Below are 57,671 nucleotides of genomic sequence, written 5' to 3' on the forward strand. Positions count from 1 at the left end.
TTTAAGCAAAAAAAGGGGGCGATCGCTCCATCGTTACGGAGCGTCCACCCCCATGAAACCATCCCGGAGACTGCACTAAGGGTCACTCATCAAAAAAACCGCACCCTAAAGGGTGGGTCTACACAAACGAAGCCCGCCTGCGCGGGCTAAGATAATGTTGACTTTTTATACCTGGAGGGAGGATTATCCTAAATCCGGTCCTCTTCGGTTTGCTTTATTCTTTAGCCTGCGCAGGCAGGCTTTGTACCTGTAGCCCCACCCTTTAGGGTGCGGGTTTTAAGCAAAAAAAGGGGGCGATCGCTCCATCGTTACGGAGCGTCCACCCCCATGAAACCATCCCGGAGACTGCACTGAGGGTCACTCATCAACCCTGGTACAGTCTCCTGTTTAACGCATTAATTGAGATAATCCTGAATCGCCTTGACCTCCAACGGTTCACCCTTAAGGGCGCGAATTGCTGCTACCGTTGCCCTTGCACCGGCGATCGTGGTAATAATCGGCAGTTGATAGTCCAGCGCCATGCGGCGAATCATCCGGGCATCCGTCTGGGACTCTTCTCCCGTCGGCGTGTTGATAATAAACTGGATCTGGTCATTCTTAATCCAGTCAATGACATGAGGACGACCTTCATGGACCTTGAACACCAGTTCCACATTCTCCAGCCCATGATCTTGGAGGACCTTGCGGGTGCCATCGGTGGCAATAATCTTAAAGCCCAAATCCATGAACTCTTTAATCACAGGCACCACCAGGGGTTTATCCCGACTGTTCATGGAAACAAACACCGTTCCCTGAAGCGCTAACCGCACCCCGGCCCCTAATTCAGCTTTTGCAAAAGCCTTGCCGAAATCGGTGTCAATCCCCATCACTTCCCCAGTCGATCGCATTTCTGGACCTAAGAGGGTATCGCTACCGGGGAACTTGTTAAACGGCAGAACCACCTCTTTCACCGCAATATGTTCGGGAATCTTCTCTTCGGTATAGTTGAGAGATTCTAAGGTTTTGCCGGACATAATCAAGGAAGCCATCTTCGCCAAGGGAATCCCGATCGCCTTGGAGACAAACGGAACCGTCCGAGAAGCGCGCGGATTAGCTTCTAAGATGTACACCTGCTCCCCTTGCACCGCATACTGAATATTCATCAACCCAATCACCTTGAGTTTTTGGGCCAATTTAACGGTCCATTCCCGAATTGTGGCTAAGGCTTCCGGTTTCAAGGAAATATAGGGGATAGAACAGGCGGAGTCACCGGAGTGAATCCCGGCTTGTTCGATATGTTCCATGATGCCGCCGATCACCACTTGTCCGGTGGCATCTGCTAAAGCATCCACATCCACCTCCACGGCGTTTTCTAGGAATTTATCAATCAAAATGGGGCGATCGGGTTCGACTTCCACGGCAAACTTCATATACCGTTCCAAGTCTGCATCGGAATAGACGATTTCCATCGCCCGTCCTCCGAGCACGTAGGAAGGACGCACCACCACGGGATAGCCAATCTTTTGGGCGATCGCTAAGGCATCCTCATAACTGCGTGCAATCCCATTCGCAGGCTGTTTGATGTCCAATTCCCAGAGAATCTTCTCAAACCGTTCCCGATCTTCCGCAATATCGATGGAGTCAGGAGAGGTTCCCCAAATTTGGGTGGTCACTTCTTTGGGTAAGAGGCGATCGGGCCCTTGAGCCATGAGTGCTTCGTACAAGGGGATTGCCAATTTTAGAGGGGTTTGTCCGCCAAACTGAATGATTACCCCTTCCGGATTTTCCGCCTCGATGATGTTGAGCACATCTTCTTTGGTGAGGGGTTCAAAATAGAGGCGATCGCTGGTGTCGTAATCGGTGGAAACGGTTTCCGGGTTTGAGTTGACCATAATGGTCTCGCATCCTTCTTCCCGCAAGGCATAAGAGGCATGACAGCAGCAATAGTCAAATTCTATCCCTTGTCCAATCCGGTTCGGGCCGCCCCCTAAAATCATCACTTTGCGTTTATTGGAAACGGTCTGTTCTGATTCTTCTTCGTAGGTGGAATAGTAATAAGGGGTGAGGGCTTCAAATTCTGCCGCACAGGTATCGACCAATTTGTACACTGGCTTGACCCCTAAGCCGACGCGGTAGGCCCGTACTTGGTCTTCGTGGGTTTTGGTCGCAAAGGCAATTTGGCGATCGCTGAATCCTTGACGTTTGATTGCATACATCTGCTCTTTTGTCAAGTCTTCAAGCTGCGATCGCTTGAGGAATTTTTCCGTTTCTAGGAGTTCTTGGAATTTATCCAGGAACCAGGGGTCAATGCAGGTGAGTTCGTAGATTTCCTCCACCGTCATCCCCATCAGCATGGCGTGACGCACGGTAAAAATGCGATCGGGGTTAGGGGTGCGTAATCCGGCGCGAATTTGCTCTAAACTCGGCAGCATTTCTTGGCGATCGCATCCCCAACCGGAACGCCCAGTTTCCATCGATCGCATGGCTTTTTGGAACGATTCGTTAAAGGTCCGCCCGATCGCCATTGCTTCACCCACGGACTTCATCTGAGTCGTGAGAGTCGGTTCCGATCCAGAGAATTTCTCAAAGGCAAAGCGGGGAATCTTCGTCACCACATAGTCAATGGTGGGTTCAAAACTCGCCGGAGTCTTGCGAGTAATATCGTTAGGAATTTCATCCAGGGTATAACCCACCGCCAATTTAGCGGCAAACTTGGCGATCGCAAATCCGGTTGCCTTCGATGCCAAGGCAGAGGACCGAGAAACCCGAGGGTTCATCTCAATCACAATCAAGTCCCCATTCACCGGATTGATAGCAAACTGAATATTTGAGCCGCCCGTTTCAACCCCAATCTCACGAATAATGGCGATCGAAGCATCCCGCAGGCGTTGATATTCTTTATCCGTCAGGGTTTGTGCTGGTGCGACGGTAATCGAGTCCCCGGTGTGAATCCCCATCGGGTCGATATTTTCAATAGAGCAGATAATCACCACGTTATCTGCTAAATCTCGCATGACTTCTAGTTCATACTCTTTCCAACCCAGCAGGGACTGCTCGATCAGAATCTGAGACACGGGGGAGGCATCAATCCCTCCTGCCGCCATGATTTCAAATTCTTTCTGGTTGTAGGCGATGCCACCGCCGGTTCCCCCGAGGGTATAGGCGGGTCGAATAATTAAGGGATAGCTGCCGATTTGATGTCCTACAGCTCTAGCTTCCTCCAGAGTTGTAGCAATTCCCGATGGACAGGTGGCAACCCCAATCCGCGCCATTGCTTCTTTAAACAGCAAGCGATCTTCGGCTTTTTCGATCGCCTCTAATTTTGCACCGATTAACTCGACGCCATACTTGTCTAAAACACCATTTTTGGCTAAGGTAACAGCTAAGTTCAGAGCGGTTTGGCCGCCCATTGTGGGTAACAGGGCATCGGGTCGCTCTTTGGCGATCACCTTTTCCAGCACTTCCGGGATTAATGGCTCGATATAGGTGCGATCGGCGGTTTCGGGGTCGGTCATGATTGTGGCGGGGTTCGAGTTCACCAGCACCACTTCATATCCTTCTTCTCGGAGCGCTTTACAAGCTTGCGTCCCTGAATAGTCAAATTCGCAAGCTTGCCCGATCACAATAGGACCAGAGCCGATGATCAGGATTTTCTGGATGTCGTTGCGACGGGGCATAGGCTTAAACTATCGACTTGTGGGTTGAGGTGTTTTCATTGTCAAGGGTCTGTTGTCAATTGCCAGCTTTCAGTTACAACTGACCACTGACCTTTGACTACTGACCCCGGATCGCATTTTTGCTAAATCCAGTTTATTTTACGAGGTTTCACTCAATCCGTATCACTCGGTTTTGCTAATAACAAGATTTGATGACTTCCTCTCCCTCGCCTCCGGTGCGCTCACAGCAGTTTAAGCCGAGGAAATTCCTTCGTCATTTTTTCCCAGGAAGGTGGATACAGTAAGGGGAAGACAAACTGGGTTTCTGACCCTAATTTGTTGCTAATTTGCCAAATTTTTGTGAAGAAAGCCGGTTTTTTGTCCTACTCATCTAAATCCGGTGCCGCTCCCGTACCCCTGTCCGCGATCGCTTCGGCGAGATTCACTGCCATGCCGGATTTTGGACATATCCAATCTTCGGCGAGTAAATAGGGCCATCCCTGCTCAAATGCTTCTAGACAAACTGCATGAAGGGTCAGTTGCGCATCTAACATTTGAAATTGAGCCGCATCTGCTTGCTTGCTGCAAATTTTAGCAATTGAATCACTGGTAAATTCAATCGTCTGATGGCACTGAACGCAAACCAGATGATGGTGCGGTTGTGAGGGTTTGTTCAGTTCGTAGTGTTTATGCCCTTCGGCTAACTCTAGTTCCCGCAGAATTCCGATCCGCGCCATCAAATTTAGGGTTCGATACACCGTGGATAGGCTAATTTTCTCCCCCTGTCGCTGCAACAAACTGTAGAGTTCTTCAGCACTTAAATGGTTGCCTTGGGGGATGGTTTGAAAGATCCCCAGGATGGCTTCCCGTTGAGGAGTCAGGCGACAGCCCAATTGTCGCAATTCGCTTTTGAGTTGAGCCTGGGTATAAAATGGCATGACGACTTACCCAAATTTATGGTCAATGGTTGGTCAGAATTCGGCCCTTTGTCCGGTAGGGTCACTATGGTGGGCGCGATCGCTTGGTTAGCTTCGATACCCCAGGCATCAGCCTTTAGGCATCAAGGCGCCAGATTCCCTAACTCATCGCAACCTGAGCGGTAAATCCAGTCACCCTTTCTCCCTTGCTACAACTCCTCATCCATAACTTGACCGCCAACGGTCTTGACAAAATTATATTTGTCCGGTATTTTCTCCCTCTTATTGAAATTAATACTCAATAAAGGAATAAATCTAGTAATACAGAATTTGGCTTTTATTGCAAGTTTTTTCAAATAAAATTTAATCCCCCCATCCTCCCCATCCTCCCCATCCTCCCCATCTCCCCATCTCCCCATCCTCCCCATCCTCCCCATCCTCCCCATCCTCCCCATCCTCCCCATCCTCCCCATCCTCCCCATCCTCCCCATCTCCCCCCAAAAAAGATGCAGAGAGGGAAAACCCCCCTCTGCCTTAAGCGTTCTCTTCTGTTTAGAATCGATAGGTCGAGTCGGTCAGCTTTAAAAGCTGAACTTCCTTCTACAGTAACGCAGTTTTGAGAAAATCTCTCTATTATTTAGTGGGAAAGAACTAAACTATCATGAGCTAGGAAATGAGCCAGATGATAAGCTCGTTCTTCCGTCGCCAACAGGATTTTCTCGTACAGATACCGGGTGGCGCGATCGCCCAAACTCTCCGCCTGAGCAGCCTGCCGTCGCAACAATTGAATCATCCCTTGTTCCCCCACCAAATCATGCTCCACCATCTGACGGCAGGTATAGACCCCATCCGGTTCCGGGGTCCAGCAGCACAACTCCGCTAATTTACTAAAACTCGCGGCTGGAATTCCACCCAACCCATTCAATCGTTCCCCTAAATCATGAACGTGTTCTTCTACTGCTTCGTAACTTTCTTGAAAAAACTCATGCAGGGAGTAAAACTCAGCCCCTTCTACCACAAAATGATGTTTTTGATATTGCAAATAAAGCGCTTGAAAGCTTGCTAGTGCTACATTTAAGCCCTCGCAAACCGGCCCTGTCACTGAGGTTTCTAATCCAATGGGATTGTCGGCAATATGCCCAAAGGCTCGGACGGCATTCTGCATTTCAGCCATAATTAGTGTTCTCCTTTTTTATTGGCAAATTTTATTGCTCAATAGAGGGATTTTAACACAGGCAAATCGAGGGGTAGAGTACATAGAATACACTCTAAATGTTTTTAACCCACTATAAATTATCAATTAGCTCAGTTTTTAAAATATTGCAGATTACCAACTTTAATAAAGTAAGTTGCGGATTCTTCTGAACAAAATCCTAGGATCCACCATTAGATGGAGTTGACGGGCTATCCCACTACTTTAGCCGGTTATTGCTAGGGGTAGTGTGATGCCTTGATTTAACACTAAATATAGAGTTCTATTCGGCTAAATTGATAAAATTTCTTATTTTTAGGGGCAAAATCTTGATGAATTGTAAAGTTTTGTTAAAGTCTGTCGGAAAGTAGATGAGAATATTTGTCAGTTGGAGTAATCTAAGGGAGAGAGGCGATCTCCAGGTTCAGAACCTGATCGCATTTGCTCAGAGGGAGGGGAAGAATCAAAGGGTCCCTCTACTCAGCTTACTGATAATATTTAGCAAGTATTAGGACAATCGCATGGAATCATCGGAGTATAAGACCGATCTAGCACAGTTAGTAGAAGTGAATGGGACCGAACGATGGTCTGTATTTCAGCGGTTGCGTGAACTAGAGATTCCCTGTTGGTGTGAACCTAATCAGCCATTGCGGGTGTACCTGAGCAATACCAGAGCTACCGTGCAATTTTGGAGTGTATCCAGACAGCTAAATGCCTCGCGTCAGGAGTTAGTGCTGTGGTTAGAACAGTGCTGGCAGATGAATTAATGCAGGGCGATCGCCGGTGAGGGGAGTCCCGGATCCGGTCACTAAAAGGATAGAAAAAAGCGATCGCCCGAGTTTAAGCAAATTTTTGTACAAAAAACAACTACCAAAAACAAGACAATGGGTAAATCATATAAACAAACCTCAGAACTCAATCTCGAAGGTCGTTTCTTAGGGTTTGGCATCCCCGGGGGAACAAATCTCAAATACTTTCGATTGGCGACAGCGGAAGGAGAACGGTTCATTAAGCTAGATATGCCGAAAAAGCAGCGTGCTATTTTAGAAACTCAGTTGAGACCCGGAGACTGGGTGAGGGCGATCGGTGAGAAACAACTGAACCTGAAAACCGGATTGTGGAAGCTCAAAGCCTATCATATTCTCCCGGCCCTCAACTCAGTCTCTTTTGAACCCGCGCCGATCGCGAGTCCTGTATCAGGTTGTGATCATTTTCGAGACTGTGCGATCGCCGAAACTTGTGTGAGTTCTCCACCCCCCATTGCCACCCTCGAACCCATCCTCCCCGAAAAAAAGAAAGCAACTATTTTGATTTGTCAAAAGTCCGACTGCCGCAAGAAAGGCGGCGCTGCAGTCTGTAAAGCATTAGAAGAACAGTTACGTCAAAAAGGGTTAGAAGATAATGTCACCATCAAGGGAACCGGCTGTATGAGTCGCTGCAAAGCTGGCCCCAATGTGGTCGTCATGCCGGATAAAGCACGTTATACTAACATTCAACCCGAAGAAATTCCCAAATTGATTGCCAATCATTTTTAGGGCAATTCAAACCTTAAAAACTTTTTATTAATAAAAAGAATCGGTAAATTGTAAAATTTACCGATTCTTCCCATGTTCAGCAGGACCAATCCAGTGAATTTAGAAAGTAAACTGAGTTCGCATCGTACCCACCCAGACAGTATTGTTGTCTGAATTATGATCGGGATTGGTAATCACGAAAAATCCCGGAGTAATGTTGATTCTCTCAGTGATGGGATACTTGAATAATGCCTCAAAATGCAAGGAAGTATCCGGGTCTTCCCGTCCAGAGACATCATTACTAATGACTTTCGGCGGTTGTCCGATAATAAAACCGAGTACGCTTCCTTCTTTGACTAAATCGGGAACCCCGACATTCAGCGCCCAGTTAAATAACGTGGCACTATCGCCGCTGTTGACATCTCCGTCACTGACTTGGGCTTCGGCTAAGGACCAACCGGCCCAACCGGAAACCGTCACGGGAGCGAATGCGAAGCTGGCTTGTAACCCCAAGTTATTGGAAGAGGTGGCAACATCATTGGTAAAAGGTCGCCTTGCATTGCCAGAACCCGTACCCCCGGAAAGGTTGACCTCACCTCCTGGAAAATAGGAGTTCGAGTAAGTCACGCTGACCTCTAAATTTTCCACAGGAGTGGCGGTGAGCTGGGCAGTTGCGCTATAGCTGCCGTCAAATAACCCATTTTTTGAGGTTGGGGTGTTGGCATTTTCTGCTAGATATGCACCATACAGTGTAGCCCACTCGCCAAAGCTGTATTCAACGCCTACACCGGCACCACCCGGTTGCCGAAAAACAGCAGGGTTGCGACGGGCAAATCGGGAAAGAGCACCGCTACCACTACTTTCAAACAGGGGATTGGTGACGGTCATGAGGTGATCATGAGAGACCCCGGTTCCTGCGAGCCATACTCTGAGGTTATCGGTGACGGCAAACCGATACTCTAGACGTTCCAGGAGGGTTTCGTTCTCGCTTTCTCCGTCGAATCCCAAGCGAGACATGAGGGTTCCCGTGGTGTTATCTAAACGTGCCACGTTGATGGATTGCAGTCGGGCTCGGAGGCGATCTCTCCCGGTTAAGCTACTGTCAAAGACGAGACGCATTTGATAGCCGAAGGAAAGTTCGGTGTCTTCTCCACCCCCGATGGTTTCTGAGCGATCGCCAAAGGCATCAATGGGAGCCATGAGAACTTCACCACTCAATTTTGTAGTGGGGGAGAACTGATTGGCTTCTAATTCTGCCGCGCGAACCTCTAAGGCATCCACTCGACCTCGCAGGGTGGCGAGTTCGGCGGCAAATTCTTCTTGTAATCGGCGAATCGATTCGAGTTCCTCTGGGGATAAGGCGTTTAAATCTTCGATTCGCTCTTGAATCTGAATCAAACAGGCGTTTAAGCTGGCGGCGAATTCGTAGCGCGTCATGGCGCGGTTACCGCGATAGGTCCCATCGCCATAGCCGAGGAGACATTGATGGCGCTCGGCGAGGGCGCTAACTGCCTGAAATGCCCAGTCTGTAGGGCTAACATCGCTGAGCTCCCCGACCGAGTTGATCTGTTCTAGGGGACCTGTTTCTAGGTCAGCCTGGGAGTAGAGATTGATTTGTTCCAGAATATCCAAGGGTTCTGGAGTTGCTGCATTTTCAGCGATCGCCGCCACATCCGGTATGGGATCCGGTTGGGCCGTGGACAGGGCAGGCATTGCAGAGATCCCTGTAGGAATCAATGCCTCGATCACCAACATAGCTGGCGATGCCAGCATAACCTTCATCCAATTGTGACGCATTCCCTTCTTTCCGTTTTTCTCACACCTAAAAAGCACTTTTCCAGCGTTTTTAATGCCAATTTTCTCGAAACGGGTGTTCAACTCAGTGCTGATTAACAGTAATTTTTATTAATAAGCACTGAATAGAAATCCCTCCCTTCCTGCGATCGGTTCTCTTCAGCCTGTTTCACCTGTTGACCATCACAGATCAGAGGACTAGGCAGGTTCACAACCGCCTTCTCTTTCAGGGAGCGCTATGTCGTCATCCTTAAGGTTTCACGATGCCAGGGGGTCTGTGATCCTCCGTAACAGTCTTGACTTAAAAATCGCTGAAAATGCATATCACCTAAAGAGATACTTGATTTTCGGGCCACTGTCAAGTAAAAAGGGCTACATTGTCTCGGGAAAAATATTGAGGCGTTAAAGTGGCTACACTCTTTTTACGGCAAGGATTTCAGGATTTTATCCCTGGGGTTTTCTCCGATAGCTGCTCATTTTATTGATGGGAGTGGGATGAGGTCTCGCTCTGAGGAAAGGGTCCCAGGAAAAGCGGGTCTAACTCAAAAATCCTGGATCCTTAGTCCCGGGTCTTTTTCCCGAATCGGTTCCGTTCCCTGACCCCTAATTTAACTCATCTCTAGCATGAGCTAAAACCGTTTAATATTTAATTTTTTTATAAGTTAAGCTACTTTTTCGAGGGACATCCTACATTTATTTAAATAAAAAGATTAAATTCCCCTTATGGGCAACCCAATGATACAGATTAGCGGTAAACCCCTGCTTGGAAATATCGGTTTATACTCAATCTATCTTAATTAATTGCTAGTTATTAGCAATTAATTAGGATATCCACCCGGAAGCGAGAACCGGCGCGAGTGAGTATCCGAACAACCGGGGGCTGCGGCCAAATCCTGATGAGTAGTAAAGTTTTTTAAGAACCTGTAACAAATTTACCAGAAATTGAGGGATTTTTTCTGAGGTTTCTGAGTAACAGGGGCCATTAGTCCCGGTGTATGGGAATTTTGTTTACCCTTGGTAAGGTTGTGAAAAGAGGGAGTTGGGGTTACAGGGGTTTTGGTTTTTGGCTTTAAAGCAGTTTGGTCTAGGGGTGGATCCCTGATAAATCAGAAACGAGAATTTATTTCATTAAGCTTGACGGAACTCCTCCAATACCGTAAATTGATATCTCGGATTAAAAAAACAGCTTTGGCTGGATAGAATTTCTGAGTTAATTGAGAGTTTTTCTTGATTGAGCAGAAAGAATCCTACAGGTACTTTGGGAGGTGCAAGGAGTGAAACGCAGAAAAATATTGAGCTTATTAGGGTTGGCCCTGGCAAGTGGGGGACTGGCAGTGGCTTGTTCTAACGGAACGACACCCACCGCAACAACACCCCAACCGGAGCCGGTAGCAACCACAGCCGCTAACCCCGCCACGGGAGAACAACTGGTGGTTTATTCCGGTCGCAACGAGAACCTAGTTGGCTCCCTGATTGAACAATTCAAGACCGAAACGGGCATTGATATCCAAGTCCGCTACGGAGACACGGCAGAACTCGCCGCAGCGATTCTCGAAGAAGGCGAAAATACACCGGCAGACGTCTTTTTTGCACAGGATGCCGGTGCCCTGGGTGCGCTGCAAAAAGCCGATCGCACTGCTAAACTGCCCGAAGAGATTCTCAATAAAGTTGAATCTCGGTATCGATCGCCCCAAGGTGAGTGGGTGGGAATTACAGGTCGGGTTCGCACTTTGGACTACAATACGGATTTGGTACAACCGGACGAAGTACCCCAGTCGATCCTGGAATTGACCGATCCAAAATGGGAAGGAAAAATTGGCTGGGCACCTACCAATGGGTCATTCCAAGCCTTTGTTACGGCCTTGCGAGTCTCTCTGGGGGAGGAACAAACCAAACAATGGTTAGAAGGGGTTAAAGCCAACAATCCGAAAGTATATGCCAAGAATACGGCGATCGTGGAAGCACTTTCGCGGGGTGAAATTGCCGTTGGATTCGTCAATCACTACTATTTAGAAAAATTCAAAGCGGAAAATCCAGACGCGCCAGTTGCTCACAGCTTCCCTAACGATGTGGGATCATTGGTGAATGTAGCGGGTGTGAGTATTTTGGAGAATACAGACAGGCTGGCTGAATCGCAACAGTTTGTTAACTTTATGTTAAGTCCCAAAGCTCAGGAATATTTTACTCAAGAGACTTTTGAGTATCCTTTGGTAACAGGTGTAGTGGCGACTAAAGCTCTAACACCCTTATCGGACATTAAGTCTCCTGAGATCGATCTGAGCAACCTCAATGATTTAGAGGGAACACTGAAGCTACTCCAGGAAACCGGCATTTTATAGGGTGTGCCGTAAAAGCTGTCAGGGAAATCAAGGGTGATCGCCCCGATAGCCTAGGGTATAGCTTCAACTGTTGCGACAAGTTGGGCGCAACATCAACCGAAACATTAAAAGATTGCAGAACATGAACTATCGGAAAAAACTGGCGATCGCCGCAGTCGCCATCCTCTTGAGCCTGGGCGGAATTCGGGTCGTTACGGCCCAAGGAAAAACCCTAATTATCTATTCCGGGCGCAATGAAAACCTGATCGGTCCCGTTATTGATAAAGCCCGTCAAGAACTCGGACTTGATATAGAAGTTAGATATGGGGATACCGCCGAACTGGCGATCGCCCTGTTGGAAGAAGGCCGAAATAGCCGTGCCGACTTGTTTTTCGCCCAGGATGCCGGAGCATTAGGCGCAATGGCCCAAGCTCGACGCACCATGCCAATTTCCCAACCCCTGATCAACCGAGTAGACTCGCGCTTTCGGTCCCGTAACGGCCAATGGGTGGGAATCAGTGGTCGTGCTCGCGTGGTGGATTACAATACCCAACTGGTACAGCGCGCCGAACTCCCCAAGAATGTCTGGGAATTGACCGACCCCAAGTGGCGGGGTAAAGTTGGCTGGGCACCGACGAACGGATCATTTCAGTCCTTTATCACTGCCATGCGTGCCACTGCCGGAGATGACCGCACCTTAGAATGGCTACGCGCTATGAAAGACAATGGTACCGTAGTATATCCGAACAATAGCACCATTCTGGAAGCGTTAGGTCGGGGAGAAGTCCACCTGGGGCTAGTGAATAACTATTATCTCTCGCGGTTTATTAAGGAAAATCCGAATTTTCCTGTAGCCCATCATTATATGGCTGGAGATATCGGGTCCATGATTAATGTGGCGGGGGTTGCAATTATGGATACCACCGACCAAAAAGGGGATGCAGAAAAATTCATTGACTATCTCCTCACACCGGAATCCCAGCAGTATTTTGCCCAACAAACAAGCGAGTATCCCTTACTTTCTGGGGTAGAAGCCCCGGCTAAACAAATTCCCATCTCTCAAATCAATTCCCCCAATATTGACTTGAGCAACTTAGCCGATTTAGCGGGAACCATTTCTTTACTAGAGGAAGCGGGACTTTTATAAAAAAGTTGAGCCACTTGAGTCAAGATAGAAAATATGTCATAAGCAATCTAGGGTGCGAAAGGTGCCGAGTTAAGGATGAAATCAACAAAACAGGGCAAGGCGATCGCCCAGATTGGTAAGCGGTTAGAACAGTGGGTTGGGGGCTATCAGTCCTGGGGAAAAGGGTCTCGCCCTCCCGGGTTTTTGGTCGCCGCTGGAAGCATTACCGCAGTGGCGATCGCCCTTCCCCTCCTTTATCTCGTGATCCGGGCAGCCGGTGCGGGATTTGAGGAGGTTTGGACCTTACTTTCCCGTCCGCGTACCCTAGAGGTATTAGGGCACAGTGCTGGTTTAGCCGCAGCGGTTACCCTATTTTCCGCCTTGATATCTTTGCCTTTAGCCTTTTTGACCGAACGGACCAATTTGCCCGGGCGGCGGTTTTGGGCAGTCGCCACCACCCTTCCCCTAGCAGTGCCCAGCTATGTGGGTAGCTTTGCCTTAATTGCCAGCTTCGGCACCCGAGGCAGTTGGCTGCAATTGTTGCTGGAACCCTTTGGGGTGGAAGAATTGCCCTCAATCTATGGGTGGCCCGGTGCGATTTTGGCTCTAACCTTGTTTACCTATCCCTATCTGCTGATTGCCTTGCGATCGGGGTTGCAAGGCATTGACCCGGCGATCGAAGAAGCCTCCCGCACCCTGGGAAACAATGCTTGGTCTACCTTTTGGCAAGTTACCCTCCCCCAGCTACGTCCCTCGTTAGTCGCTGGGGGCTTATTAGTCGCCCTCTATTCCTTGCGGGATTTTGGGACACCCAGCTTGATGCGGTTTGACTCGTTTACTCGGGTGATTTTCATCCAGTACCGGAGTAGTTTTAACCGCAACTCAGCAGCAGTGTTGTCCTTAGTCTTAGTCGCCCTATTGTTGCTAATCCTGGCGATCGAATACCGAGTTAGAACAGGTGCAGCCTATTACAGCAGCAGTTCTGGCGGTAGTCGCCCCCCCACTCGCATCGCCTTGGGTGGGTGGAAATGGCCAGCGATCGCCTTTTGTAGCATCATCACCGCCTTGGGATTAGTCCTCCCCCTCGCCGTGACCCTCTTCTGGTTGTGGCGCGGACTCAATGCCGGAAAAATCCCCCCCGATGTTCTCACCACCGGCTTTAATTCCATCCTCGCATCGGGTCTTTCCGCCATCATTGCCACCCTATTTGCCCTCCCCGTCGCCATCCTGTCCGTGCGCTTTCCGGGCCGAATCACCACGGTAATTGAGCGCTTAACTTACGTTGGATTTGGTCTGCCGGGAATTGTAGTTGCCCTTTCTTTAGTCTTTATTGGTGCTAACTATGTCCCGTTCTTATATCAAACCCTGCCGATGTTAGTCTTTGCCTATTTAGTGTTATTTTTACCCCAATCTGTCGGCACAATTCGTAGTTCCCTGCTGCAAGTTAACCCCCAATTAGAAGAATCGGCGCGCACCTTGGGCCGTACCCCCTGGCAAACCTTGCGGGAAATCACTTTACCTTTAGTCAGTCCGGGGGTATTAGGTGGTGCAGTCCTGGTCTTTTTAACAGCAATTAAAGAACTGCCAGCTACCATGTTACTTGCGCCTATCGGATTTAAAACCCTAGCCACCCAGATTTGGCAAGCGACAGAGGATGTCCAGTTTACCGATGCCGCCGCCGCTTCCCTGACCTTGTTGTTAGTTTCTGCCGGTTCTACGTTAGTTTTGTTAGGGCGAAATTCGGTCAAAAATTAATCTTAAATTGTGATAAAATTAATAAAAATTAGTGCTAATTTGACCCATTAAAGTTATTTACAAATCAATTCAACATGGATTTTTTGTCAAATCAAAATAAAAACTAACTCCGATTGCAAAGCTAATGAACGAACCTGAAATCTTAAGATTAGAATCCGTAACCAAAACATTCGATGGCAGTGGAGATCCGGCGGTGAATCGAGTCTCCCTGAATTTACAGAAAGGGGAAATCCTCACTTTGCTAGGTCCCTCCGGTTGTGGGAAAACCACCCTGTTGCGATTATTGGCGGGATTTGAAAAGCCCGATGCCGGGGTAGTGGAAATTGGGGGAAGACAGGTGGCTGGGGGTGGGGTCTGGATTCCCCCGGAACATCGGCAAATCGGCATGGTGTTTCAAGAATATGCCTTGTTTCCGCATTTAACGGTGGCGGAAAATGTGGCATTTGGGTTAAAAAGTCAGAAAAAGCAACGGATTGAGCATGAAGTGACTGAGGCGATCGCCTTAGTGGGGTTGCAGGGATTATCCAAGCGCTATCCTCATCAACTGTCTGGGGGTCAACGGCAGCGAGTAGCGTTAGCTAGGGCGATCGCACCAGCACCGGCGATCGTCTTACTGGATGAACCGTTAAGCAATTTAGATGTCCAGGTACGGCTGTATTTAAGAGAAGAAATCCGCAAGATTCTTAAGAGTACCAATACGACGGCGATTTTTGTCACCCATGATCAGGAAGAGGCGTTAGCAATTAGCGATCGCATCGCGGTGATGAAAAAGGGACGAATCGAACAATTTGGGACCCCGGAACAGATTTATGAGGAACCCGCCTCGCGCTTTGTCGCTGGATTTGTTACCCAGGCGAATTTTCTGCCAGCGCGACGCATTGGCAAACTCTGGGAAACCGAGGTGGGTTCGTTTGAGGTGGAAGTACCTGAAACGGTGATGCGAGAACCCGTGGATACTTCTAATGAAGGGGAGTTAATGATCCGAGAAGAAGATTTAATCCTGAAACCGGATGAAACGGGACAGGTGGTGATTCGCGATCGCCAGTTTTTAGGACGAGAGCACCGATATTGCTTGATCACCCCTTCCGGACGAGAATTTCATGCGCGTAGTAGTGGGGGGTCTCTGTTGGCGATCGGGACCCGAGTGCAAGTAGAGGCGATCGAGGAACGGTTGCGCGTTTTTGCTCTCAAGGAACTGGGGTAATGGGGGTGATGGGGACGTTTGTCGTAACGACTGAAGTCGTTCCTCGTGACGAAAGCTTAAGCGAGTCACTCACCCTGCGCGCCTCTGCCGCCTGTCTAGTAGCCTGGTCCTCGTGACGAAAGCTTAAGCGAGTCACCAGGAAACAACAAATGACAATTGACAATTGACAATTGCTATAGTTTCTATCAAAACAAACCCCTGGATTTATTTTGAATCAAGGAGTACGCTGGGATAGGCGCAATCCCGTTGCACATCCAAGCCGCTTGACTGAACTCCAGTCCGTCTCATCCTAAAACTGCATAGCTTATGGCTCAACTGGAAGACCTGACTCGTGGGACAACCGTTAAAGGTATCCTACCCCATCAAAACATCACCGTCATTGACAGCAAGTGGCATGGGAGTGATGTGGTTGAGATCATTTACAAAGATGCAAGTGGACAGCCTCATACCCAGATTCTGTACAGAGATGATGAATCCACCCTGGAAATCGTTACAGAAGGGCAACCCTGGAGTTTCGATGGGAATGGTGCGCTCCTGCGCCTGGTTTCTGAAGCCCATCGGATTCGCTTGGCTCATTTATTCGACCCCCTGCTTGCTGTCCATACCTCTCTGGTAGAACCGCTTCCCCACCAAATTTCCGCAGTTTATGAGGATATGTTGACCCGACAACCCCTACGATTCCTGTTAGCGGATGACCCTGGGGCTGGAAAAACCATTATGGCGGGGTTATTGATTAGAGAATTGCTGATTAGAGGGGATTTGCAACACTGCTTGATTGTTTGTCCTGGGAGTTTGGCAGTGCAATGGCAAGATGAGTTGTTTCAAAAATTTCATCTGCCGTTCGAGATTTTGACCAATGACCGCATTGAATCTGCCCGTACTGGGAACGCTTTTACAGAAATGCCCCTGCTGATTGCCCGGTTAGATAAACTCAGCCGCAATGATGATTTGCAAGGAAAACTGAGTCAAACTGATTGGGATTTAGTGGTGGTGGATGAGGCACATAAGATGTCTGCCTCATTTTTTGGGGGAGAAGTTCGCGAAACCAAGCGCTACAAACTCGGTAAGCTGCTTTCTACCCTAACTCGTCATTTCCTACTGATGACAGCGACACCTCACAATGGGAAGGAAGAGGATTTTCAGCTTTTTTTGGCGCTTTTGGATGGCGATCGCTTTGAAGGACGGTTCCGAGATGGAGTCCATGTCTGCGATACTTCCGATTTAATCCGCCGGTTAGTCAAAGAGGACCTCCTCAAATTTGATAGTAAACCCCTCTTCCCCGAACGTCGCGCTCATACCGTCGAATATGCCCTCTCTGACTTAGAGGCAGTCCTCTACAAACAAGTCACCGACTATGTAAAGGATGAATTTAACCGCGCTGAAGCCCTCATGAATGATGGACGCCGGGGGACCGTGGGATTTGCTTTGACCATTTTGCAACGTCGCCTTGCCTCATCCCCAGAAGCGATTTATCAATCTCTGCAAAGACGACGAACTCGCCTCCAAAAACGCCTGCGAGAAGAAGAGATTATCAAACGAGGACTCAGCGCTGAACTCGAACTCAATGTAATCGTTAACCCAGAAGATTGGGACGATGATTTTGAAGAGTCAAACAGCGACGAACGGGAAGCAACGGAAGAAGAAGTCGTAGATTTAGCTACTGCTGCGCGGACGATCGCCGAATTGCAAACGGAAATCCAGTGCTTGGAAGAACTGGAAAAACTCGCCCTGAAAGTCAGACGCAGTGGCAAGGATCGCAAATGGGAAGAACTCTCCAAAATCCTGCAAAACCGTGCTGAAATGTTTGATGCCGGGGGTCATCGGCGCAAACTGGTGATTTTTACCGAACATCGGGACAGCTTAAACTACTTAACCGAACGGATCCGCACCCTTCTCGGACGTTCAGAAGCTGTGGTGACCATTCATGGCGGGATGGGACGAGAGGAACGCAAGAAAGCGGAAGAATCGTTTAAACAGGATGTCACCGTAGAGGTCCTGGTTGCCACCGATGCCGCAGGGGAAGGGATTAACCTGCAACGATCGCATCTGATGGTAAATTATGACCTGCCTTGGAACCCGAATCGCTTAGAACAGCGGTTTGGACGGATTCACCGGATCGGGCAAACCGAGGTTTGTCATCTCTGGAATTTGGTAGCGGGGGAAACCCGGGAGGGGGATGTTTATTTGTCCCTGCTGCGGAAACTGGAGATTGAGCAAAAAGCCCTGGGGGGTAAAGTTTTTGATGTGCTGGGGAAAGCGATCGCCGGGAAAGAACTGCGAGAACTGCTGATTGAAGCCATTCGCTACGGCGATCGCCCGGATATCAAGGCCAAACTTAACCAATTCGTTGCCGATCGCCTAGATCGAGTGCGCTTACAAGAGTTACTAGAAGAACGTGCCCTAGCCCGAGATATCATGGATGCGACCCGAGTCCAACAGATTCGCGAAGATATGGAACGGGCGCAAGCGCGGAAAATCCAGCCCCATTTTATCGCATCTTTTTTCTTAGAAGCCTTCCAACGCTTAGGGGGAACCATTCGACAGCGCGAACCCCAGCGCTATGAGATTACCAACGTTCCGGCAACCCTTCGCAATCGCGATCGCCTGATTGGGATTAGAGAACCGATTCTGCTGCGCTATGAGCGAATTTGCTTTGAGAAAGACCTGATTAGCGTTCCCGGAAAACCCTTAGCTGATTTTGTTTGTCCGGGACATCCCCTCCTGGATGTCACCCTAGACTTGACTTTAGAACGGCATCGAGACTTGCTCAGACAGGGGGCGATTCTCGTGGATGAAACGGATTTTGGGGAAGAAGTGCGGGCATTAATTTACCTTGAACATTCCATCCAGGACGCCCGTACAGATAAAGATGGACGGCGGCGCGTGGTTTCTCGCCGGATGCAGTATGTGGAGATTGAAAGTAGCGGGCCACCTCAAAATGCAGGCTATGCCCCTTATTTAGATTATCGACCCTTAACCGAAGCCGAAACATCCCTAGTAGAAGGAGCGATCGCCGGTTTGGGACTGCGCCATGATATTGAAAATCAGGCCACCAGTTATGCGATCGCCCACCTCGTCCCCCAACATCTCCAGGAAATCCGCACTCGCCAAAAAGACCTGATTGATAAAACCGTCCGCGCCGTCAAAGACCGACTGCTTAAAGAAATTAACTACTGGGACCACCGCGCCACCGACCTCCGGGTACAGGAACAGGCAGGCAAACCCAACGCGAAACTCAACTCCGCCAAGGCCCAACAGCGTGCCGATGACCTCGCCGCCCGACTCCAGAAACGCCTGACTGAACTGGAACAGGAACGCAAACTCTCTCCCTTGCCTCCCGTAGTCGTGGGTGGGGCCCTGGTCATTCCCATTGGTTTATTGCAACGCCTGCAAGGAATTAAAGCATCCACCCCCACCCCCTTTGCCCGAGAAACCAAGCGGGTAGAACTGATGGCAATGGCAACGGTAATGGCCGCAGAACAGGCATTAGGCTATCAACCCCGGGATGTCAGCGCTTCTAAGTGCGGCTATGACATCGAATCCCGCAACCCTGAAACCGGACATTTGCGCTTTGTCGAAGTCAAAGGCAGGATAGAAACAGCAGATACCGTTACTGTCACCAAAAATGAAGTCATCACCGCCCTCAATCAGCCGGATCACTATGTTCTGGCCCTGGTTCAGGTTCCCCTAGACCCCGATGGACCCGAGGGGACAGCCAGCAATCCGGTGACCCCCAAAGACTGTATCCTGCGCTATGTCCACCAGCCTTTTCAACGGGAACCAGATTTTGGCGTTTGCAGTGTCAACTACGAGTGGAAAGAACTATGGAATCGAGGACAAGATAGCCTGGATTACTTAACTAAATTTGGAGCAAATCATGGCAACCCCTAACTATCGCGAGAGTATTAAAATTAGCGGGCATTTAGGACCCCTGAAAGCAATAGAGACTCCCCTTACTTTAGATATTGCTCCTTTGACTGTTTTTATTGGGCCACAAGGAACGGGTAAATCCCTGGTCAGTCAATTGTTATATTTTTTTCGGGATGCTCATTACTTGATTTCCACCCATTCCAAACAAGCAGGTCCGGAAATTAGTGTCAGAAAAGTTATTGAAGGAATTCGCTCTGGAGAAAAGAGCCAAAGAGCTTTTTCTTCTTTTATTATGGGCAAGAGTGTGGACATTGAGTATTCTAGATCCGCCCCCCATCAAGAAGAATATGACTGGAAAATCACCGGCTATCAATCTAATCGGAAAATTAGGCCCACCAGCCATTTTAATCAGCAGATTAAATCCTGGTTGACGACCATAGCCGATAATCCCTCCGGGGCAGGGAATATTGAATCTAATGCCTTATTCGTTCCAGCCGAACGGTCATTTTTTTCTCGATTAATTAATTCAGACCCCCAGTCTTTAGGTGGATCTGAATTACCGATTACGATGCGGGAATTTACGAGGTTTTTATTTAAGGCAGCAGATACGCACCAAAAATGGCAAGAAGATTCGGATAAAAAGCCAGTGGAGGTGAGTGAGATTGACAACATTATTACCTCTGAGTTACGGGGTCATGCAGTTTTTTCTCGGAAAGGGCCTTATGCTCGGAGATGGCAATGGATGCCGGATGAAAGCGATCGGCCCATTGAAATAGAAATGGCATCCTCGGGACAAATGGAAACCTGGCCGATGGTTTCTATTGCTCAAGCGATGTTTGGATGGGAAGCACCACAACGCCCTCTGTTCATCCATATTGAAGAACCGGAAACCCACCTCCATCCTGCTGCTCAAGTCGCTATTACTAAATTATTAGCTTACTTATGCAATAAAGGATTTAGACTGGTCATTACCACCCACTCCCTGTTTGTTTTATATGTCGTGAATAATTTAGTGTTGGCGGCTCAAACTTTGCCGGATAAAAATTTCGAGAATATTCCCGATTCTTCTTTTAGACTCTCCCCCAATCAATTATCTGCTTATTTATTTTGCGATGGCACAGCCATTTCAATTTGTGACCCCGAATCGGGGGAGTTGGATGAAAGCAAACTCTCCAGTGTTTTGGGTAATCTGGAAATTCAGTATAACCAGATTCAATCCTATCAGGTTTTGTGGGGATAAACCGTCATGCCATTGGATTGTACGGGAGAGGATTTACCCGATATTCCTACCATTGAAATCCCCAATTCTCCCACCAGTTTTGATGACTTTTGCTTGGTTTTAAATGCTCCTGCTCAGGTGTTACTTCATGAATCCATCTCAAATAAGAATAAAACCCTTAAATACTGGGTAATTTTGGAAGCCGATGATTATCCCCTAGCCGCTTGTGAACTGGAACAATATGCCGACTATGCCGCACAACAGCAGAATTGGGAAGGAAAACGCTCCGATTATCTGCTGATTGGTTCTCATCAGGGTGATTGTTATCTAATTATCATTGAACTGCGCCATGTCATCGTCAAGGAAGAACATGAAGACCAAAAATTTGAGCAATTACGTCAATGTATTGAACAACTTATCAATCAGTTGTTCGTCATTGACCAGTCTAATGTTTTAACAGAAGTTTACCCAAATCCTGAACAGTATAAAATCATTGGAGTGGTGATTGCGCCCGGTAATACAAGACAGTTTAGGCGGGGAGAGCTTAACTTGAAAATAGAGATTAAATCCCATCCCGTCTTAATTAGAACTCTGCCTAAAGATGCTTTATCTCAATGCAAAATCACTTGGACTGATTTGCTCCATCGGGTCGGAATACCGCGTAATCCCCGAACAGGTTAGGGAACTCCAAAAAATAAAACTCGTAAAACGTTTGTAGTAACCCCTTTAGGGGTTTCTTTAAAGATGACTCCTGAAGGAGTCACTACGAACGTTAAGATAATTTGTATTTTGCAATCCCATTAAGCCAATTCTGAATTTGATATTTATGCGAATTTTTCATTGCCCATGACCGAAGATGGTACAATAGAAATAACCGATTTGCCCTTTGATGCCGGAGAGATTCTGGGGTGGCAACCGCTTCACCCAGACCCTCCCTCCTCTCCCGTTCTGGGCCGCCTGATGTTGGGGCTGCGATCGCCCATTCGCGTTCCTGATTTAGCTGGGCGTGAATCATCAACACCAATTGTTAATTTTCACCCTCTAATTCCTCAAGTAAAATTTATCATCCTCACCCTTAACAATGCGAAAAAAACTGATTGAAGTTGCCCTCCCCCTGGAAGCGATTAATGCTGAATCTGCCCGAGAAAAATCGATTCGGCATGGGCATCCTTCAACCCTGCATTTGTGGTGGGCGCGGCGTCCTTTAGCGGCTTGTCGAGCAGTTTTGTGGTCTTCTTTGGTGGATGACCCCTCCAGTTGGCCGGATAAATTCCCCACAGAAGAAGACCAAAAACGAGAACGGGAGCGCTTATTTGATATTTTGGGGCGAATCACCATTGAGACCGATAAAAAAGGCAATCATAAACAAGTTGTCCGGGGTTTAGTGTCTTGGGATGATATCAAAAACCCGGCAATCATTGATGAAGCCCAAAAAGAAATTGCCCGATGTTTAGCTTGGGACCGGGGAGAGGAACCGCCCACTCAACCGGATGCGGTGCGGGATTATATTGCTAAATATGCACCGCCAGCTTATGACCCGTTTGCCGGGGGTGGGTCAATTCCTTTAGAGGCACAACGGTTAGGATTAGAAGCTCATGCCAGTGATTTGAATCCGGTTGCGGTATTAATTAATAAAGCCTTAATTGAAATTCCCCCGAAATTTAAAGATTTGCCTCCGATTAATCCAGAGAATCGGCAGAAAAAGGGGATGAATTTCTGGAAAGGTGCTCAAGGATTAGCCGCAGATGTGCGCTATTACGGGCAGTGGATGCGGGAGGAAGCCTTCCAACGGATTGGGCATTTATATCCCAAGGTGGCATTACCGAAAGAGTATGGGGAGGACGCTGAAGCGACGGTGATTGCTTGGTTATGGGCGCGGACAGTGAAATGTCCTAACCCGGCTTGTGGTTGTCAAATGCCCTTGGTGAAAAGTTTTCAGATTTCCACGAAGAAGGGGAAAGAGGCTTGGGTTCAGCCGCAAATTGACCGGGAACAGACTCCGCCACGGATACAGTTTGAGGTAAAAACTGGAAAGGGGGAAGCACCAGATGAGACGGTAAGCCGCAAGGGGGCAGTTTGTCTAGCTTGTGGAACGCCTGTGGGGTTGGACTATGTGCGTTCTGAAGGTTGTGGGGGGCGTATTGGCGCGCAGTTAATGGCTATTGTAGCAGAAGGAAACAAGGGCCGAATTTATTTATCGCCCACCGATGAACAGGAACAAATTGCTAATTCTGCTCAACCCAAATGGAAGCCAGAGAGTGAGTTGGTTAATAATTCTCGCCACATGACTCCTGTTATTTACGGCATGACAAAATATGCTGATTTATTCACCTCTCGTCAATTAGTGGCTTTAACTACTTTTAGTGACTTAGTGAGTGAAGTGAAAGAAAAGGCATTTCAAGATGCAGTTGCTGCGGGGTTATCGGATGATAATGTGCTGTTGAATGATGGCGGTACTGGGGCGAGGGCTTATAGTGAGGCAATAGCGGTTTATATTGCTTTTGCTATTGATAAAATAGCTGATTACAACAATAATATATGTACATGGCATATCAATCGAGAAAGTATTGGACACTTATTTACAAGACAAGCAATTCCTATGTCATGGGATTTTACAGAAGCTAATCCCTTAAGTCAATCTAGCGGAAATATAAATGGTTCAATTGATTGGGTATTAAGAGTCCTTGAAAATGCAAGGACGGAAATAAACGGAAAGGTATTACAGCATGATGCAACTGCGATTCATGAAAATGACTCACAACCTAAAATAGTATCAACCGATCCACCCTACTATGATGCTGTACCTTACGCCGATTTATCGGATTTTTTCTATACATGGCTGCGTCCATGTGTGAGTGCCATTTATCCGGACATTTGCAGCACCCTATTAGCGCCAAAATCTCCAGAAATGGTAGCTGATAACTTTCGCCACGGTAGCAAGCAAAAAGCAAAAGATTTTTTTGAATCTAGCTTAATAAAAGTATTTTATCGCATCAATAATCTCAACCATCATGATTACCCAGTTACAGTTTATTACGCCCTCAAACAAACTGAAACTGATGATAACGAAAACGTTGCTTCGACAGGGTGGGAAACCATTTTAGAAGGGTTAATGCAGGCCAACTTTAGCATTGGTGGCACTTGGCCCTTGCGAACTGAATTAAGTAACCGAATGCGTGGACAAGGTTCAAACGCCCTCGCTTCCTCCATCGTCCTCGTCTGCCGCCCTCGTCCAGAAACTGCCCCCAAAATCACCCGACGCCAATTCCTCAGCGAACTAAAAAAAGAACTCCCCAAAGCCCTAAAAACCCTCCAACAAGGCAATATCGCCCCGGTAGACTTGGCCCAAGCCAGTATCGGACCCGGGATGGCAGTCTACTCCCAATACGCTGCCGTCCTCGAAAATGATGGTTCCCCCATGCGAGTTCGCACAGCTTTACAACTGATTAATCAACTCCTAGATGAATATCTCACCGAACAAGAAGGAGAATTTGATAGCGATACCCGTTGGGCGTTGACCTGGTTTGAACAGCATCAGTTCAATGAAGGACAATATGGTGATGCAGAAACCCTTTCCAAAGCCAGAAATACCAGCATTCAAGGCTTAGAACAAGCGGGAATTTTAAATGCCAAAGCCGGAAAAGTCCGCCTACTGAAACGGTCAGAACTGCCATCGGATTGGAATCCAGAACAGGATAATCGCGTACCTCATTGGGAAATCACCCAACACCTGATTCGCGCCCTCGACCAAACCGGAGAAATCGGTGCAGCGGAACTCCTCGCCAAACTCGGAAATGGCGGAGAAATTGCCCGAGATTTAGCCTATCGACTCTATAACCTCTGTGATAGAAAAGGTTGGTCAGGGGAGGGAATTGGCTATAACAGTCTAGTCATTTCTTGGCCGGAAATCAGCCGATTAGCCAGGGAATCTAAAAAATCTGAACCCGTCCAAGGCAGTCTGTTTTAACCAAATCGTCTTTCCGGTCCCCTCCGGTCCCCCTTCTTCCCCGGTGGCAGAAGGGGTTAGGGGATGAGGGGGACTCACTCACTTAATAAAAACCCAAAATTATGATCACCTTACAACTCCAACAACTCGATATCCCCCGGGGTCAGCGCTTGTTAATTCATCACTTAAATTGGGAACAATTTGAAGAAATCATCACTGAACTAGGAGAAAGCCGCGCTGCTAGAATTGCCTATCATCAAGAAACCTTAGAAATCAGAATGCCAACTCCAGAACATGAAATTGACAAAGAAATTATTAGCGATATCGTCAAAATATTACTAGAAGAACTAGAAATAGATTGCGAATGTTTTGGGTCAACCACCTTCAAACAAGCAGCCATGAAAAGTGGCATTGAACCCGATCAATGCTTTTACATTCAAAACCAGACTCAAATGCGCGGAAAACGCCGCATTGATTTATCCATAGATCCACCCCCAGACCTAGCCATTGAAGTCGATGTCACCTCTAAGACGCAGATGGAGGCTTACCTCAGCCTGGGAGTTCCGGAACTCTGGATTTATGCCCGGGGGGAACTCAAAATTTATACCCTAAACTCCGGAGAATATCAACAAGTTACGACCAGTCCCACCTTCCCCGGTTTTCCCCTATTAGACCAGATAACAGCAGTTCTGACTCAAACCCTGACCGAGGGCAGAAGTCCCGCACTAAGAGCCTTCCGCCAGCACCTTCGTACCCTAAAATATACCCTATAAACTCATTATGGCTATTAGCAATCATGAACGAGTCGGCAGAGCTTTAAACTTACTCCGAGATGGCCTCTATCCCTTTGTTGAACGGGAGATGAAAGCCATTCATGGAGACCGTTGGGTAGTCGCCGCTTCCGCTTGTTTATCGGACAGTTATGTTCGCAACAAACATCCCCAAGATGTTCTCCAGGAAGATGTTTCAGCCTTGCTAATTGTCATGTGGGAACAATGGAATAATATCTTTCGCAATACCCTGGGACGGTCTGAACGCAGCTTAGTCAGCGAATTGCGCGATACCCGCAACGAGTGGGCGCATAAAACCACCTTTTCCACCGATGACGCTTACCGGGCCTTAGATAGTATGACCCGCTTCTTATCGGCTATTTCCGCCCCAGAAGCTGCAATGGTGGAAAAGCAGAAACAAGAACTGTTACGCCTGCGGTTTGAAGACCAGGCCCGACGGGAAACACGCCGCGCGGCGATCGCCCCCACAGAAGGACAACCCCAACCCGGATTAAAACCCTGGCGCGAAATTACCACCCCTCATCCCGATGTCGCCTCGGGTCGCTACCAACAAGCCGAATTTGCCGCAGACCTCTGGCAAGTTTATCTCGATGAAGGCTCAGACGAATACCGCCTCCCCACGGAATTCTTCCAACGCACCTATCTCACCGAAGGACTCAAACAACTCCTAACCGGGGCGTTACTACGCTTAAGCGGAACTGGAGGAGATCCGGTCATCGAACTGCAAACTAACTTCGGTGGGGGAAAAACCCATGCCATGTTAGCCCTCTATCACCTGTTTTTTGGCGTTTCTGCTAAAGACTTACCCGGACTAGAACCCCTCTTCCAGACAGTCGGAATCAACGAACCCCCCTCTGACGTTAAAACCGTTGTCCTCGTCGGCAACAAAATCTCCCCGGGACAAATTCATCGCAAATCCGACGGAACTCAAGTGCGGACCTTATGGGGTGAAATTGCATGGCAACTGGGGGGGAAAGAGGGCTATGAAAGACTCCGAGAAGCGGATGAAACCTCTACCAATCCCGGTGATGCCCTCAAAGACCTATTTAATCACTATGCGCCAGTATTGATTTTAATTGATGAGTGGGTCGCCTATGGTCGGCAACTGCACCATAAAAGTGACCTCCCTGCGGGAGATTTTGATACTCACTTCACCTTTGCCCAAACCCTGAGTGAGTCGGCCAAAAACGCTAAAAAAACCCTGTTGGTAGTGAGTATTCCCTCTTCAGATATTGAAATTGGGGGGGAACGGGGGAAAGAGGCCCTAGACCGTCTCAAGAATGCGATCGGGCGGGTCGAGTCTCCCTGGCGACCCGCAAGCGCTGACGAAAGTTTTGAAATTGTCCGGCGGCGTCTCTTTCAACCCACCTCAGACACCAGTCTGTTTGTCCAGCGCGATGCAGTGGTTCGCGCCTTTGCAGAACTCTACCGCACTCAGAGTCAGGAATTCCCGGCAGAATGTAAAGAAGGCGACTATGAACGCCGGATGCGAGAAGCATATCCCATTCATCCAGAACTGTTTACACGCCTCTACTCCGACTGGTCTAGTCTGGATAAATTCCAGCGCACTCGCGGGGTTCTGCGTCTGATGGCGAAAGTTATTCACTCCCTCTGGGAACGCAATGACCAAAGTCTCCTGATTATGCCAGCTCATGTCCCAATGGATGATTCCCAGGTTCAGTCAGAACTGACTCGGTATCTAGAAGATCACTGGATTCCCGTGATTGAAAAAGATGTGGACGGGCCTAATTCGTTGCCCTTGGCCCTGGACCGCCAGAATCCGAATTTAGGCCGTTACTCCGCCTGCCGTCGCGTCACTCGCACAATTTACATGGGTTCTGCCCCCACTCTACGGGCTGCCAATCGGGGTTTAGAAGACCGTCGCATCAAGCTCGGTTGTGTCCAACCGGGGGAAAGCGTGGCAACGTTTGGGGATGCCTTACGGCGATTATCGGACCAAGGAACTTATTTGTATCTGGATGGGAATCGGTACTGGATTTCCACTCAACCCAACGTGAATCGGACGGCACAAGAACGGGGGAGTCAGTTCTTAGAGGATCGCTATTTGGTCTGGGAGGAGATTATTAAACGGTTGAAAGGCGATCGCGATCGAGGAGAATTCAGTGCCATCCATGTCGCCCCCGAATCCACCTCGGACATTCCCGACGACCCCAATTTAGGAGTCCGTCTGGTTGTTCTCTCTCCCGTCTCTCCCCATATTCGTCTCAGCAAAGACAGTCCCGCTCGAAAATATGTAGAGGATGCCCTCAACCATAAAGGGAGTGGTCCTCGCTATTACCGGAACACCCTACTATTCCTCGCGCCGGATCAAACGAAAATCGAAAATTTAGAGAAAAATGTCGCTCAATATTTAGCGTGGGAATCTATCCTGGCCGATGATAAAAAGAAGACGCTTAATTTAGATAATTTCCAACGCACTCAGGCCGAAACAAAGCGGGATGGTACAAACAAAGATGTTGATAATATCCTCTGGGATACCTATCAATGGCTCTTGATTCCCACCCAACCGGACCCAAAAGGGGATCTGGAATGGAAAGAAACACGATTGTCCGGGCCAGAGTCCCCAATCGCTCGGGCCAGCAAAAAAGCCGTCTATGAAGGGGATTTGCTGGACATTTACGCTGCCACTAACCTGCGACTTGAAGCCCTGGACCGCTTTCTATGGCGGGAAACAAACCACATTGACCTCAAACGCCTTTGGGAATATCTCGCCCAATATCTCTATCTACCCCGATTTAAAAATCCGACCGTTCTTTTGGCAACGATTAGTAATGGGGTAACCTCAACGGTTTGGGCGGATAACTTTGCCTATGCAGAAGGATTTGACGAAGAAACCGGAAAATATCTGGGGTTGCAGGCGGGGACCGGGATTAATCCCAGTATCAGTCCTCAAAGTTTGGTGGTCAAACCCGAAATTGCTCAACAGCAGTTTGATTTAGAGGCAAGAGTCAACCGCTTGGATGCCGCAGCAACCCAGGGTCTCCCGTCGAAAACTTCTGTTCTCCAGTCTCCTACCTCAGAATATGGGTCATCCTCCCGGACTGCGGGGGATGGCAATCCCGGTGAAGGTGAAGGGTTGGAAGAGATTACGGCTACTGTTCTGCGGCGATTTTATGGCAATGTAGAGATTGACCCGATGCGGGTGAATCGGGATGTCCCTGCGATCGTCCAGGAGGTCATCCAGCACCTGATCTCTCTAAATAAGGCCAAAGTCAAAATCACCTTGGAAATCGAAGCGGAAATTCCGGAAGGCGTCCCCGATGATATCGCGCGCACTGTCCTAGAAAACTGCCGGACTCTCAAATTTAACAGTCAATCGTTTGAGTCGGAATAAGCGGGCAACAGGGGGAGTGGTCATTGGTCTTATGTCATTGGTCAGAGGTACGATTTAAAGCCCCTCTCCCGTTCTGGGAGAGGGGTTTGGGGTGAGGGCTAAACCTTTATAGACATGAGCAACGCTATATAGCCTCCCCATCCCCCAAAGACAAAGAACCACACTGGATCCATAAAAATTCCCGTTTTAGATTAATTTATTATTTTTTAAGTTATGTTACCGCCGCGTGATATTATTCATTTTGGCCTGTTAGCGTCCAGGTGTAACCATCTGGGCATAAGTTAACTAAGAGTGAACTTGTCAGACCCTTCTGAAGAACCCACTTCCCCAGAGCGAGAACTCGATCCTACCGAGACTCGCGCAGCGCAGGAAAATTCCTCAATGGATGAGTACCATCAGCTTAAACAAAAGTTGTTGGTATCTACCCTTGTGATTACAGCCGTCGTGTTTGTCTCGGTTTGGTTCTATTATTCGCTCAATATTGCCCTGAATTATTTGATCGGGGCGTGCACGGGTGTGGTTTACTTGAGAATGTTGGCAAGAGATGTTGAGCGCCTAGGCAATCAGAAACAAAGTCTGAGTAAAGGCAGACTGGCGATGTTCATTGGGTTGATTATAGTAGCAACTCAGTGGGATCAGCTACAGGTGATGCCTATATTTCTGGGTTTCCTGACATATAAAGCCGCGCTCCTCGTCTACGTCCTTCAAACGACCCTTTTGCCGGACTCCAAATAGGATAAGGCATTTTGCAAACCATCCAGTCCCTCTGGAACCCCGCTTAATGGATATGCTAGAGGTTTTAAACGCCTTTAATTCGCTCCCGATCGCCGAATTGGAAGTAGGCAAGCACTTCTACTGGCAAGTTGGTGGTCTGAAACTTCACGGTCAGGTGTTATTAACCTCCTGGTTTGTGATGGGATCCCTGATTGTCACCTCCTTGGCAGCTACTCGGAACATCCAACGGATCCCCGGTGGCGTCCAAAACTTTATGGAATATGCCCTGGAGTTTATTAGAGACTTAGCCAAAGGCCAAATCGGAGAGAAAGAATATCGGCCTTGGGTGCCCTTTGTTGGCACATTATTTCTGTTCATCTTTGTGAGCAACTGGTCTGGCGCGTTGGTGCCTTGGAAGCTGATTCACATTCCGGGCGGCGAATTAGCTGCACCGACCAGTGATATCAACACCACTGTAGCACTGGCCTTGCTGACATCTTTGGCTTATTTCTACGCCGGATTACGCAAGCGCGGTTTGGGGTATTTTGCTAAATACATTCAGCCAACGCCGATCCTTTTGCCCATCAACATTCTGGAAGATTTTACCAAGCCTCTCTCCCTGAGTTTCCGTCTATTCGGAAACATCTTGGCAGATGAGTTAGTGGTGGGGGTTTTCGTGTTGTTGGTGCCCTTATTCATCCCCCTTCCGGTGATGATTTTGGGACTATTCACCAGTGCGATCCAAGCCCTGATTTTCGCCACTTTAGCGGCGGTCTACATCGGTGAAGCGATGGAAGGCCACGGCGAAGAACATCACGACTAAAATTAGGATTTGATAGTTAGATTTTGAGCGCGATCGAACCGCCAAAATCTGAGTTCGTTCATTCTTTTCATCGTTCATTTTGTACTAAAGGAAACAACCAATCATGGATCCATTAATTGCTGCTGCTTCCGTTATCGCTGCTGCCCTTGCTGTTGGTTTGGCTGCGATCGGCCCTGGTATCGGTCAAGGTAATGCCGCAGGACAAGCAGTAGAAGGGATTGCCCGTCAACCAGAAGCAGAAGGAAAAATTCGGGGGACATTACTGTTGAGCTTGGCATTCATGGAAGCACTCACGATTTACGGCTTGGTGGTCGCACTCGTGTTGCTGTTTGCTAACCCCTTCGCCTAAGAAGATTAAAGCGGTGCCAGGGGTAGAGGGGTGATTAAATAAATTATTAAATCACCTCTCTACAACCGGCGCTGTTGTTTCAATTTCCATCCCGTTCAACCCCCGAAAGCAATAGCGGCTGATTTACTATGATTCAATGGACGATCTTACTAGCCGCTGAAACAGCGGCAAAGGAAGGTGGGCTATTTGATTTTGACGCCACCTTACCGATCATGGCGCTGCAATTCATAATTTTGGCGGTAGTTTTAAACGCGATCTTTTATAAGCCTCTCGGCAAGGCGATCGACGATCGCAACGAATATGTTCGGTCCAGCGAACAAAGCGCTAAAGAACGCCTGTCAAAAGCAGAAACCTTGGCACGGCAGTACGAACAAGAACTAGCCCAAAGTCGGAAAAAAGCGCAAGAGATTATCGCTCAGGCGCAAGCAGAAGCCCAGAAAACCGCAGCAGACCAAATCGCCGAAGCCCAGCGAGAAAGTCAAGCTCAACGAGAGCAAGCTCAAAGAGAAATCGAGCAGCAAAAGCAAGAAGCGATGAGCTCCTTAGAACAGCAAGTCGATGCCTTAAGTCGCCAGATTCTCGAAAAACTCGTCGGCACCAACTTAGTCAAGAGTTAGAGGGATATTAGAGGCAAAGCATTATATCAAACTTTTCCTCTAAACAGTAAAAACATTCTAACGAATCTAACGAACGACGGCATTAAGTAAAGGAAGTTATCGATCTTATGATTCTGGGAACTTTTTGGTTGCTCGCTTCTCATGCAGAAGGAGCAGCAGAAGGAGGTTTCGGTCTTAACTTAGACTTTTTTGAAACCAACATTGTTAATTTGGCGATCGTCATTGGCGTACTGTTCTACTTCGGTCGGAAAGTTTTAGGAAACATTCTAACCGAACGCCGCGCCAAAATCGAAGCTGCCATTAAAGAAGCTGAAAAACGTCAGAAAGATGCAGCCGCAAAACTGTCGGACCAACAGCAGAAACTAGCCCAAGCTCAAGCTGAAGCTGAAAACATCAAAGCCCAAGCCCAAGAACGCGCCACCGTTGAAAGACAACAAATTGCCGCCCAAGCTCAAAAAGATTTAGAACGCTTAAGAGCAGAAGCCGGACAAGACCTCAACGCCGCTAAAGAACGGGCAATGGCTGAATTACGCCAACGAGTTGCAACAATGGCATTAGAACGAGTTGAAAGTCAACTCAAAAGCCAACTCGACGAAGGCAAACAACAACAACTCATTGATAACAGTATTGCGATGCTCGGAGGCAATCGATGAGTATCATCCAGTCAGAAGTTTTTGAACCTTACGCGCAAGCCTTGATGTCCTTGGCGCAAGAGCATAACCTCACAGAAGAAATTGGCGAGGATATGCGAGGGATTTTGAACTTGTTGAAAGAATCTCCCGATTTGGCTCAATTTATTGGCAGTCCGATTATCAAAGAATCGGACAAAAAAAATGCCCTGGGGCAAATTCTAGGGGATTCAGTTCAACCCTTTACCCGCAACTTTTTAATGTTGCTGATTGATCGCAGACGCATTCCCTTCATCGAAGGAATTGCTAACTATTACCTAATGCTCTTGCGGAAGCTCAATCAAACCGTACTCGCTGAAGTCACCTCCGCAGTACCGTTGAATGAAGCACAACAGGAAGGCGTTAGGAATAAGGTCAAAGAAATTACCTCCGCGCAACAAGTCGAACTCGAAACGAAAATCGATGCTGACTTAATTGGTGGTGTCGTGATTAAAGTTGGTTCGCAAGTCCTCGATGCCAGCTTACGCGGACAACTGCGGCGGATTGGTGTGCGGTTAGGCAGCAACAGCTAACCCACAGAAAATCATTAGGGAACCGACCCTCCCTAAACCCTACAGAAAAAACTACCCAGCAACCCCTAACAAAAACTGAGATGATCAGCATCAGACCCGACGAAATTAGCAATATTATTCGCCAGCAAATCGAGTCCTACGATACAGACGTTAAAGTCTCTAACGTGGGTACCGTGCTCCAAGTTGGAGACGGAATTGCACGGATTTATGGTTTGGAAAAAGCCATGTCCGGCGAACTTTTAGAATTCCAAGATGGCACCGTTGGTATCGCCCTCAACTTAGAAGAAGATAACGTGGGTGCGGTGTTAATGGGTGACGGTCACGATATCCAAGAAGGATCTTCCGTGACTTCCACCGGCAAAATCGCTCAGGTCCCCGTGGGAGACGCGATGATTGGCCGGGTTGTGGATGCTTTGGGTCGTCCCATCGACGGCAAAGGCGACATCAACACCACCGAAAGCCGCTTGTTGGAATCTCAAGCCCCTGGTATCATTGAGCGTCGTTCTGTGTACGAACCGATGCAAACGGGTATCACCGCTATTGACTCCATGATTCCCATCGGACGGGGACAACGTGAGTTAATCATTGGTGACCGTCAAACCGGGAAAACCACGATCGCCGTTGACACGATCATCAACCAGAAGGGTGAAGACGTGATCTGCGTATATGTGGCGATCGGTCAAAAAGCCTCCACGGTTTCTCAAGTCGTCGCCACCCTCCAAGAAAAAGGCGCGATGGACTACACCGTGGTTGTTACTTCTAACGCCAACGAACCCGCCACCCTGCAATACCTCGCCCCTTATACCGGCGCAAGCATTGCTGAATACTTCATGTATAAAGGCAAGCACACCCTGGTCATTTACGATGACTTGTCCAAACAAGCCCAAGCCTATCGTCAAATGTCCTTGCTGCTGCGTCGTCCCCCCGGACGTGAAGCCTATCCTGGGGATGTGTTTTACCTCCACTCTCGCTTATTGGAACGTGCTGCTAAACTCAGCACCGAAATGGGCGAAGGTAGCATGACAGCGTTACCCATCATCGAAACCCAAGCCGGTGACGTTTCTGCCTACATTCCGACCAACGTGATTTCGATTACCGATGGTCAGATCTTCTTATCTTCTGACTTGTTCAACTCCGGTTTACGTCCGGCAGTGAACGCCGGTATTTCCGTGTCCCGAGTGGGTTCGGCGGCACAAACCAAAGCCATGAAGAAAGTGGCCGGTAAAGTGAAGCTGGAATTAGCTCAGTTTGCTGAATTAGAAGCATTTGCTCAGTTTGCTTCCGACTTGGATGCCTCCACCCAGCAACAATTGGCCCGGGGTCAGCGCCTGCGTGAACTGTTAAAACAAAATCAATATTCGCCCTTGCCCGTGAGTGAGCAAGTTGCGATTATTTACGCTGGGATTAATGGCTATTTGGATAAAGTTCCGGTGGAAAAAATCACCGACTTTACCAAAGGTCTGCGTGAGTATATGCGGACCAGCAAGGCGAAATACGGCGAAATCGTTCAAAGCAGCAAGCAATTGACCGATGAAGCTGAGACCTTGTTGAAAGAGGCGATCGCCGAATTCACTCAGTCTTTCATGGCTACTCTGTAGGACCGACACTTGAGAAGAATTGGGAATGAAGAATGGAAGGTTTCTTAGATTCTTCATTCTCAATTCTTCATGCATTAGGTTTAATTTTAAATTCTTGATTCTTGATTTGGGATTATGGCAAATCTAAAGGCGATTCGCGATCGCATCCAGTCAGTAAAAAACACGAAAAAAATCACCGAAGCCATGCGCCTCGTGGCAGCAGCTAAGGTGCGACGCGCACAAGCACAAGTTCTCGGAACTCGCCCCTTTGCCGATCGCTTGGCCCAGGTCCTGTTCGGATTGCAGACTCGTTTGCGGTTTGAAGATGTGGACTTGCCCTTGTTGAAACAGCGCGAAGTGAGTACCGTAGGATTGCTCGTTGTCACGGGCGATCGGGGTTTGTGTGGCGGCTACAATAACAACATCATCAAACGCGCCGAAGCTCGGATTAAAGAAATCCAAGCCGAAGGGTTCGATTATAAATTGGTGATTGTCGGACGGAAAGCCAATCAATACTTCAGCCGACGCAACTGCCCCATTGACGCCTCCTACATCGGCTTAGAACAGATTCCAACAGCAAAAGAAGCCTCAGAAATTGCAGACGAAGTGCTCTCGTTGTTCCTCTCGGAAAGCGTCGATCGCGTGGAATTGATTTACACCAAATTCGTGTCTTTAATCAGTTCCAAACCCGTCGTCCAAACCCTGTTACCCCTCGATCGCCAAGGCTTAGAAGTGCCAGACGATGAAGTCTTCCGCCTCACCAGCAAAGGCGGTTCCTTCGACGTCCAACGCGAAAAAGTCGCTACGACTGCTGCGCCGGAAGCCTTCCCTCGGGACATGATTTTCGAGCAAGACCCGGCTCAAATTCTGGAAGCCTTGTTACCGCTATATCTGAATAACCAGTTATTGCGTGCCTTGCAAGAAGCAGCCGCCAGCGAACTAGCAGCCAGAATGACTGCCATGAACAACGCCAGCGAAAACGCCAGCGAACTCATGGATACATTAACCTTGACTTACAACAAAGCACGTCAAGCCGCCATCACCCAGGAAATCCTGGAAGTGGTCGGTGGTGCAGCCGGAATGCAACGCTAAATTCTGCTTGACAATTCATCCCTTTTATGCGTCTGAGTTCGCTCAGGCGTTTTTTTTGTGGGGGTGTGTCGGCTAGTTTATAGCAAAATGGGATATCATTAAAGGCGGTTCAGCATCATGAGGCTTAGTTAATGATGAGATTTAATGATGTAGTTGATGTCATCAAGAGTCTTTCTACCGATGAAAAAAGAGAACTTTCCCTGTTGTTACAGCAGTATCTTCGTGAAGAGTCTCGGGACCAGATTTATGAGAATCTTCAAGTAGCCAAGCAGGAAGAAAAGCAAGGGGAACTTACATTTTCTAGCCAGATTAATTTATTGAAAGAATTGCTTGAATAATTATCATAAAAGTTAGTTTCAGGTCTGCCTTCAAATGCGCTTTTAAAAAGAATATTAAAGGCAATCAAGATACAGAAGACATAAAATTTTATAACTTCCAATATCACGGTTCAGCAGGGGTTAAAGTTTAGGAATTCAATGAATTAGAGAATAGCCATGATAGCAAATCAGCAGTTTTCGCGCATGACTCCCCAAGAGTATTTGGACTGGGAAGAACAACAGCCGATTAAATACGAATATGTTAATGGCGAAGTATTTGCGATGACGGGAGGAACTCTTCCTCACAACTCGATCGCCCTTAACTTAGCCTCTGCCTTGAAAAATCACCTCCGGGGTAAAGGCTGTAAAGTTTTCATGGCAGACGCAAAACTCGGGGTTTCTAAAAACGGTCCCTTTCACTATCCTGATGTGATGGTAACTTGCGATTCCCAGGACCTAAATGCTCGAAAAATTGTTTACTCTCCTTGCTTGTTAGTAGAAGTTCTTTCTCCAGGTACGGAAGCCTTTGACAGAGGGGATAAATTTAAACATTATCGCCGCATCCCCAGTTTAAAAGAATATGTCCTGATTAGTGCTGAAAAAATCAGCGTTGATTATTACTGTTTCAATGAACGGGGAAAATGGGAACTCACGTTTTACTCATTGGACGAACTGAATACTGAACCATCGAAAATAGAAATTAACCTGACCGCTGTTGACTTTTGTTTTCCGATTTCTATGCTTTATGAAGATGTAGAATTTCCCCAAGATATTTAGCAATTCAGGGATGAATGATTAGGATTGATTGCCCAATTTGGATTGGAATATATAGCGGCGATCGCCTCCAGCCCAACTTCTCCTCGATTAGGACTACTCAATTTTATCTCAAGTTTCAGGGAGAACCCCATGTACACTATCCCCTAACCAGGTTTCAATGGCGGATATCAGATTCGCTTGATTGGGGGAAAAGCCTTTTAAGGACGCTTCTAGGGTGTCGTCCGTGAGGAAGACGATTTTTGTTTAGATTTGAGTTCAGTGGATTTTTTCAGGTTTTAATAAGGTTTTGTTGACCGAGTTCTAGGGAGATGCCAGTCAGGCGATCGTCTCCAGGGCGATAAGATAAGACTTCGATGCCAATGGGTTCATTGGTATCTCCATCTTTGAAAAGGATAATATCATTCCCAAGTTCCGTAGCAATTTGGTTAGGGCGGGGAGATTGCCAAAAAATGGTTAAGAGTTCGGTTTCTGGTTCGTAAAAGACTTTTATTTGGGCCATAATTTTGCTCCTGTTTTAATTGCATCAGTTTGGTCAGCTGTAATCAAGTAACCCTCTCCATTTAAACGCCGAGCAACGGCAACGAGCCATCTTTTGGCTTTGAGGGTGCGATAAAATAGCAAGACATCAATATCGCGCTGGCTTTGGTAAATGGCATCGGGTTGATTAAGGGTTTGCTGAATTTCAGTTTCATAATGGGTAATATCGGGATGCTTGATAAGCAGTGTTTGCCAGTAGCTTTCGGTGGTACGGACGGTGAACCCTAGGGGCGTAGAAACAATAAATTTAACAATTGATTCCATATTTTAGCTGAAGGCTAGGGTTTGCTTATATTTTAGCGAATTTGAGAACTTGGGGTGAGGGTTTGGAAACCGGGTTTCTTGGTGGCTGCTTAAATCTCTCCTAACCAGGTTTCAATGGCGGATATCAAATTCGGCTGATTGGGCGGAAAGCCTTTGGGAGAGGTTTTGTCTCACAGGAGTTTGTTGCGATCGCGAAGCGTCTGGGAACGAGAATCGCCCCCTATCCTTTCAAATTGTTCAACCACGGTCAGGATAGTTGTCACCCAATCGCGAGCAGTTGCCAGAAATTGCGGTAGTCATCACTGAGTCAGGGTATGAGGGCGATCGCATATTCACCCTCGGTCATCTTTGCAGCAGGGGTGGAAACTTCGGCCTTTGATTCTGTTAATATGAATTTTTGGCAAAATTTAATTACAATATGTAGTAACAGTCAAGGCATGGAATTTGAATGGGATGAAACTAAGCGTCTTACGAACCTCCGTAAACATGGCATTGATTTTATTGATGTTTCCATTATTTTTGATGGAAATATCGTAACGTTTGAAGATGACCGATTCAATTATGGAGAGCAGAGATTTGTGACTTTTGGTTTGTTGCAAGGGCGAGTGGTCGCTGTTGTCCATACAGAAAGAGAAGAATGTATTCGGATTATTTCTGCGAGAAAAGCTACTAAATATGAACAACAAATTTACTTCGAGCAACTCTCAAACTGACTGGAACCGCCTAGATCGGATGACTGATGAAGAAATAGATTTTTCTGATTGTCCAGAAATTACGTCCGAAATGGTTGCTAAGGCAGTAGTGAGGCGAGGTTCACCTAATTCTCAGACGAAAACTCAAGTCACTTTAAACATTGATAGTGATGTTTTGGAGTGGTTTAAATCTCAAGGTCAGAGTTATCAGACGGAGATTAATCGTTTACTGCGATCGTATATGGAAGCCCAGCAATAGTCTCTTGGCTTGGATTCGGAAACCGGGTTTCTATCAAAATCTCTAAACCCGGGTTTTTTAAAGGTTCAAAGGTTGAGTGGGTGATGCTATGCTCTAATTAATCCCAGAACCTAATGACTGATTAAGCACAAAAACGGATTATGAACTTAACGAATGACTTGCTAAACCGGATTACTCAAACTCCGGGTCAATGTGGAGGTCGTCCCTGTATTAGAGGGATGCGAATTCGAGTTACCGATATTTTAGAAATGTTAGCGGAAAATGTTAGCATTACTGAAGTTTTAGAAGATTTTCCGGATTTGGAACTCGCAGATATTCAAGCGTGTCTGCTATTTGCTGCAAGACGCACTGATTTTCCTAGACTAACGGCATGAAGATTTGGATCGATGCTCAACTGCCGCCCACTCTGGCAAATTGGCTGACAAAAACCTTGGGTTTGGAAGCGAGTGCATTGCGGGATTTAGGGCTTCGGGATGCTCAAGATATGGAAATTTTTGAAGCCGCAAGAGCCGAAAATGTGGTAATTATGACAAAAGATAGTGATTTCATCGACTTGGTATGTCGTTTAGGCTCGCCTCCTCAAATTTTGTGGCTAACTTGTGGCAATGTCACTAATCGCAGCTTGCGACAATTGTTAATGGCTACTTTGCCGGATGCGTTAGAGCAGTTACGCCAAGGAGAAATGATTGTGGAAATTACTAATACTCCTTAGAGTAGCCAGCAATCATGCCCCAATCTACTTTTTTAAAAGCTATTTTTTTATGATAGCCCGCGCAGGCGGGCTTTGTTCGTGTAGCCCTCATCAGCCTTGTCGCTACCGGGGCCGTGGGAAGAACCTCACCCTAACCCTCTCCTTGCCAAGGAGAGGGGACCGGATTAGCCCGCGCAGGCGGGCTTTGTTTGTATAGCCCCAGGCTTTAGCCTGCGGGACTCAGTAAAATCAGTTGCCGTTTTTGCAGACTTCTCACTCCCTCTAAATCCAACTTCCCTCCTGCTAAAATCTCTCCAACAGTTTTCATTCCCTCCCCTTCCTGGGAATTGGCATCACAGCCTTTCATGAAGTCAAACTCATCCTCCGATAAGGTGACGAGTTGATAGTTGTAATCAAATAAATGTTGTGAGGGCCATCCTTGTAAACAGAGGCTCACTTCGGGAATGGCTTTTAACAAGGCTTGCTCATTCTCCCAGTCCATTTTAACTAGGGGAGGACGGGCGAGGAAAAACTCATAGTGAGTGATTTCTGGATCTAGGAGTTCAATCAGTCGATATCGGGCCCGATCGCCTAACTTTTGCGCCTCTGCCATCAACTCTGTATCCTGTCCCAACAACCGCTCAATATTCCAATAGTCTGGATTGGAAAACCCTAAAAACTCCAACCCCGACGCATCAATCAACTCAAACAAGGTATCGATGTTATAGTCAATCTCTTGGGGATGGAGATACATATCAGCAAAATTGGCATCCCGGTGATTTTCCATCGCCCACCGTTCTTTTTCCCGCTTGACCAAACGGTTATTTTCCGGTAATGCCGCAAACACTTTCCGCCCGATTTTCACCCCTTCTTGATAGTCGCCGGATTTCTCCCCTTGCAGCAGCCCGATCGCCTGTTGCATGAGTTGAATTTCCCAGCGTCCTAACTCCGCATACACAAAAATATGCATAATTCCCCCAGGGGCCAACTTCTTCGCCAATGCCTGAATCCCGCGAATCGGATCCGGGAGGTGATGCAAGACCCCCACACAATTAATGTGGTCAAATTCCCCTTCCAGTTGCGCGACGTCATAAATACTGAGATGATGGAACTCCACCCGAGAGGCCCCAGAACGCCGACAGCGATCGCGGGCTACCTCTAAGGCCCCCCCGCTTAAATCAATCCCCGTAATCTGCGCCTCCGGGTTCAAATGCACCAAATATTCCGTTCCTACACCCGTCCCGCATCCCGCATCCAAAATCCGCACCGCCTGAGTTGCGGGTTTGCGCCCAGTGCAGAAGGCATAAGCCGCAGGCCAAGTCCAGCGCCAATTGTACCCCGGAGGCGGTTCATCGAGGAGGACTTCCGGGGGAAACGGATAAGTATCATAAAGTTGTCTAACCGCAGCAGTAATCTCTTCAGAGTTCGGCATAATCGCAAGATGATGGATAGATGATGGACAGAAACACAACTGGGGCAAGGGCGATCGCCAAGCCCCCTAACCCGCAACAAATCACAGGTTTGAAATTACCAATTTATAGTTCACAATTCAGAACGTAACAAAACTTATCTTTTTTCTCAGTTAGGTGCCGCGATCCAATATGATGGCACGATAGCCACTGGGTCAAAGTTCTACATAATTCTTAACATAAGAGGGGGTGATACCGAATCGTTTTAAGCTAAAAACTATGTCAAAGTAAACCCCCGATAGTGGGTGAAAGGACATGGGAAAGCCGAAGGGAGGAAGCCAACATTAAGGACAACCTTATCGACGTCAATCCTTCATCCTGACTCAGTGTGGCAATTTAAAGCGGCATCTAAACCCATTGATGCCACAAAATGATAATTCTATTGGGAGCTTTTGAAATCAGATGACTGTAAAGGCAAGTGGTGGAAGCTCAGTTGCGCGTCCGCAACTCTATCAAACCGTCCCCGTTGCGACCATTTCCCAAGCGGAACAACAAGACCGCTTTCCGGGAAAAAGCGAACTGACCGAACTCCAGACATTTTTCCAATCTGGAACCAAACGGCTGGAGATTGCTGAAGTTCTGACCAAAAATTCAGAACTGATCGTATCCCGTGCCGCCAACCGGATTTTCACGGGTGGATCGCCGATGGCGTTCTTGGAAAGACCAAAAGAACCGATGGTGATTAAAGCCCCCATCGGTGCGAATCAAGACGTCAAACAGGGCATGATGCTGGGAACCACCACATACGTGGAAAGCAAAGGTGGGTTCTTAGAAGGCTTGCGGAACATTTTCAGTTCATCTAGCGGCCCCACCCCCGCCGGATTCCAACCGATTAACATTGCTCGGTACGGTCCTGGAAACATGACCAAATCCCTGCGGGATTTGAGCTGGTTCCTGCGTTACCTGACCTACGCAATGGTCGCTGGAGACCCGAACATCATTTCCGTGAACGTGCGCGGTTTGCGGGAAATCATTGAAAGAGCCTGTTCTTCTTCCGCAACCCTGGTGGCATTGCAGGAAATGAAGGCAGCATCTTTAGGCTACTTCAAGCAGGATGAAGCCAGCCGGACCCTGATCGGCGAATATTTCGACGTTTTGATTACCGAATTCAAAGCGCCGACGCCTTCGGATAAAGTCCGTCAAACCGGCAGCAGTGACAAACAAGGCTTGCAACTGCCGCAAATTTACTTCCTCGCTTCCGAACGTCGTCAGAAGTTCGTCATGAAGACGGGACTTTCGTCCTCGGAAAAAGAAGAGGTGATCAAAGCAGCCTATCGGCAAGTTTTTGAGCGGGATATTACTCGCGCCTACAGCTTGAGCGTCTCTTACCTGGAATCTCAGGTGAAGAACGGGACCATCTCGATGAAAGAGTTTATCCGGCGCTTGGGTCTGTCACCCCTGTATCGGCAGCAGTTTTATGAAAAGTTTGTCAACAGCCGTGTGGTGGAATTGGCGCACCGTCATTTCCTCGGACGTGCTCTGAGTTCTCGCGAGGAGTTTAACAAATACTTTGCGATCGTTTCCCAAGGCGGTTTATCAGCACTGGTGAATGCCTTAGTCGATTCTCAGGAATATTCTGATTATTTCGGCGAGGAGACGGTACCTTACCTGCGCGGTTTGGGCCAAGAAGCCCAAGAGTGCCGGAACTGGGGACCTCAGTTTGACCTGTTTAATTACAGTGCACCGTTCCGCAAAGTTCCGCAATTTATCACCCTGTTTGCGGACTACAATCGGCCTCTGCCGGATCAGCACCCTTATGGTGTGGGGAATGACCCCCTGGAAATCCAGTTTGGGGCGATCTTCCCGAAAGAAACCCGCAATCCGAAAAACCGTCCGGCACCGTTTGGAAAAGATGCACGCCGGATTCTGATTCATCGCGGTCCTGGCATCAACAACCAACTGAGCAATCCAGCAGCGCGGGGGATGTCTCCGGGTTCTCTGGGTGCGAAGGCGATCAAGCTGGATCAAATCCCCAGTGGACAGAAACAGTATGGTAAGCGCGGCGGGGTCAAACCCGTGCAAGGGGTGAGTGTCAAATACTCGGAGAGTTCGACTCAACGGGTGATTACGGCAGCCTATCGCCAAGTGTTTGGCCGGGATGTCTATGATGCTCAACGCCTGAAGTTAGACGAAATCAAGCTGGAAAACGGGGATATTACGCTGCGCGAGTTTATCCGGGCTCTGGCGAAGTCGGATGTGTTCCGAAATCTGTACTGGAGTTCGCTTTATGTTTGTAAGGCGATCGAATACATTCACCGCCGTTTGTTAGGTCGCCCGACCTACGGACGTCAAGAAATGAATGCTTACTTTGATATTTGCTCCAAGAAAGGCTTCTATGCTTTGATTGATGCGCTTATCGATAGTAAGGAGTACGAGGAAGCCTTTGGGGAAGATACGATTCCTTATGAGCGCTATCTGACTCCGGGTGGTCAATCCCTGCGATCGCTGCGGGTTGGTACGATCGGCGACAAGAACCTCAAGGTTGAGAAAGAGGAACCCTCGCGCTTTATCGAACTGGGGACCGTTCCCGATCGCTCTATCCCAGAAATCGAAAACCGCATCGGCCAAGGGGTTGGCAAGCGCCGCGAACAAACCAAAGTGTTCAAGCTCACCAACCGCACTCCGGTGGAAGCTCAAGCGGTCATTCAAGCCGCTTACCGCCAAATCTTCGAGCGCGACTTGAATCCTTATGTGATCAAGAACGAGTTCAGCGCGATCGAAAGCAAACTGCGGAACGGCGAAATCACCGTTAAGGAGTTTATTGAAGGACTGGGGAATTCCAAGCTGTATGTCAAGGAATTCTATACTCCCTATCCGAACACCAAGGTGATCGAACTAGGAACCAAGCATTTCTTAGGTCGTGCACCGTTGAATCAGCAGGAAATTCGCAAGTATAACCAAATTCTGGCGACCCAAGGGATCCGAGGATTTATCTCGGCAATGGTCAACAGTATGGAGTATCTGCAAGCGTTTAATGAGGATACGGTTCCTTATCGTCGCTTCCCCACCCTGCCTGCGGCGAACTTCCCCAATACGGAGAAGCTGTATAACCAGTTGACGAAGCAGAATAAAGACTTGGTAGTACCAAGTTTTGATCCGGTCAACTCCACGATGGACCCGACCAAAGGCCCGCTAATGGCAAGTGCTATGGCATCCCAAGCGGCGCATAAATTGGATGTGGTACAAGTGGGACGGTCCGTGAGTGGGGTGATGCCGCAACGGTCTACGGCGAGCAAAGTAGCGCGGATTTATCGCGTAACTGAGCAGATGGGTGCGGATGAGATGGAAAGTGCGATCGATGCCATCTATCGTCAGGTGATGGATATCTACAGTGAAGAAATTCCCGTAGAATTCCGCCTGAATCACGCCGAAGCACAACTGATTCGCGGTGAAATCTCAGTTCGTGAGTTTGTAGGTCAGTTGGCAAGTTCTGAAGCCTACGAAGCTCGGTTTGTCAAGCCTTATCCGAGTTTAAAAGCGGCTGAATTACTCTGCCGTCACCTCTTGGGTCGCACTCCCGCAACCCCTGAAGTGGCTGAGTCTGAGCAATTACTGACTGAAAGCGGTTTAGCCGCAGCCGTGACGGCATTGGTAGAAGGTGCGGAATACAATCGCTATTTTGGCGAGAATGTTGTGCCTTATCCTCGTGCTTAGTCTTGAGGAGATGCAATTTTTGAGGGGAGATAAGTTGGATTAAATTTATCTCGTCTTGATACAAGTTAGAGAACCCAGTCTGGATGACAGACTGGGTTTTTTTGGGGGGAACAAGATAAGTACCCCTTTTCGGTAAAACCCCATAGAAAGCCTGATCCCTGTTTGGGGAGGACGTTGGAACTCTGTGCGGCAGCGTATCGGAAGTTGTGTCAGAACTATCGCCGTAATTTGTGTTAGAGAATTGCTTTAATCCGGCTTGGGCGGCTTCTTTGTTTCCTGAATAAGAAGGGTACCAGGTAACGAATTCAAGGGAACACCTATTCTGTCGGTAATATCCGTGTATAGAGGGTTCAACAATAGAAATTTGTTGCGGAATGAAGCCTTTATTTGTTACAGTCTACAAGTCTCCGCGCGCGAGAAGCGCGAGCGACACCCTATATGGCCACCCCTCCCCATACCCTATATAGGACATGAATGGGAGGGACGGGGACAACGCTTCGTCCACATCAATCCACTCGGGAGCAGAACTCCACCCAACTCGGTCACAGAATCGTTCCCAGTTATCATTGTCAAATATCGGAAATGTCGGACTCCCACATTCCAACCAAATTTTCTTCTGCACGCTAAAGCCATATTTACCCTGGCTGTAGTGGACCCACAGCTTATCGATAATCTTCAAATCCTTACAGGGAAACCGCTCGATATCTTCACTTCGCAACCATTCCTTATCAGATCTTCCCATCACTTCCCACATTCGCTTCGCCGTTTCCAGGTCAGCTTCCTCCCACTGCTTCGCCGCCAATAAATCCCGCAGTTTATAATAGTTAATTCCCGGACGTTCCGAAGACAGGTCTAGACCCTCAATACTCTGTAGAGTATTTCCACGGTTTGAGGAACTCGGTTGAACTGCATCGAGAACCTGTTGAGCGGTCCAGCGTTGCCTTGGATTTTTCGCCAAACACCCATTGAGAATGTCTACAAATTCACGACTCAACCCCTGGGGAAACTCAGGTTCCTGCGTCATTACTTTCATCATCAATTCCGGAATTGTTGTCGCCGCAAAGGGATGCGTCCCCGTCAACATTTCCTGAAGCAGAATTCCTAGGGACCAGACATCCCACGCCGGATGAATTTCACCCTGATAAGACTCTGGGGGTTGATAAGCGAATGCCCCGATTTGCTGACTTGGACTGGTTTTGGTGGAAGTTCCTTGGGTCAACATCCGAGAAAGGCCAAAATCTGCCACTTTCCACACCTGACGCACCTTTAAAATATTCGGCGGTTTGAGGTTATGATGGACAATATTTCGACTCTGGATAAACACCAATAACGATGCGATTTGAATGACGATATTCCGAACTTCTTCCTGCGGTAACGTCTGGCGGTTTTCCAAATACTGTCTCAAGGAATCTTCGGCCAGTTCCATCGCCAACCCCAAATATTTTTCGTCTTCGTCGGCATCGTCTTCAAAACCGAGTTCTAAACTCAATACCTTCGCCAAAAAAAGGGAGGGCCAACGTAGTACACTTGTTGTTTACCACAACCACAAATGAGACCTACATTAGCCCATGAAAGACATCTTACCACTTTTACAATGCCTCAGTCCAGTCATAGGGACCACAAGTGTGCGTCAATTAAGCCGGATTGCTTCTTCCATACTGGCAATGGAGGGCCGAGTGACCATGTTGGGGATTTCTCGCTGGACCCAAATGGGGGGCAGTTATCGCACGGTACAACGATTCTTTTACACGGTTTTACCTTGGGCGACAATGTTGTGGGTATTTTTTCGGGAGCATTTGTTCAATAAAGATGACATTTATTTGCTTGCTGGCGATGAAGTGGTTGTCACCAAAGCTGGAAAAGAAACTCACGGTCTTGACCGATTTTTTTCCAGCTTATACGGCAAGCCAGTGCCGGGGTTATCTTTCTTTGCTTTGTCTTTAGTTAGTGTTCAACAGAGAAAATCCTTCCCCATTCACATCGAACAAACCCTAAAAACTCCCGAAGAAAAGGCAGCAGCTTTAGAGAGAAAGCAGGCTAAATCCCCGGAGAAAAAATCAGCGAAAAATTCTAAGTCATGCTCTCCTGATGAAAGTACCCTTCAGGATAAGGGCGATAAAGCTCTAGTTAAAAACAAAGGAGGCCGACCCCCGGGGAGCAAAAATAAAGACAAAACACAAGTAACTTTTACTCCAGAGTTATTGCGAATCAAGGCAGCAATTGCGCGATTGCTGGGTTGTACAAATCAATTTCTCCCTTTGACGTATTTATTGCTAGACGGGCATTTCGGTAATAATAACGCCTTGCAAATGGCTCGTCAATTAAAGCTTCATTTAATTTCTAAATTGCGCCAAGACTCCGCTTTATTTTTTCCTTACAAACCCTCTAATTCAAAAGAAAAAACTAAGGCCAAGTATGGACCCAGGCTTCAGGTTGGTCAAATTCCTGCCAAGTATTTGAAAAAAAAGACAACGGACAAAAACAAAATCACCACGGAGATTTATCAAGCCACTCTTCTGCACAAAGAATTTGCCCAATCTTTGAATGTCGTGATTATAGTCAAAACCAACCAGCGGACTTCAAGCCAAAGCCATGTCATTTTATTCTCCAGCGATGAGAATTTAAGTTGTGAAACAATAATTGACTATTATCGACTGCGATTTCAAATAGAATTTAACTTTAGAGATGCCAAACAATTTTGGGGACTAGAAGACTTTATGAATATTAAGGAGACCGGGGTGACTAATTCCGCCAATCTTTCCTTTTTTATGGTGAATTTATCCCATTATCTGTTAAAGGTCACCCAGCAGGGGCCTCTGTGCAGTGTTCTGGATCTCAAAAGTCAATTTAGAGGGTACCGTTATGCAGAAGAAACGATAAAACTGCTTAAGGAAAAACCTGACCCAGTTTTATTGGGTCAGATTTTGAAACGCTTATCCAGTCTGGGCTGTATCCATCAACATTCCCATGAAGCCACTGACCATTAAATTGGCGAAGGTATTGAAACTGTAACAATCTAATAAATGAGGATGTTTGAGCCGGATAGCGAGGCGTAATTTGGCAATTTGCGAGTCGAGTTGAGAAGTATCAACCAGAAAAATTTTCAGGGCCACTTGTCGAATCAAATGGTCCGCAATCATTTCATTGGCGAGGAAAACGCCGCCAAACGTTCCGGAATCGATGAATTTGACGAGGTGATATTTGTTGTTGAATTGGTCTCCGACCATTTTTTTCCAAAAACGTCTGTCCATGAGCTATTTGCTGGTAGTGTTGACGGTCGAACTCTCAAAATTTTAAACCCGGATCCGGATTCCCCGGTGTTGTTAGGCCACGCTGGCGCGATAAGTTCACAACTTTTCGGACACTCTCAGCTTGCTGCTTTTGCAAATCAGCGAAAAGAGCTTTCAAGTCGTGGTTGAACGACCGTGAATACTCTTCGCGAATTCTGTGAATTTCTTCTACAATTGGGTCTTGATACATCATTAATATCCGAGAAGTTCATAGGGTGTACAAAGAATGGGTAACTCATACCCAAAATCCAGGCTGATCTCTGCTAACTTTCTTTGAATTTGGGCATTCGCTATGTGTTTGCAATTCCATGTCAGCAGATAATCCATACCGTGAATCGTCGCGGCTGCAATATGAATCGCATCAACATCAGCTTTTGCCGGAAGACTACTGCGGCCCAAAAACCGTTGTGCTAAATCAAACACAGATTGATCGAGAGCAAGTAAGACAAGATCTCGGATGATTTCCAGTCTTTCAGATGCCATTTGAGCATCGCCTTGTGAGGTTTCTTGCACAACTGCTTGTGAGGAGTAGAGTTGAAAATCACTGCGGCGTGTATCCCACCACTCCCTTGTGATCTCAATATTGGCAGCCACAACAAGGTCCCTGCTTGGTCGAGCAGTCAGATAGCCTAAGATGCTAGTTTCAATGTAGACGGTTTCACTCATACAGACAGATGCCAACTGTCTCTCTATCTTAACCGGCAATGTGGTGCTTCGGCTTCAGAGTCTATTTACCCTGGGGCTTACTCGTTGACTTGGGGACCCTCATTGTGGCGGTTCCCCGATTCTCGAAGCGGATTGGCAGAATGAGATGGGTTGGACCGATCGCATGTGGTTGCCAGGGGTGGGCGACTATGGCGGTGGCTCCACTTCCCCCGGTTGGCGTTTTCCTCGGCAACGGATTATCTGCATGGGGTGGAAACCCAAGTACCAGCGACTCTCTCAGTGTGGCGGGATGAACTCTATCTGGAATTTCATCGCGGCGGTTAGACCCCGCAGGCCGATCGCAAACTTGCCCATCGCCAGCCATAATGAGTACATGGGTTATTGCCTTGAAACGATGTCGTTACCGGCAAAATCAAAGTCATTAATCATTGAAAAAATTGAAACAGAGGTCCAAACCATGAACTATGGCGATCGCATCACCCTAGAACCGGGCAAACGCAGTGGTAAACCCTGTATTCGTGGAATGCGAATCACCGTTTATGATGTGCTGTCTTATTTAGCCTCTGGCATGACCTACCCAGAAATCCTAGATGACTTTCCCTATCTTACTCAAGAAGATATCTTAGCTTGCCTGAGCTATCAAGAGAGGGGGGTTTAGTCATGGTAGAACTTAATGGTTTAAATGATTGTAATTTTGGGGAAGTGTATGGGGTATTAAAACAGTATCTTCCTCAAGTTCAGTTAACCTACGGTGTTAAATCTTTGGGTATTTTTGGTTCTTTTGTTCGCGGAGAAATGACCGATAGTAGTGATTTAGATGTTTTGGTTGAGTTTGAGGGGACACCCACGTTCCGAAACTATATGGATTTAAAGTTTTTCTTAGAGGATTTATTCGGACGGAAGGTGGATTTGGTTATTCAGGGAGATATTAAGGCTCAGATTCGAGACAGAATTTTAAGAGAGGTGGTCTATGTCTCGTGAGCTAGGGCTATATTTGCAGGATATTTGTATTTGCATTGATAAAATAAAAGATTAAATAGAGGGAATGGATTATTCCGACTTTGTTGGAGACCCCAAAACCTTAGATGCGGTGGTTCATAATTTGCTGATTATTGGGGAGGCGACTAAACAGATTCCCGATTCTCTGAGGCAGCAATATCCCGAAATTCCCTGGCGACAGGTGGCCGGGTTAAGGGATGTAATTGCCCATACTTATTTTATAGTTAATCCTCAAATAGTGTGGGATATTATTCAGGTTGAGCTTCACCCCTTATACCAAACTATTATGCTGATGCTAAATGATGATAATCTAGTTAATGAATGACAGGATATCTGTCTAAACACAGCCGAGATAGCCCTGATAGCGCTGCTACAATAGCAGGGGTGATAGAGGGGGTTAATCCAGACCGCGATAGAGCCGATCGCTGGGAAATTCAAGGTCAAGGCTGGTGAGGGTGATGCGATCGCCTGCCTCATAAATCGTAGTTTCCCAAGTATCGGCAGCGATGCGGCGACGGCATTCAACGCGCTGGGTATCTGGGGAAATTAGCACATATTCTTCCAGGCTGTCGAGGTTTTGGTAGTCGCTGAATTTGAGGTCCCGATCAAAAGCTTCGGTACTGCTTGAAAGCACTTCGGCGATGAATTTGGGGTAACGTTTAATGTAGCGGTCTTGGCGATCGCGCGGGTCACAGGTCACGAAAGCATCGGGGTAGTAATAAAACTCATCTTTGTAATTGACTTTGACATCACCATTGTAGAGACGACAGGCGCTATCGTCGAGATGAACATTGAGCAGACTCAGGAGGTTTATTGCAATCCGTGAATGGCGATCGCTACCCCCTGCCATAGCGTAAACCAAACCCCGTCGGTATTCGTGACGTATCGGGTTTTGGCGATCGAGGGCCAGGTAGTCGTCGGGGCTGATATGGTGGGGAATGGCAATCATTAGTTGGGTTTGCTCAAGGGGTGACTCTCTCCAGTTTGACATACTCCCTCCGGACTGAAGGCTTGGGACTTAGAACCGTGAACAAAAAATTACCCTAATCTTGTTAAAATTATTCGCTTTTATAGGGGTAGGGGTAAGGTGAGCCTGTGCAGAAAATCAGTGATTGACCATAGGAATTGAGGCAACCGGCCCACCCTACGGATCTTAAAAGCTAAGTTCCTTATCCCATTAAGTTTATAGCATTCTTGTCACCCCTTTAGTTCCAAATGCTAGAGGGGTTTTATTGCACCAAATAAGCTAAAGCTTTACGGAGCAAAGATAGATTAACTGTAAAGTCAAACTTACATAAACCTGGATTTTTCGGCAGTGGCTGTGTTGTGGGACCCACAAGGTAGTGATGCTCCAAACCGCTCACCTGACATAGGGCAAAAAAATAGGGTCTTAAATGCCCAAGGGACATCAATTCTAAGACCTTTGTTCCGGGTTGACAGAAGACCAGATTTGTAAGAGCCGCTCCATGAGGTGCAACAATAATAGCCGCCTCATGAAACACTTGAGGTTGATTGGGTTCTTCATCTAGATTGTATAATTCAAAGCCATATTCTATGAGCAGAGGATAGAGTTCTGCCTCATTCGCAATCTTGCGAGTCCCTGTTTGACGCGGTATGTACAAACGACGTTGAGGCTGACTCGGCTTGAGTCTAATACGCTGCTGCATAAAATCTACAACCCAGCGAGGATAATGTGCCTGTAAGCCGGGGTGAGTTGTGGCAATTAAAAGATCAGGTTGGATTCCGCGTTGACGCTCAGACCAAATACATTTAGACTCATCAATTCCCAGTTGTCTAAAAATATTCCAAGCGTTTTCTGACATGGGTTTATGAACTAAAATCCAATCTACCTGCTCCAAACTAAATCCAGCCTTCTCAAATAGGTGCAGACGGGGTAAGGAGTCTAACAAAAAATGGCAGTAATTATTGGAGGCATTAGTCATTAAGGATAAACAAGTTCCAGTAACGGGTTCAATAGGGTATTTTTGACGAGGTAAATTAGCATACTCCAGTCGATTGCGATGATAGGATAGGTCAGGGAGAAATAAATTTTTGCTGGTGAAGGTATAACCCTGAATATCCATCACCTGACCTTTGGGGATTTCAATGACTCCTGTTTCCGGGATCTGCGATCGCAGATTCTTAGTAAAATCAAAGGACTGTTTACCCCAATTATGAGTCCTGGACCGCTTCCAGTCGCAAGACAAACTTGGATAAACAAGATGCCATCTCCCCTCTTGTTGACAATAATCTTCATAACTAATCCAGTCTCGTGCTAATCCAGAGGGACCACTAGCTCCTGGAGGAGAGTGATCTAACCACGAGCGCAGTTGATCCAAGGTTTTCCGTTTAGCACGGCGCAAGAGCGAAATAGGATCAGGCATAACCACAATCTTGAAAATGGGATATTGATGAGGTATTATGCCTTATTGGGGGTCGAAAATGAAGTCATCTCCATCCCCTCCCATTCAGAACCCTGCATAAAAGTTTCCCTTCACACGGCTCTTAGTCTAAGTGCCTCATTGAACTCGGGACGGCTATTGTAAAATCCCGGTTAGTCGCAACCGCTTCTGGAAACATGGTTTTGTCTAAATTAGTTTTGCATTCAGCACAGACATATCCCCCATGAGACTCCAGCAGATTGTACTTGGTTAACTGGTTATTAAACAGGGAGAGGGGTTTGCGGTGAGGGCTACATTTTAGAGACATCAGAAATGCTATATTTTATGGATTATTTTGCCAGAAATAGAGAGGCGATCGCCCGATATCTGGAACCTTGACGATCGCCTCCAACAACGCCCCCTGATTTTTCTATGAAACCTATTCTAACCCCCTCCTAAGCGCTGCTTCAGCAACTTATTTCACCCCCACATCCCAATCCTCTTCGGATAAAGTCGGATTACCATTAAACAAATGCAATAATTTTTATGACAACTAACAAGGTTAATATAAAGAGGTGAGGTCAATATAAAATCAATGGTATCAGTAGCAAGGGGAAGACATCGACCCTCCCCTAAATAGCTTTAAAGGGAATTTTTTGAATCCGGAAAATCTCGAATACATTTAAAAATTGCCAAAAATCAAGAATAAGCTAAAAATATCCGAGATCTTAATGGGCTGCTGATTGTCTAATCTAATAAAATGACCAGTGTATCTAAAATTGCCGGTTCTAAGGGGTGAGAATCCTGAGAAATATCTAAATAAACGGTTTTGAAACTCTGTAACTTGTAGGCGATCGCATTCTATCTAAAGGGCTTTGAGAAATACCCTGATTAAAGTCCTGCACCGCACTTGCCACAAATTTGTTTCGGAGTCGGTGGGCGAAAAATGTACTCATGGCTTTGACTGTCTCTGAATGTCAGGCGATCGCCGAGGGGAAGTCCCTGAACATCCCCAGTCTATAATCCCCATCTTCGCCCATTTTACCAGCCAGTGGCCCCACTGGAACCTGTCTTAGGGACCCCCCTCGCTGAAAGGTTCTCCTGGTGGAATTACAGATACGAAATTTTAGAGGCAGAATCTACCTGGTTTCTCAATTACCAATCATTAACTTGATAAAGTGGGGCCAACTGGCTGAAAATAGGGGTCTTACCCCCTTTAACTGAGCACAATTGTTACAAAATATTAAGTAAGGCGTGCGAATGTAAACGTCATGATGCAAAATATCCGTATTTGCAAAATCCAGTCGAAGTCAAAAGTTTTTTTTGTGAACCACCTTCCCTTAGAATACTGCTAGGGAGAAGTGGGGTAACTCAGGAAAAAGGGACTTAAACCCAAGCACTGAGTAAAAAAACCTAAAGACACAAAACCCGAGAAAGGTCTTGCAAAACCCAGATTAATATCTTATATATCTGGATACACACTCTCATTGTTGGAGGAAGTAGTTAATGAGTATCGTCACGAAGTCCATCGTGAATGCAGATGCTGAGGCTCGCTACCTTAGCCCCGGCGAATTAGATCGGATCAAGTCTTTCGTCACCACTGGTGAGCGCCGCGTTCGCATCGCCCAAATCATGAGCGAATCCCGCGAGCGTATCGTCAAGCAAGCTGGCGATCAACTGTTCCAGAAGCGTCCTGATGTGGTTTCTCCCGGTGGCAATGCCTACGGTGAAGAAATGACCGCAACCTGCCTGCGCGACTTGGACTACTACCTGCGTCTGATCAGCTACGGTATCGTTGCTGGCGACGTCACCCCGATTGAAGAAATCGGAATTGTCGGTGTTCGTGAAATGTACAAATCTCTCGGCACCCCGATTGAAGGCGTTGCAGAAGGCATCCGTGCCATGAAGAACGTAGCTGCTTCCTTACTGTCTGCTGAAGATGCAGCCGAAGCTGGCTCCTACTTCGACTACGTTATCGGTGCGATGCAGTAGAGCTTTTCTCTACTCCATTCGTTTAAGGTAAATAATCACAGATCGCGCAGTTTAAGGAAACATAAAAGATGCAAGACGCAATTACTGCTGTTATTAACTCCTCTGACGTCCAAGGTAAGTACCTAGACAACTCCGCTCTTGACAAACTCAAGGGCTACTTCCAAACCGGCGAACTCCGCGTTCGTGCTGCAACCGCTATCAGCGCCAATGCAGCCACCATCGTTAAGGAAGCCGTTGCCAAGTCCCTGCTGTACTCGGATGTAACCCGTCCCGGTGGTAATATGTACACCACCCGTCGCTATGCAGCTTGCATTCGTGACCTCGACTACTACCTCCGTTATGCCACCTATGCGATGCTGGCGGCTGACCCCTCCATCCTCGACGAGCGCGTGCTCAATGGCTTGAAAGAAACCTATAATTCCTTGGGTGTGCCCATCGGTGCAACCGTGCAAGCAATCCAAGCCATGAAAGAAGTCACCGCCGGTTTGGTAGGTCCTGATGCCGGTAAAGAAATGGGTGTCTACTTCGACTACATCTGCTCTGGCTTGAGCTAAATGGTGAGTGTGGAGCCTGTAGAGCAGCGATTAAAAAATCATCGCTAACTCTGACAACGCTCGATTAACTCGACTTAGTTTTGAGGACAGGGAAGTCAAGAGTGAGTGCTAGATCGTCAAAGGCTTGAGAAAAGATTTCGATGAGTTTTAACGAGCTAGTATTGACTCTGGACTCCCTGGCTTCAATTAAGATAGTTTTGTTCAGATACAAATTTTTTCCACCGAAACAGGAGCAAGAAGCCAATGAGAATGTTCAAAGTGACGGCTTGCGTGCCAAGCCAAAGCCGGATTCGCACCCAGCGGGAATTACAAAATACCTATTTCACCAAGCTTGTTCCCTACGACAATTGGTTTAAAGAGCAGCAACGGATTATGAAAATGGGCGGCAAAATCATCAAAGTTCAGCTTGCCACTGGCAAACCCGGTATGAACACCGGCATATCTTAACTACTGGGGAGTTTGAAGGGCTATAAGTCCCGCGCTGTACCGGAACGGTCAGCGTCGGGATACATGGACCCCTCAAGTGAGTTGAAGGGTTAGATACCCTAAAAATTGACAATCAGTGAGATTGTCTTGTTATGATATATTATCGCAAATTGTTTTTACGGTAATGTTGAGAGCAACCAAGTACAGAATTTACCCAACCTCCGAGCAAAGGCAACACCTTGCTCAAAGTTTTGGTTGTTGCAGATTCGCATGGAACTACGCTCTCAACCTTACCAACGAAACCTACAAAGCTACAGGGAAGGGTCTAGGTCGCTTTGCCATCCAGAAGGAGATAACTAATCTCAAGAAAGAGTATGAATGGATGAAAGAACCTTATTCCCAATGCTTACAGGTTGTTGCCCTAAATTTGTCCAGGGCTTTTATCAACTTTTTTGAAGGGAGGGCTTCTTATCCTCAATTCAAATCAAAGCACCGTAACCCATCCATTAGTTATCCTCAGAATGTCTCTATTGTAGAAGATGGCATCAAATTCCCTAAAATGGGGATTGTTCATGCCAGACTGCATAGACCGATTGATGGGGCAATAAGAACAGTCACAGTGTCAATGAATGCTTCATGCCAATACTTCGCCTCTGTTCTAGTCGATGATGGGAGAGAGATCCCAGAAAAAACGACTGAAGGGAAAGCGATAGGTATCGATTTAGGCTTGACTCATTTTGCTACCACCTCCGATGGGTCTAAATTTGATAACCCCCGTTGGTTAGCTAAACACGAGAAAAATCTAAGAGCAAAACAGAAGCGGTTGTCCAGAAGGAAAAAAGGCTCTAACAACCGGAACAAAACCCGTAAACAGGTAGCCGGGGTACATAACAAAATAGCTAGATGCAGGGAAGATTTTCACCATAAACTATCACGCAGGATGGTAGACGAAAACCAAGTTATAGTGGTGGAAAATCTAGCGGTCAGGAACATGGTCAAAAACCACTGTCTCGCTAAAGCCATCAGCCAGATGGGATGGGGCCAGTTCTGTACCATGCTGAAATATAAAGCAGAGCAAGAAGGAAAAATTTACCTTGAAGTAGACCGATTCTTTCCTAGCTCTAAAACCTGCAATGTTTGCCTTAATCAAGTAAGAAGCCTGACCTTGAATGTCAGGACTTGGCAGTGTGAAAATTGTCAAACGAAGCACGATAGAGACATAAACGCTGCCAAGAATATCAGAGATGAAGGACTGCGGATTTTATCCTCGGGGACCGGGGAGATCGCCTATCGCCCAGGTGTAAGTCGAGATAGTAGAGGACGCAAGAAATCTACGGTCTTGCAGTCTGCTGGGTAGGAAGCCGACGGTGTAATTGATCGATTCACCGTTCGGTAGTTCACTTCTTACTGACATCACTACAGAAAGCACTTCCAGCTTTAATGAGATTATGAAAAGAGGTCTTTAGGGCCTCTTTTTGCATTTCATTGGTCATTGGTCATTGGTCATTTGTCCTTGGGGGACGGGGGAAAAGTTCGTAGTAACGACTTCAGTCGTTATCCCCTCAAAGTTCGTAGTAACGACTTCAGTCGTTCCCTCCTTCCGCGTTCATTTGGGAAATCATAAAATATACTGAACTAAACTTAATGTAGTTATCGGACTTGCTTTGGATGCAACGCCTACTGATTCCCGTTTTCGATCCTGCCGTCAAAGAATGGGCCTTAGAAGCTCGACTATTGCGATGGTTGACCTTCCTCTGGCTGTTTGTGGGTTTGGCGGTGCTATTTTCCGCCTCTTATCCCAGTGCCAATGCTGAGTTTGGGGACGGGCTGTACTATTTTAAACGGCAACTGATCTGGGTTGTGGTTGGCTTAATCGGCTTCAATGTCCTGGTTTATACCCCCCTGCGATACATTCAAGGCATTACGGATTGGGCGGTAATTATCCTGCTGGGGTTGATTTGGCTGACGATCGTGCCGGGATTGGGGACGACGGTGAATGGGGCCACCCGGTGGTTAAAATTGGGTCCGGCTTTGATTCAACCTTCGGAGTTAATTAAACCCTTTCTGATTTTGCAAGCGGCGCGAATTTTTGGAAACTGGAACCGCTTGACTTGGCAGGTACGGATTAATTGGTTAGTGATTTTCGTGGCGGTCCTGTTGGGAATCTTGGTACAGCCGAACTTGAGTACCACGGCCCTTTGTGGGATGACACTTTGGTTGATTGCTTTGGGGTCGGGTTTACCGTTTTCTTATTTGGGGAGTACGGCATTTGGAGGGTTCCTCCTGGCGGTGTTGAGTATTAGCCTCAAGGAATATCAACGACGGCGGGTGATGTCGTTTTTAAATCCTTGGGCCGATCGCTTTGGAGATGGATACCAGTTGATTCAAAGTTTGTTAGCGGTGGGGTCCGGGGGGACTTTGGGGACGGGGTATGGTTTGTCCCAACAAAAGTTGCTGTATTTGCCGATTCAGTACACCGATTTTATTTTTGCGGTGTATGCCGAGGAATTTGGATTTGTCGGGAGTATGGTGCTGATGCTGCTGCTGGGGAGTTATGCGACGCTGGCGTTGTTGGTGGCGTACAAGACTCGGGAAATTGTGCAGCAGTTGGTGGCGATCGGGGTGATGGTGGTGATGATTGGTCAGTCTCTGCTGAATATTGGGGTGGCGACGGGTGCGCTGCCGACGACGGGTTTACCCCTGCCGCTGTTTAGTTATGGGGGGAGTTCGATGATTGCTAGTTTGATGTGTGCGGGGATTTTGATTCGGGTGGCAAGGGAAAGTAGTGCTGGGGAGGTGGTGTCGTTGGCGGATAAGCGGCGATCGCGCTTCGGCAGAGGACGGAGAAAGCGGTAGGGTTGCCTAGGGCGTAGAATTGAGATCGCCTCCCTTGGTTGAACAATAGCCGTTTAGTCTGCTGGGCATGAACTGATAAAATTTGCCACAATTTTGATGAGGATAGGATTGGAGGGAAACAACCCATGACCCCACTCAATATTTTATTGTCGGAGTCTATGCAGGAGTTCATAAAAGCAAGGATTGCTGAATCTGGCTATAGTACAGCGAGTGAGTACATCGAACACTTGATTCGTGAAGACCAAAAACAAGCCGCGCGATCGCAACTAGAGGCGAAGTTAATAGAAGGTTTACACAGTGGCGAACCCATTGAAGTAACTGATGAATGGTGGGAACAAAAACGCAGTGAACTGTTACAGCGAGTTCACCAGCAGAATCAATGACGAGACGAATTACGATCAGGCCGAGGGCGATGCTTGACTTGGATGATTGTTTTGCGTACATAGCTCAAGACAATATGGATGTGGCACTTCAATTTTTTGATGCCGCACGTCAGACTTTCTCTCAATTAGCAAAAACTCCCGGGATAGGTAGCCCTTATCAAGTAGAAAATACACTTTTGCTTGGCTTGCGAAAGTGGAAAATCCAGGGTTTTGGGAAATATTTGATTTTTTACCTAACCCAGGATGAAAGCATAGAAGTATTGCGGATACTTCATGCCTCCGGTGACATTCCCCTAATTTTGGAACGAGAGGATTGAGCGCAAAAAATAGGGAGATGGCTTGGAGGGGCGATCGCTGATTCTTCACACCCCTCCATTTCGTTAACTATCTGGATCTACTCCCAACTCACGCAACCGTTGCGCTAGTTTTTCAGCCCGTTGGCGCTCATTTTCCGC

54 protein-coding genes and 2 pseudogenes (1 of these 56 cut by a window edge) are annotated in these 57,671 nt (G+C 47.4%); 40 read left to right on the plus strand and 16 right to left on the minus strand.

Annotated features, from left to right (window positions below; all coding sequences use genetic code 11):
• Positions 1 to 395 precede the first annotated feature (395 nt).
• The 4 genes from carB to dpsA all read right to left on the minus strand — a co-directional run bounded on the left by carB (position 396) and on the right by dpsA (position 5,726).
• On the minus strand, positions 396 to 3,656 hold the full coding sequence (carB, locus tag NG792_RS14475; protein ID WP_261235839.1) for a carbamoyl-phosphate synthase large subunit: 3,261 nt from the start codon (positions 3,654 to 3,656) through the stop codon (positions 396 to 398).
• A gap of 362 nt (positions 3,657 to 4,018) precedes the next feature.
• Positions 4,019 to 4,573 carry a Fur family transcriptional regulator gene (locus NG792_RS14480; RefSeq protein ID WP_261198373.1) on the minus strand — a complete coding sequence of 185 codons (555 nt, stop codon included), beginning with the start codon at positions 4,571 to 4,573 and terminating at the stop codon, positions 4,019 to 4,021.
• A 188-nt stretch (positions 4,574 to 4,761) separates the two neighbouring features.
• Positions 4,762 to 5,034 carry a hypothetical protein gene (locus NG792_RS14485; protein WP_261235840.1) on the minus strand — a complete coding sequence of 91 codons (273 nt, stop codon included), beginning with the start codon at positions 5,032 to 5,034 and terminating at the stop codon, positions 4,762 to 4,764.
• 155 nt (positions 5,035 to 5,189) lie between these two features.
• Complete coding sequence (dpsA, locus tag NG792_RS14490; RefSeq protein WP_261235841.1) at positions 5,190 to 5,726, minus strand: DNA starvation/stress protection protein DpsA; 537 nt, start codon at positions 5,724 to 5,726, stop codon at positions 5,190 to 5,192.
• 539 nt (positions 5,727 to 6,265) lie between these two features.
• Between dpsA and NG792_RS14495 the strand changes: the two genes are divergently transcribed.
• Complete coding sequence (locus tag NG792_RS14495; protein WP_261235842.1) at positions 6,266 to 6,511, plus strand: Asr1405/Asl0597 family protein; 246 nt, start codon at positions 6,266 to 6,268, stop codon at positions 6,509 to 6,511.
• A 117-nt stretch (positions 6,512 to 6,628) separates the two neighbouring features.
• Entirely contained in the window at positions 6,629 to 7,279 is a 651-nt protein-coding gene (locus tag NG792_RS14500) for a (2Fe-2S) ferredoxin domain-containing protein (RefSeq protein ID WP_261235843.1), read from the plus strand.
• A 99-nt stretch (positions 7,280 to 7,378) separates the two neighbouring features.
• On the opposite strand, the gene NG792_RS14505 is transcribed toward NG792_RS14500, so the two are convergent.
• Positions 7,379 to 8,971 carry an iron uptake porin gene (locus NG792_RS14505; RefSeq protein ID WP_261235844.1) on the minus strand — a complete coding sequence of 531 codons (1,593 nt, stop codon included), beginning with the start codon at positions 8,969 to 8,971 and terminating at the stop codon, positions 7,379 to 7,381.
• A 1,355-nt stretch (positions 8,972 to 10,326) separates the two neighbouring features.
• On the opposite strand from NG792_RS14505, the gene NG792_RS14510 reads away from it, so the two are divergent.
• From NG792_RS14510 to NG792_RS14610, 21 genes are all read left to right on the plus strand, one after another.
• On the plus strand, positions 10,327 to 11,391 hold the full coding sequence (locus tag NG792_RS14510) for an iron ABC transporter substrate-binding protein (protein ID WP_261235845.1): 1,065 nt from the start codon (positions 10,327 to 10,329) through the stop codon (positions 11,389 to 11,391).
• A gap of 121 nt (positions 11,392 to 11,512) precedes the next feature.
• Positions 11,513 to 12,517, plus strand: a complete 1,005-nt coding sequence (locus NG792_RS14515) for an iron ABC transporter substrate-binding protein (protein WP_261235846.1) — start codon at positions 11,513 to 11,515, stop codon at positions 12,515 to 12,517.
• 75 nt (positions 12,518 to 12,592) lie between these two features.
• On the plus strand, positions 12,593 to 14,251 hold the full coding sequence (locus NG792_RS14520; RefSeq protein WP_261235847.1) for an ABC transporter permease: 1,659 nt from the start codon (positions 12,593 to 12,595) through the stop codon (positions 14,249 to 14,251).
• Positions 14,252 to 14,375: 124 nt separating this feature from the next.
• Entirely contained in the window at positions 14,376 to 15,455 is a 1,080-nt protein-coding gene (locus NG792_RS14525) for an ABC transporter ATP-binding protein (RefSeq protein WP_261235848.1), read from the plus strand.
• A 306-nt stretch (positions 15,456 to 15,761) separates the two neighbouring features.
• Positions 15,762 to 19,346 carry a helicase-related protein gene (locus NG792_RS14530; protein WP_261235849.1) on the plus strand — a complete coding sequence of 1,195 codons (3,585 nt, stop codon included), beginning with the start codon at positions 15,762 to 15,764 and terminating at the stop codon, positions 19,344 to 19,346.
• Entirely contained in the window at positions 19,333 to 20,565 is a 1,233-nt protein-coding gene (locus NG792_RS14535) for an AAA family ATPase (protein WP_261198382.1), read from the plus strand. Before NG792_RS14530 ends, NG792_RS14535 begins: the two co-directional genes overlap by 14 nt.
• Before the next feature lie 6 nt (positions 20,566 to 20,571).
• On the plus strand, positions 20,572 to 21,225 hold the full coding sequence (locus NG792_RS14540) for a hypothetical protein (protein WP_261235850.1): 654 nt from the start codon (positions 20,572 to 20,574) through the stop codon (positions 21,223 to 21,225).
• Between the two features lie 165 nt (positions 21,226 to 21,390).
• A complete protein-coding gene (locus NG792_RS14545) occupies positions 21,391 to 21,645 on the plus strand; it encodes a hypothetical protein (protein WP_261198384.1) in 255 nt (84 codons plus the stop codon).
• Positions 21,626 to 24,511 carry a DUF1156 domain-containing protein gene (locus tag NG792_RS14550; RefSeq protein ID WP_261235851.1) on the plus strand — a complete coding sequence of 962 codons (2,886 nt, stop codon included), beginning with the start codon at positions 21,626 to 21,628 and terminating at the stop codon, positions 24,509 to 24,511. The genes NG792_RS14545 and NG792_RS14550 overlap by 20 nt, the downstream gene beginning before the upstream one ends.
• A 101-nt stretch (positions 24,512 to 24,612) precedes the next feature.
• Positions 24,613 to 25,263, plus strand: coding sequence for a Uma2 family endonuclease (locus NG792_RS14555; protein ID WP_261235852.1), 651 nt, complete (start codon positions 24,613 to 24,615; stop codon positions 25,261 to 25,263).
• Positions 25,264 to 25,270: 7 nt separating this feature from the next.
• The gene (locus tag NG792_RS14560) at positions 25,271 to 28,636 is read left to right on the plus strand and encodes a Swt1 family HEPN domain-containing protein (RefSeq protein ID WP_261235853.1); all 3,366 of its coding nucleotides are present in this window, start codon (positions 25,271 to 25,273) and stop codon (positions 28,634 to 28,636) included.
• Between the two features lie 297 nt (positions 28,637 to 28,933).
• Positions 28,934 to 29,371: an ATP synthase subunit I gene (locus NG792_RS14565; protein WP_263011651.1), complete on the plus strand. Its 438-nt coding sequence runs from the start codon at positions 28,934 to 28,936 to the stop codon at positions 29,369 to 29,371.
• A 46-nt stretch (positions 29,372 to 29,417) separates the two neighbouring features.
• Positions 29,418 to 30,173: a F0F1 ATP synthase subunit A gene (gene atpB, locus NG792_RS14570; protein WP_261198389.1), complete on the plus strand. Its 756-nt coding sequence runs from the start codon at positions 29,418 to 29,420 to the stop codon at positions 30,171 to 30,173.
• Between the two features lie 103 nt (positions 30,174 to 30,276).
• A complete protein-coding gene (gene atpE / locus NG792_RS14575) occupies positions 30,277 to 30,522 on the plus strand; it encodes an ATP synthase F0 subunit C (protein ID WP_015147562.1) in 246 nt (81 codons plus the stop codon).
• Between the two features lie 128 nt (positions 30,523 to 30,650).
• A complete protein-coding gene (locus NG792_RS14580) occupies positions 30,651 to 31,139 on the plus strand; it encodes a F0F1 ATP synthase subunit B' (protein ID WP_261198390.1) in 489 nt (162 codons plus the stop codon).
• 107 nt (positions 31,140 to 31,246) lie between these two features.
• Complete coding sequence (locus NG792_RS14585; RefSeq protein WP_261198391.1) at positions 31,247 to 31,792, plus strand: F0F1 ATP synthase subunit B; 546 nt, start codon at positions 31,247 to 31,249, stop codon at positions 31,790 to 31,792.
• Positions 31,789 to 32,340 carry an ATP synthase F1 subunit delta gene (atpH, locus tag NG792_RS14590; protein ID WP_261198392.1) on the plus strand — a complete coding sequence of 184 codons (552 nt, stop codon included), beginning with the start codon at positions 31,789 to 31,791 and terminating at the stop codon, positions 32,338 to 32,340. Before NG792_RS14585 ends, atpH begins: the two co-directional genes overlap by 4 nt.
• A gap of 80 nt (positions 32,341 to 32,420) precedes the next feature.
• Positions 32,421 to 33,938: a F0F1 ATP synthase subunit alpha gene (atpA, locus tag NG792_RS14595; protein WP_261198393.1), complete on the plus strand. Its 1,518-nt coding sequence runs from the start codon at positions 32,421 to 32,423 to the stop codon at positions 33,936 to 33,938.
• A gap of 114 nt (positions 33,939 to 34,052) precedes the next feature.
• Positions 34,053 to 35,009, plus strand: coding sequence for a F0F1 ATP synthase subunit gamma (locus tag NG792_RS14600; protein WP_261235854.1), 957 nt, complete (start codon positions 34,053 to 34,055; stop codon positions 35,007 to 35,009).
• A gap of 131 nt (positions 35,010 to 35,140) precedes the next feature.
• Positions 35,141 to 35,347: a hypothetical protein gene (locus NG792_RS14605; protein WP_261235855.1), complete on the plus strand. Its 207-nt coding sequence runs from the start codon at positions 35,141 to 35,143 to the stop codon at positions 35,345 to 35,347.
• Between the two features lie 156 nt (positions 35,348 to 35,503).
• Positions 35,504 to 36,103 carry a Uma2 family endonuclease gene (locus NG792_RS14610; protein ID WP_261235856.1) on the plus strand — a complete coding sequence of 200 codons (600 nt, stop codon included), beginning with the start codon at positions 35,504 to 35,506 and terminating at the stop codon, positions 36,101 to 36,103.
• A gap of 108 nt (positions 36,104 to 36,211) precedes the next feature.
• Here NG792_RS14610 and NG792_RS29150 read toward each other — a convergent pair whose 3' ends face one another.
• The 3 genes from NG792_RS29150 to NG792_RS14620 are packed head-to-tail and all read right to left on the minus strand — an operon-like array spanning position 36,212 to position 36,904.
• Positions 36,212 to 36,340, minus strand: coding sequence for an NACHT C-terminal alpha/beta 1 domain-containing protein (locus NG792_RS29150; protein WP_435387578.1), 129 nt, complete (start codon positions 36,338 to 36,340; stop codon positions 36,212 to 36,214).
• A gap of 31 nt (positions 36,341 to 36,371) precedes the next feature.
• A complete protein-coding gene (locus NG792_RS14615; protein WP_261198398.1) occupies positions 36,372 to 36,602 on the minus strand; it encodes a hypothetical protein in 231 nt (76 codons plus the stop codon).
• Positions 36,590 to 36,904 carry a hypothetical protein gene (locus NG792_RS14620; RefSeq protein ID WP_261198399.1) on the minus strand — a complete coding sequence of 105 codons (315 nt, stop codon included), beginning with the start codon at positions 36,902 to 36,904 and terminating at the stop codon, positions 36,590 to 36,592. Before NG792_RS14620 ends, NG792_RS14615 begins: the two co-directional genes overlap by 13 nt.
• 314 nt (positions 36,905 to 37,218) lie before the next feature.
• On the opposite strand from NG792_RS14620, the gene NG792_RS14625 reads away from it, so the two are divergent.
• From NG792_RS14625 to NG792_RS14640, 4 genes are all read left to right on the plus strand, one after another.
• The gene (locus NG792_RS14625) at positions 37,219 to 37,617 is read left to right on the plus strand and encodes a BrnT family toxin (RefSeq protein WP_261198400.1); all 399 of its coding nucleotides are present in this window, start codon (positions 37,219 to 37,221) and stop codon (positions 37,615 to 37,617) included.
• Between the two features lie 19 nt (positions 37,618 to 37,636).
• Complete coding sequence (locus NG792_RS14630; protein WP_261235857.1) at positions 37,637 to 37,855, plus strand: BrnA antitoxin family protein; 219 nt, start codon at positions 37,637 to 37,639, stop codon at positions 37,853 to 37,855.
• A 140-nt stretch (positions 37,856 to 37,995) separates the two neighbouring features.
• Positions 37,996 to 38,229, plus strand: a complete 234-nt coding sequence (locus NG792_RS14635; RefSeq protein WP_261198402.1) for a DUF433 domain-containing protein — start codon at positions 37,996 to 37,998, stop codon at positions 38,227 to 38,229.
• The gene (locus NG792_RS14640; RefSeq protein WP_261235858.1) at positions 38,226 to 38,567 is read left to right on the plus strand and encodes a DUF5615 family PIN-like protein; all 342 of its coding nucleotides are present in this window, start codon (positions 38,226 to 38,228) and stop codon (positions 38,565 to 38,567) included. The genes NG792_RS14635 and NG792_RS14640 overlap by 4 nt, the downstream gene beginning before the upstream one ends.
• 205 nt (positions 38,568 to 38,772) lie before the next feature.
• Here the strand turns inward: NG792_RS14640 and NG792_RS14645 are convergent, their stop codons facing one another.
• The gene (locus NG792_RS14645) at positions 38,773 to 39,978 is read right to left on the minus strand and encodes a class I SAM-dependent methyltransferase (RefSeq protein WP_261235859.1); all 1,206 of its coding nucleotides are present in this window, start codon (positions 39,976 to 39,978) and stop codon (positions 38,773 to 38,775) included.
• 439 nt (positions 39,979 to 40,417) lie between these two features.
• Here NG792_RS14645 and NG792_RS14650 point away from each other — a divergent pair.
• Together NG792_RS14650 and NG792_RS29170 are read left to right on the plus strand one after the other, a co-directional pair.
• Positions 40,418 to 43,117, plus strand: a pseudogene (locus NG792_RS14650) (phycobilisome rod-core linker polypeptide); the annotation flags it as partial.
• Positions 43,118 to 43,300: 183 nt separating this feature from the next.
• Positions 43,301 to 43,669, plus strand: a pseudogene (locus NG792_RS29170) (phycobilisome rod-core linker polypeptide); the annotation flags it as partial.
• A 397-nt stretch (positions 43,670 to 44,066) separates the two neighbouring features.
• Here the strand turns inward: NG792_RS29170 and NG792_RS14655 are convergent.
• A complete protein-coding gene (locus NG792_RS14655; protein WP_261235861.1) occupies positions 44,067 to 45,158 on the minus strand; it encodes a serine/threonine-protein kinase in 1,092 nt (363 codons plus the stop codon).
• A gap of 79 nt (positions 45,159 to 45,237) precedes the next feature.
• Between NG792_RS14655 and NG792_RS14660 the strand changes: the two genes are divergently transcribed.
• A complete protein-coding gene (locus tag NG792_RS14660) occupies positions 45,238 to 46,656 on the plus strand; it encodes a transposase (protein WP_261235862.1) in 1,419 nt (472 codons plus the stop codon).
• Here the strand turns inward: NG792_RS14660 and NG792_RS14665 are convergent.
• Both NG792_RS14665 and NG792_RS14675 read right to left on the minus strand, forming a co-directional pair.
• Entirely contained in the window at positions 46,603 to 46,920 is a 318-nt protein-coding gene (locus NG792_RS14665; protein ID WP_261235863.1) for a protein kinase family protein, read from the minus strand. The genes NG792_RS14660 and NG792_RS14665 overlap by 54 nt on opposite strands.
• A 231-nt stretch (positions 46,921 to 47,151) precedes the next feature.
• Positions 47,152 to 47,625 carry a type II toxin-antitoxin system VapC family toxin gene (locus tag NG792_RS14675; protein ID WP_261198407.1) on the minus strand — a complete coding sequence of 158 codons (474 nt, stop codon included), beginning with the start codon at positions 47,623 to 47,625 and terminating at the stop codon, positions 47,152 to 47,154.
• 457 nt (positions 47,626 to 48,082) lie between these two features.
• Here NG792_RS14675 and NG792_RS14680 point away from each other — a divergent pair, with 457 nt between their 5' ends.
• The 3 genes from NG792_RS14680 (at position 48,083) to NG792_RS14690 (ending at position 48,949) form a co-directional block, all read left to right on the plus strand.
• A complete protein-coding gene (locus NG792_RS14680) occupies positions 48,083 to 48,283 on the plus strand; it encodes a DUF433 domain-containing protein (protein ID WP_261235878.1) in 201 nt (66 codons plus the stop codon).
• A 2-nt stretch (positions 48,284 to 48,285) separates the two neighbouring features.
• On the plus strand, positions 48,286 to 48,606 hold the full coding sequence (locus tag NG792_RS14685; protein WP_261235864.1) for a nucleotidyltransferase family protein: 321 nt from the start codon (positions 48,286 to 48,288) through the stop codon (positions 48,604 to 48,606).
• A 64-nt stretch (positions 48,607 to 48,670) separates the two neighbouring features.
• The gene (locus NG792_RS14690) at positions 48,671 to 48,949 is read left to right on the plus strand and encodes a HepT-like ribonuclease domain-containing protein (RefSeq protein ID WP_261235865.1); all 279 of its coding nucleotides are present in this window, start codon (positions 48,671 to 48,673) and stop codon (positions 48,947 to 48,949) included.
• A gap of 72 nt (positions 48,950 to 49,021) precedes the next feature.
• On the opposite strand, the gene NG792_RS14695 is transcribed toward NG792_RS14690, so the two are convergent.
• The 3 genes from NG792_RS14695 to NG792_RS14705 all read right to left on the minus strand — a co-directional run bounded on the left by NG792_RS14695 (position 49,022) and on the right by NG792_RS14705 (position 51,333).
• A complete protein-coding gene (locus NG792_RS14695; protein WP_261198426.1) occupies positions 49,022 to 49,573 on the minus strand; it encodes a Uma2 family endonuclease in 552 nt (183 codons plus the stop codon).
• A gap of 280 nt (positions 49,574 to 49,853) precedes the next feature.
• Complete coding sequence (locus NG792_RS14700; protein ID WP_261235866.1) at positions 49,854 to 51,008, minus strand: glycosyltransferase family 61 protein; 1,155 nt, start codon at positions 51,006 to 51,008, stop codon at positions 49,854 to 49,856.
• Between the two features lie 121 nt (positions 51,009 to 51,129).
• Entirely contained in the window at positions 51,130 to 51,333 is a 204-nt protein-coding gene (locus NG792_RS14705) for a Bpu10I family restriction endonuclease (RefSeq protein ID WP_261198411.1), read from the minus strand.
• Positions 51,334 to 52,511: 1,178 nt separating this feature from the next.
• Here NG792_RS14705 and apcA point away from each other — a divergent pair.
• The 7 genes from apcA to NG792_RS14740 all read left to right on the plus strand — a co-directional run bounded on the left by apcA (position 52,512) and on the right by NG792_RS14740 (position 57,533).
• Complete coding sequence (gene apcA, locus NG792_RS14710; RefSeq protein WP_254568361.1) at positions 52,512 to 52,997, plus strand: allophycocyanin subunit alpha; 486 nt, start codon at positions 52,512 to 52,514, stop codon at positions 52,995 to 52,997.
• A 68-nt stretch (positions 52,998 to 53,065) separates the two neighbouring features.
• Entirely contained in the window at positions 53,066 to 53,551 is a 486-nt protein-coding gene (gene apcB / locus NG792_RS14715) for an allophycocyanin subunit beta (protein WP_261206883.1), read from the plus strand.
• Between the two features lie 243 nt (positions 53,552 to 53,794).
• Positions 53,795 to 53,998 carry a phycobilisome linker polypeptide gene (locus NG792_RS14720; protein ID WP_015147227.1) on the plus strand — a complete coding sequence of 68 codons (204 nt, stop codon included), beginning with the start codon at positions 53,795 to 53,797 and terminating at the stop codon, positions 53,996 to 53,998.
• A 163-nt stretch (positions 53,999 to 54,161) separates the two neighbouring features.
• Complete coding sequence (locus NG792_RS14725) at positions 54,162 to 55,334, plus strand: RNA-guided endonuclease InsQ/TnpB family protein (RefSeq protein WP_261235879.1); 1,173 nt, start codon at positions 54,162 to 54,164, stop codon at positions 55,332 to 55,334.
• Positions 55,335 to 55,645: 311 nt separating this feature from the next.
• Positions 55,646 to 56,833: an FtsW/RodA/SpoVE family cell cycle protein gene (locus NG792_RS14730; protein WP_261198414.1), complete on the plus strand. Its 1,188-nt coding sequence runs from the start codon at positions 55,646 to 55,648 to the stop codon at positions 56,831 to 56,833.
• 125 nt (positions 56,834 to 56,958) lie between these two features.
• Complete coding sequence (locus NG792_RS14735; protein WP_261198415.1) at positions 56,959 to 57,216, plus strand: ribbon-helix-helix domain-containing protein; 258 nt, start codon at positions 56,959 to 56,961, stop codon at positions 57,214 to 57,216.
• Entirely contained in the window at positions 57,213 to 57,533 is a 321-nt protein-coding gene (locus tag NG792_RS14740) for a type II toxin-antitoxin system RelE/ParE family toxin (protein WP_261198416.1), read from the plus strand. The genes NG792_RS14735 and NG792_RS14740 overlap by 4 nt, the downstream gene beginning before the upstream one ends.
• A 63-nt stretch (positions 57,534 to 57,596) precedes the next feature.
• On the opposite strand, the gene NG792_RS14745 is transcribed toward NG792_RS14740, so the two are convergent.
• Positions 57,597 to 57,671 carry the end of a Uma2 family endonuclease gene (locus tag NG792_RS14745; protein ID WP_261235867.1) on the minus strand. Its footprint extends 702 nt past the window's final position, so 75 of the gene's 777 nt are visible here — the last part of the coding sequence; its start codon lies off the right edge, out of view; it ends in the stop codon at positions 57,597 to 57,599.

This window comes from Laspinema olomoucense D3b (genome assembly GCF_025370785.1).
GTDB lineage: Bacteria > Cyanobacteriota > Cyanobacteriia > Cyanobacteriales > Laspinemataceae > Laspinema > Laspinema olomoucense.

Coding starts and splice junctions, on each gene's coding strand:
- NG792_RS14730 (WP_261198414.1), top strand. CDS start 55,646: ATGCAACGCCTACTGATTCCCGTTTTCGATCCTGCCGTCAAAGAATGG.
- NG792_RS14525 (WP_261235848.1), top strand. CDS start 14,376: ATGAACGAACCTGAAATCTTAAGATTAGAATCCGTAACCAAAACATTC.
- NG792_RS14530 (WP_261235849.1), top strand. CDS start 15,762: ATGGCTCAACTGGAAGACCTGACTCGTGGGACAACCGTTAAAGGTATC.
- atpE (WP_015147562.1), top strand. CDS start 30,277: ATGGATCCATTAATTGCTGCTGCTTCCGTTATCGCTGCTGCCCTTGCT.
- NG792_RS14690 (WP_261235865.1), top strand. CDS start 48,671: ATGGATTATTCCGACTTTGTTGGAGACCCCAAAACCTTAGATGCGGTG.
- NG792_RS14675 (WP_261198407.1), bottom strand. CDS start 47,625: ATGAGTGAAACCGTCTACATTGAAACTAGCATCTTAGGCTATCTGACT.
- carB (WP_261235839.1), bottom strand. CDS start 3,656: ATGCCCCGTCGCAACGACATCCAGAAAATCCTGATCATCGGCTCTGGT.
- NG792_RS14610 (WP_261235856.1), top strand. CDS start 35,504: ATGATAGCAAATCAGCAGTTTTCGCGCATGACTCCCCAAGAGTATTTG.
- NG792_RS14725 (WP_261235879.1), top strand. CDS start 54,162: ATGTTGAGAGCAACCAAGTACAGAATTTACCCAACCTCCGAGCAAAGG.
- NG792_RS14545 (WP_261198384.1), top strand. CDS start 21,391: ATGACCGAAGATGGTACAATAGAAATAACCGATTTGCCCTTTGATGCC.
- NG792_RS14705 (WP_261198411.1), bottom strand. CDS start 51,333: ATGTCTCTAAAATGTAGCCCTCACCGCAAACCCCTCTCCCTGTTTAAT.
- NG792_RS14535 (WP_261198382.1), top strand. CDS start 19,333: ATGGCAACCCCTAACTATCGCGAGAGTATTAAAATTAGCGGGCATTTA.
- NG792_RS14685 (WP_261235864.1), top strand. CDS start 48,286: ATGGTAGAACTTAATGGTTTAAATGATTGTAATTTTGGGGAAGTGTAT.
- NG792_RS14515 (WP_261235846.1), top strand. CDS start 11,513: ATGAACTATCGGAAAAAACTGGCGATCGCCGCAGTCGCCATCCTCTTG.
- NG792_RS14580 (WP_261198390.1), top strand. CDS start 30,651: ATGATTCAATGGACGATCTTACTAGCCGCTGAAACAGCGGCAAAGGAA.
- NG792_RS14625 (WP_261198400.1), top strand. CDS start 37,219: ATGAGGGCGATCGCATATTCACCCTCGGTCATCTTTGCAGCAGGGGTG.
- apcB (WP_261206883.1), top strand. CDS start 53,066: ATGCAAGACGCAATTACTGCTGTTATTAACTCCTCTGACGTCCAAGGT.
- NG792_RS14665 (WP_261235863.1), bottom strand. CDS start 46,920: ATGGACAGACGTTTTTGGAAAAAAATGGTCGGAGACCAATTCAACAAC.
- NG792_RS14695 (WP_261198426.1), bottom strand. CDS start 49,573: ATGATTGCCATTCCCCACCATATCAGCCCCGACGACTACCTGGCCCTC.
- NG792_RS14735 (WP_261198415.1), top strand. CDS start 56,959: ATGACCCCACTCAATATTTTATTGTCGGAGTCTATGCAGGAGTTCATA.
- NG792_RS14620 (WP_261198399.1), bottom strand. CDS start 36,904: ATGGAATCAATTGTTAAATTTATTGTTTCTACGCCCCTAGGGTTCACC.
- NG792_RS14630 (WP_261235857.1), top strand. CDS start 37,637: ATGACTGATGAAGAAATAGATTTTTCTGATTGTCCAGAAATTACGTCC.
- NG792_RS14680 (WP_261235878.1), top strand. CDS start 48,083: ATGAACTATGGCGATCGCATCACCCTAGAACCGGGCAAACGCAGTGGT.
- NG792_RS14615 (WP_261198398.1), bottom strand. CDS start 36,602: ATGGCCCAAATAAAAGTCTTTTACGAACCAGAAACCGAACTCTTAACC.
- NG792_RS14585 (WP_261198391.1), top strand. CDS start 31,247: ATGATTCTGGGAACTTTTTGGTTGCTCGCTTCTCATGCAGAAGGAGCA.
- NG792_RS14600 (WP_261235854.1), top strand. CDS start 34,053: ATGGCAAATCTAAAGGCGATTCGCGATCGCATCCAGTCAGTAAAAAAC.
- NG792_RS14540 (WP_261235850.1), top strand. CDS start 20,572: ATGCCATTGGATTGTACGGGAGAGGATTTACCCGATATTCCTACCATT.
- NG792_RS14485 (WP_261235840.1), bottom strand. CDS start 5,034: ATGGGGAGGATGGGGAGGATGGGGAGGATGGGGAGGATGGGGAGGATG.
- NG792_RS14640 (WP_261235858.1), top strand. CDS start 38,226: ATGAAGATTTGGATCGATGCTCAACTGCCGCCCACTCTGGCAAATTGG.
- NG792_RS14605 (WP_261235855.1), top strand. CDS start 35,141: ATGATGAGATTTAATGATGTAGTTGATGTCATCAAGAGTCTTTCTACC.
- atpB (WP_261198389.1), top strand. CDS start 29,418: ATGGATATGCTAGAGGTTTTAAACGCCTTTAATTCGCTCCCGATCGCC.
- NG792_RS14495 (WP_261235842.1), top strand. CDS start 6,266: ATGGAATCATCGGAGTATAAGACCGATCTAGCACAGTTAGTAGAAGTG.
- NG792_RS14550 (WP_261235851.1), top strand. CDS start 21,626: ATGCGAAAAAAACTGATTGAAGTTGCCCTCCCCCTGGAAGCGATTAAT.
- NG792_RS14500 (WP_261235843.1), top strand. CDS start 6,629: ATGGGTAAATCATATAAACAAACCTCAGAACTCAATCTCGAAGGTCGT.
- NG792_RS14740 (WP_261198416.1), top strand. CDS start 57,213: ATGACGAGACGAATTACGATCAGGCCGAGGGCGATGCTTGACTTGGAT.
- NG792_RS14660 (WP_261235862.1), top strand. CDS start 45,238: ATGAAAGACATCTTACCACTTTTACAATGCCTCAGTCCAGTCATAGGG.
- NG792_RS14480 (WP_261198373.1), bottom strand. CDS start 4,573: ATGCCATTTTATACCCAGGCTCAACTCAAAAGCGAATTGCGACAATTG.
- NG792_RS14720 (WP_015147227.1), top strand. CDS start 53,795: ATGAGAATGTTCAAAGTGACGGCTTGCGTGCCAAGCCAAAGCCGGATT.
- NG792_RS14555 (WP_261235852.1), top strand. CDS start 24,613: ATGATCACCTTACAACTCCAACAACTCGATATCCCCCGGGGTCAGCGC.
- apcA (WP_254568361.1), top strand. CDS start 52,512: ATGAGTATCGTCACGAAGTCCATCGTGAATGCAGATGCTGAGGCTCGC.
- NG792_RS14645 (WP_261235859.1), bottom strand. CDS start 39,978: ATGCCGAACTCTGAAGAGATTACTGCTGCGGTTAGACAACTTTATGAT.
- atpA (WP_261198393.1), top strand. CDS start 32,421: ATGATCAGCATCAGACCCGACGAAATTAGCAATATTATTCGCCAGCAA.
- NG792_RS14520 (WP_261235847.1), top strand. CDS start 12,593: ATGAAATCAACAAAACAGGGCAAGGCGATCGCCCAGATTGGTAAGCGG.
- NG792_RS14560 (WP_261235853.1), top strand. CDS start 25,271: ATGGCTATTAGCAATCATGAACGAGTCGGCAGAGCTTTAAACTTACTC.
- NG792_RS14700 (WP_261235866.1), bottom strand. CDS start 51,008: ATGCCTGATCCTATTTCGCTCTTGCGCCGTGCTAAACGGAAAACCTTG.
- NG792_RS14505 (WP_261235844.1), bottom strand. CDS start 8,971: ATGCCTGCCCTGTCCACGGCCCAACCGGATCCCATACCGGATGTGGCG.
- NG792_RS14635 (WP_261198402.1), top strand. CDS start 37,996: ATGAACTTAACGAATGACTTGCTAAACCGGATTACTCAAACTCCGGGT.
- atpH (WP_261198392.1), top strand. CDS start 31,789: ATGAGTATCATCCAGTCAGAAGTTTTTGAACCTTACGCGCAAGCCTTG.
- dpsA (WP_261235841.1), bottom strand. CDS start 5,726: ATGGCTGAAATGCAGAATGCCGTCCGAGCCTTTGGGCATATTGCCGAC.